General features: G+C 62.3%; 47 protein-coding genes and 1 pseudogene (2 of these 48 only partly in view). 30 read left to right on the top strand and 18 right to left on the bottom strand.

Features of this window, described 5'->3' with window-relative positions; all coding sequences use genetic code 11:
* Positions 1 to 37 carry the start of a 4-hydroxy-3-methylbut-2-enyl diphosphate reductase gene (ispH, locus tag V1273_RS11685; protein WP_057848041.1) on the bottom strand. 890 nt of this gene lie to the left of the window's left edge, so the window shows 37 of its 927 coding nt (coding positions 1-37); its start codon is at positions 35 to 37; its stop codon lies beyond the left edge, outside the window.
* Positions 38 to 484: 447 nt separating this feature from the next.
* Here ispH and V1273_RS11690 point away from each other — a divergent pair, with 447 nt between their 5' ends.
* Positions 485 to 3073 carry an MMPL family transporter gene (locus V1273_RS11690; RefSeq protein WP_334409691.1) on the top strand — a complete coding sequence of 863 codons (2589 nt, stop codon included), beginning with the start codon at positions 485 to 487 and terminating at the stop codon, positions 3071 to 3073.
* Here the strand turns inward: V1273_RS11690 and V1273_RS11695 are convergent.
* Entirely contained in the window at positions 3041 to 3706 is a 666-nt protein-coding gene (locus tag V1273_RS11695) for a DUF2147 domain-containing protein (RefSeq protein WP_334367827.1), read from the bottom strand. The two genes, V1273_RS11690 and V1273_RS11695, sit on opposite strands and share 33 nt — an antisense overlap.
* 102 nt (positions 3707 to 3808) lie before the next feature.
* On the opposite strand from V1273_RS11695, the pseudogene hpnO reads away from it, so the two are divergent.
* The 3 genes and pseudogenes from hpnO to V1273_RS11710 all read left to right on the top strand — a co-directional run bounded on the left by hpnO (position 3809) and on the right by V1273_RS11710 (position 6865).
* Positions 3809 to 5202: pseudogene (gene hpnO, locus V1273_RS11700) on the top strand (aminobacteriohopanetriol synthase HpnO).
* Between the two features lie 69 nt (positions 5203 to 5271).
* Positions 5272 to 5679, top strand: coding sequence for a GFA family protein (locus tag V1273_RS11705; protein ID WP_334409693.1), 408 nt, complete (start codon positions 5272 to 5274; stop codon positions 5677 to 5679).
* Between the two features lie 208 nt (positions 5680 to 5887).
* On the top strand, positions 5888 to 6865 hold the full coding sequence (locus V1273_RS11710; protein WP_334412196.1) for a Bug family tripartite tricarboxylate transporter substrate binding protein: 978 nt from the start codon (positions 5888 to 5890) through the stop codon (positions 6863 to 6865).
* Positions 6866 to 6980: 115 nt separating this feature from the next.
* Here the strand turns inward: V1273_RS11710 and V1273_RS11715 are convergent, their stop codons facing one another.
* On the bottom strand, positions 6981 to 8042 hold the full coding sequence (locus V1273_RS11715; RefSeq protein ID WP_334382997.1) for an aminoglycoside phosphotransferase: 1062 nt from the start codon (positions 8040 to 8042) through the stop codon (positions 6981 to 6983).
* A gap of 232 nt (positions 8043 to 8274) precedes the next feature.
* Positions 8275 to 9120 carry a uroporphyrinogen-III synthase gene (locus tag V1273_RS11720; protein WP_334409694.1) on the bottom strand — a complete coding sequence of 282 codons (846 nt, stop codon included), beginning with the start codon at positions 9118 to 9120 and terminating at the stop codon, positions 8275 to 8277.
* 143 nt (positions 9121 to 9263) lie between these two features.
* Between V1273_RS11720 and purU the strand changes: the two genes are divergently transcribed.
* Positions 9264 to 10127 carry a formyltetrahydrofolate deformylase gene (purU, locus tag V1273_RS11725; RefSeq protein ID WP_334409695.1) on the top strand — a complete coding sequence of 288 codons (864 nt, stop codon included), beginning with the start codon at positions 9264 to 9266 and terminating at the stop codon, positions 10125 to 10127.
* Here the strand turns inward: purU and V1273_RS11730 are convergent.
* Positions 10124 to 10402 (bottom strand): hypothetical protein, encoded by a 279-nt coding sequence (locus V1273_RS11730; RefSeq protein WP_334409696.1) that lies wholly within the window; start codon positions 10400 to 10402, stop codon positions 10124 to 10126. The two genes, purU and V1273_RS11730, sit on opposite strands and share 4 nt — an antisense overlap.
* A 310-nt stretch (positions 10403 to 10712) precedes the next feature.
* On the opposite strand from V1273_RS11730, the gene V1273_RS11735 reads away from it, so the two are divergent.
* From V1273_RS11735 to V1273_RS11785, 11 genes are all read left to right on the top strand, one after another.
* Positions 10713 to 11885: an ABC transporter substrate-binding protein gene (locus tag V1273_RS11735; RefSeq protein ID WP_334382995.1), complete on the top strand. Its 1173-nt coding sequence runs from the start codon at positions 10713 to 10715 to the stop codon at positions 11883 to 11885.
* Positions 11886 to 12058: 173 nt separating this feature from the next.
* Complete coding sequence (locus V1273_RS11740) at positions 12059 to 12928, top strand: branched-chain amino acid ABC transporter permease (protein WP_213290901.1); 870 nt, start codon at positions 12059 to 12061, stop codon at positions 12926 to 12928.
* Positions 12929 to 12935: 7 nt separating this feature from the next.
* On the top strand, positions 12936 to 13967 hold the full coding sequence (locus tag V1273_RS11745) for a branched-chain amino acid ABC transporter permease (RefSeq protein WP_334367840.1): 1032 nt from the start codon (positions 12936 to 12938) through the stop codon (positions 13965 to 13967).
* A complete protein-coding gene (locus V1273_RS11750) occupies positions 13964 to 14716 on the top strand; it encodes an ABC transporter ATP-binding protein (protein WP_334409698.1) in 753 nt (250 codons plus the stop codon). Before V1273_RS11745 ends, V1273_RS11750 begins: the two co-directional genes overlap by 4 nt.
* A complete protein-coding gene (locus V1273_RS11755; RefSeq protein ID WP_334409699.1) occupies positions 14709 to 15425 on the top strand; it encodes an ABC transporter ATP-binding protein in 717 nt (238 codons plus the stop codon). Before V1273_RS11750 ends, V1273_RS11755 begins: the two co-directional genes overlap by 8 nt.
* Positions 15426 to 15444: 19 nt before the next feature.
* Positions 15445 to 16566 carry a cobalamin-independent methionine synthase II family protein gene (locus V1273_RS11760; RefSeq protein WP_334409700.1) on the top strand — a complete coding sequence of 374 codons (1122 nt, stop codon included), beginning with the start codon at positions 15445 to 15447 and terminating at the stop codon, positions 16564 to 16566.
* Positions 16567 to 16725: 159 nt separating this feature from the next.
* On the top strand, positions 16726 to 18078 hold the full coding sequence (locus tag V1273_RS11765) for a hypothetical protein (protein ID WP_334412197.1): 1353 nt from the start codon (positions 16726 to 16728) through the stop codon (positions 18076 to 18078).
* A 60-nt stretch (positions 18079 to 18138) separates the two neighbouring features.
* The gene (gene metK, locus V1273_RS11770) at positions 18139 to 19332 is read left to right on the top strand and encodes a methionine adenosyltransferase (protein ID WP_334367844.1); all 1194 of its coding nucleotides are present in this window, start codon (positions 18139 to 18141) and stop codon (positions 19330 to 19332) included.
* 129 nt (positions 19333 to 19461) lie between these two features.
* On the top strand, positions 19462 to 20895 hold the full coding sequence (gene ahcY / locus V1273_RS11775) for an adenosylhomocysteinase (protein ID WP_334367845.1): 1434 nt from the start codon (positions 19462 to 19464) through the stop codon (positions 20893 to 20895).
* A 198-nt stretch (positions 20896 to 21093) separates the two neighbouring features.
* On the top strand, positions 21094 to 22560 hold the full coding sequence (locus tag V1273_RS11780; protein WP_334367846.1) for a flavin-containing monooxygenase: 1467 nt from the start codon (positions 21094 to 21096) through the stop codon (positions 22558 to 22560).
* A 159-nt stretch (positions 22561 to 22719) separates the two neighbouring features.
* Positions 22720 to 22872, top strand: a complete 153-nt coding sequence (locus tag V1273_RS11785) for a hypothetical protein (protein WP_334367847.1) — start codon at positions 22720 to 22722, stop codon at positions 22870 to 22872.
* A 328-nt stretch (positions 22873 to 23200) separates the two neighbouring features.
* On the opposite strand, the gene V1273_RS11790 is transcribed toward V1273_RS11785, so the two are convergent.
* On the bottom strand, positions 23201 to 23515 hold the full coding sequence (locus tag V1273_RS11790; RefSeq protein ID WP_057848059.1) for an EthD family reductase: 315 nt from the start codon (positions 23513 to 23515) through the stop codon (positions 23201 to 23203).
* 339 nt (positions 23516 to 23854) lie between these two features.
* Here V1273_RS11790 and V1273_RS11795 point away from each other — a divergent pair, with 339 nt between their 5' ends.
* Positions 23855 to 24109 carry a hypothetical protein gene (locus V1273_RS11795; protein ID WP_334367848.1) on the top strand — a complete coding sequence of 85 codons (255 nt, stop codon included), beginning with the start codon at positions 23855 to 23857 and terminating at the stop codon, positions 24107 to 24109.
* A gap of 96 nt (positions 24110 to 24205) precedes the next feature.
* Here V1273_RS11795 and V1273_RS11800 read toward each other — a convergent pair whose 3' ends face one another.
* The gene (locus tag V1273_RS11800; RefSeq protein WP_334367849.1) at positions 24206 to 24859 is read right to left on the bottom strand and encodes a hypothetical protein; all 654 of its coding nucleotides are present in this window, start codon (positions 24857 to 24859) and stop codon (positions 24206 to 24208) included.
* 81 nt (positions 24860 to 24940) lie between these two features.
* The gene (locus V1273_RS11805; protein ID WP_334409701.1) at positions 24941 to 26563 is read right to left on the bottom strand and encodes a GMC family oxidoreductase; all 1623 of its coding nucleotides are present in this window, start codon (positions 26561 to 26563) and stop codon (positions 24941 to 24943) included.
* 171 nt (positions 26564 to 26734) lie between these two features.
* On the opposite strand from V1273_RS11805, the gene V1273_RS11810 reads away from it, so the two are divergent.
* Complete coding sequence (locus V1273_RS11810) at positions 26735 to 27907, top strand: M20 aminoacylase family protein (protein WP_334367851.1); 1173 nt, start codon at positions 26735 to 26737, stop codon at positions 27905 to 27907.
* Positions 27908 to 28070: 163 nt separating this feature from the next.
* On the opposite strand, the gene ppk2 is transcribed toward V1273_RS11810, so the two are convergent.
* A complete protein-coding gene (gene ppk2, locus V1273_RS11815) occupies positions 28071 to 28997 on the bottom strand; it encodes a polyphosphate kinase 2 (protein ID WP_334369226.1) in 927 nt (308 codons plus the stop codon).
* 341 nt (positions 28998 to 29338) lie between these two features.
* Here ppk2 and V1273_RS11820 point away from each other — a divergent pair, with 341 nt between their 5' ends.
* Complete coding sequence (locus tag V1273_RS11820) at positions 29339 to 29809, top strand: VOC family protein (protein ID WP_334367852.1); 471 nt, start codon at positions 29339 to 29341, stop codon at positions 29807 to 29809.
* A 391-nt stretch (positions 29810 to 30200) separates the two neighbouring features.
* Here the strand turns inward: V1273_RS11820 and V1273_RS11825 are convergent, their stop codons facing one another.
* On the bottom strand, positions 30201 to 31583 hold the full coding sequence (locus tag V1273_RS11825) for a UdgX family uracil-DNA binding protein (protein ID WP_334409702.1): 1383 nt from the start codon (positions 31581 to 31583) through the stop codon (positions 30201 to 30203).
* A 227-nt stretch (positions 31584 to 31810) separates the two neighbouring features.
* Between V1273_RS11825 and V1273_RS11830 the strand changes: the two genes are divergently transcribed.
* The 5 genes from V1273_RS11830 to V1273_RS11850 all read left to right on the top strand — a co-directional run bounded on the left by V1273_RS11830 (position 31811) and on the right by V1273_RS11850 (position 40612).
* Positions 31811 to 32641 (top strand): ImuA family protein, encoded by an 831-nt coding sequence (locus V1273_RS11830; protein WP_334409704.1) that lies wholly within the window; start codon positions 31811 to 31813, stop codon positions 32639 to 32641.
* Positions 32642 to 32903: 262 nt separating this feature from the next.
* A complete protein-coding gene (locus V1273_RS11835) occupies positions 32904 to 34481 on the top strand; it encodes a Y-family DNA polymerase (protein ID WP_442894079.1) in 1578 nt (525 codons plus the stop codon).
* Entirely contained in the window at positions 34478 to 38080 is a 3603-nt protein-coding gene (locus V1273_RS11840; RefSeq protein ID WP_334409705.1) for an error-prone DNA polymerase, read from the top strand. Before V1273_RS11835 ends, V1273_RS11840 begins: the two co-directional genes overlap by 4 nt.
* 277 nt (positions 38081 to 38357) lie before the next feature.
* Entirely contained in the window at positions 38358 to 39785 is a 1428-nt protein-coding gene (locus V1273_RS11845) for an NfeD family protein (RefSeq protein WP_334409706.1), read from the top strand.
* 11 nt (positions 39786 to 39796) lie between these two features.
* Positions 39797 to 40612, top strand: a complete 816-nt coding sequence (locus V1273_RS11850) for a slipin family protein (protein ID WP_334409707.1) — start codon at positions 39797 to 39799, stop codon at positions 40610 to 40612.
* 661 nt (positions 40613 to 41273) lie between these two features.
* On the opposite strand, the gene V1273_RS11855 is transcribed toward V1273_RS11850, so the two are convergent.
* The 5 genes from V1273_RS11855 to V1273_RS11875 form a co-directional block, all read right to left on the bottom strand.
* Positions 41274 to 41705, bottom strand: coding sequence for an MgtC/SapB family protein (locus V1273_RS11855; RefSeq protein WP_334369228.1), 432 nt, complete (start codon positions 41703 to 41705; stop codon positions 41274 to 41276).
* 92 nt (positions 41706 to 41797) lie between these two features.
* Entirely contained in the window at positions 41798 to 42715 is a 918-nt protein-coding gene (locus V1273_RS11860; RefSeq protein ID WP_334409708.1) for a hypothetical protein, read from the bottom strand.
* Between the two features lie 313 nt (positions 42716 to 43028).
* Positions 43029 to 43301 (bottom strand): PilZ domain-containing protein, encoded by a 273-nt coding sequence (locus V1273_RS11865; protein ID WP_334367861.1) that lies wholly within the window; start codon positions 43299 to 43301, stop codon positions 43029 to 43031.
* 314 nt (positions 43302 to 43615) lie between these two features.
* The gene (locus V1273_RS11870) at positions 43616 to 44386 is read right to left on the bottom strand and encodes an SDR family NAD(P)-dependent oxidoreductase (protein ID WP_334409709.1); all 771 of its coding nucleotides are present in this window, start codon (positions 44384 to 44386) and stop codon (positions 43616 to 43618) included.
* Positions 44387 to 44516: 130 nt separating this feature from the next.
* A complete protein-coding gene (locus V1273_RS11875) occupies positions 44517 to 44804 on the bottom strand; it encodes a hypothetical protein (RefSeq protein ID WP_334409710.1) in 288 nt (95 codons plus the stop codon).
* A 56-nt stretch (positions 44805 to 44860) separates the two neighbouring features.
* Between V1273_RS11875 and V1273_RS11880 the strand changes: the two genes are divergently transcribed.
* The 5 genes from V1273_RS11880 to V1273_RS11900 all read left to right on the top strand — a co-directional run bounded on the left by V1273_RS11880 (position 44861) and on the right by V1273_RS11900 (position 53300).
* Positions 44861 to 46255: a CoA transferase gene (locus V1273_RS11880; RefSeq protein WP_334409711.1), complete on the top strand. Its 1395-nt coding sequence runs from the start codon at positions 44861 to 44863 to the stop codon at positions 46253 to 46255.
* 168 nt (positions 46256 to 46423) lie between these two features.
* Entirely contained in the window at positions 46424 to 47644 is a 1221-nt protein-coding gene (locus tag V1273_RS11885; RefSeq protein WP_442894080.1) for an efflux RND transporter periplasmic adaptor subunit, read from the top strand.
* 29 nt (positions 47645 to 47673) lie between these two features.
* On the top strand, positions 47674 to 50796 hold the full coding sequence (locus V1273_RS11890) for an efflux RND transporter permease subunit (protein WP_334409715.1): 3123 nt from the start codon (positions 47674 to 47676) through the stop codon (positions 50794 to 50796).
* A 105-nt stretch (positions 50797 to 50901) separates the two neighbouring features.
* Positions 50902 to 52377: a hypothetical protein gene (locus V1273_RS11895; protein ID WP_334409716.1), complete on the top strand. Its 1476-nt coding sequence runs from the start codon at positions 50902 to 50904 to the stop codon at positions 52375 to 52377.
* Between the two features lie 14 nt (positions 52378 to 52391).
* Positions 52392 to 53300: a hypothetical protein gene (locus V1273_RS11900; protein WP_334409717.1), complete on the top strand. Its 909-nt coding sequence runs from the start codon at positions 52392 to 52394 to the stop codon at positions 53298 to 53300.
* On the opposite strand, the gene V1273_RS11905 is transcribed toward V1273_RS11900, so the two are convergent.
* Both V1273_RS11905 and V1273_RS11910 read right to left on the bottom strand, forming a co-directional pair.
* Positions 53288 to 54253: an amidohydrolase family protein gene (locus V1273_RS11905; RefSeq protein WP_334409718.1), complete on the bottom strand. Its 966-nt coding sequence runs from the start codon at positions 54251 to 54253 to the stop codon at positions 53288 to 53290. The two genes, V1273_RS11900 and V1273_RS11905, sit on opposite strands and share 13 nt — an antisense overlap.
* 148 nt (positions 54254 to 54401) lie before the next feature.
* Positions 54402 to 54965 carry a hypothetical protein gene (locus tag V1273_RS11910; protein ID WP_334409719.1) on the bottom strand — a complete coding sequence of 188 codons (564 nt, stop codon included), beginning with the start codon at positions 54963 to 54965 and terminating at the stop codon, positions 54402 to 54404.
* 118 nt (positions 54966 to 55083) lie between these two features.
* Here V1273_RS11910 and V1273_RS11915 point away from each other — a divergent pair, with 118 nt between their 5' ends.
* Positions 55084 to 56679 carry an FAD-binding oxidoreductase gene (locus V1273_RS11915; protein WP_334409720.1) on the top strand — a complete coding sequence of 532 codons (1596 nt, stop codon included), beginning with the start codon at positions 55084 to 55086 and terminating at the stop codon, positions 56677 to 56679.
* 328 nt (positions 56680 to 57007) lie between these two features.
* On the opposite strand, the gene V1273_RS11920 is transcribed toward V1273_RS11915, so the two are convergent.
* Positions 57008 to 57671, bottom strand: partial view of a LysM peptidoglycan-binding domain-containing protein gene (locus V1273_RS11920; RefSeq protein WP_334409721.1) — the 3' portion only. 512 nt of this gene lie beyond the right edge of the window; only the last 664 of its 1176 coding nucleotides appear in the window; its start codon lies beyond the right edge, outside the window — the gene reads right to left on this strand; it ends in the stop codon at positions 57008 to 57010.

The raw sequence follows: 57671 nt of genomic DNA on the forward strand, positions 1-57671 counted from the left end.
CACAAAATCCGCGAGGCTGCGCTAGATACACTTCCATTGGATGTCCATTACGCAAGTTGCACCAAATACCGAATTCGCAAATTCACCCGAAGGCCTCCGTGCAGCCGATCACACTCCGGATATTTGCAATATCCGCACCATGGCTGGTTCCCGCAGGTAATCCCCATACTAGGCACTGGAAGCGCAGGACTATGTGTCAAAAATTGTGCGGATAGAAAAGGTGGATCGCGCAATGGTTACCGGACGTTGGGTATTTAGATACCGATAAATGCGCTGCCCGGACGGTTGTTCCTACCGGTTCGTCACTTTATCGCCCACCCGGACCGGCTATACCGGCGCCCGAACGCCCGTTCCGGTCTGTTGTGGCGACTTCGCTTGAACCCTCGGCGAAGTAACCAAAACAACATTAGATCGGCTGCGGGAACTCCGCTAGACAGCGGGGCGTTTTCGCCGAGCTCTCCTTTTAGATTTAGAAAGAAACGAAGTGCTGACCAGTGTTGTTGTCGCCGTTGTCAGAACCTGTACGCGGTTTGCCACTCTCGTCGTCATCGTCTCCCTGCTTCTGGCGGTCGGGGGGGCCTACTATGCCGCCCGGCATTTCGCCATCAACACCGACATCAATACGCTGATTTCGCCCGACCTCGACTGGCGCAAGCGCGATAATCAGTTCGAGCAGGCCTTTGACCGTGAAAAGCTGATTCTGGCTGTCGTCGAGGCGCCGAGCCCCGAGCTCGCCAGTGCGGCTTCCAAGGCGCTGGCCACGAAGCTGTCCGGCGACACCAAACATTTCGAATCGGTGCAGCCGCTCGGCTCCGGCGAGTTCTTCGAGAAGAACGGGCTGCTGTTCCTGCCGGTGGAAGAAGTCGGCAAGGTCGCCGGCCAGCTCGAAGCCGCAGCGCCCCTGATCGAGATCATGGCCGGCGATCCTTCGATTCGCGGCCTGACCGGCGCGTTGGAAACCGGGCTTGCCGGTGTCAAGCGCGGGCAGGTCAAGCTCGACAATACCGAGCGCCCGTTCAACCTGATCAGCCAGACGGTCGAGGATATCCTGAGCAAGGGGATGGCGACGTTCTCCTGGCGCGAGCTCGTCAGCGACAAGCCTTTGACTGATGCCGACCGCCGCGCCTTCATCGAATTCAAGCCGAAGCTCGATTACAATGCGCTCGAACCCGGCAAGGACGCGACCGACGCGATCCGACGGGCCGCGACCGACCTCGATTTCGCGGGCCAGTACAGCGCCCGCGTCCGGCTGACCGGCCCGGTTCCGATCGCCAACGAGGAATATTCGACCGTGCAGGACGGCGCGATCGTCAACGGCGTCGCAACGGTGCTTATTGTCCTCGTCATTCTCTGGATGGCGCTGCACTCAGCGAAGATCATTTTCGCGGTGTTCGTGAACCTGTTCATCGGCCTGGCGCTGACGACTGCGGTCGGCCTGATGATGGTGGGATCGCTGAACCTGCTGTCGATCGCCTTTGCCGTGCTGTTCGTCGGCCTCGGCGTCGATTTCGGCATTCAATTCAGCGTCCGCTACCGTTCCGAGCGTTTCAAGAACGAAGATCTGGCTCTGGCGCTGGAGAGCGCGGCCCGACGTTCGTCGGTGCCGCTGTCGCTTGCCGCGATGGCGACCGCTGCCGGCTTTCTTTGTTTCCTGCCCACCGACTACAAGGGCATTTCCGAACTCGGCAAGATTGCCGGCGCCGGTATGCTGATCGCGTTCATCTCGAGCATCACGGTGCTGCCAGCCATGCTGAAGCTGCTTCACCCGCCCGGAGAAAGCGAGCCTGTCGGTTACGCGTTTCTGGCGCCGGTCGACGAGTTCCTCGAACGGCACCGCGTCATCATCGTCGCCGGAACGCTGCTGCTCGTGGTGGCGGGCCTGCCGCTGCTCTACTTCATGAAGTTCGACTTCAACCCGATCAACCTGCGCAATCCGAAGGCCGAATCGATCGCGACCTTCCTCGACCTGCGCAAGGATCCCAACACCGGCGCCAACGCCATCAACGTGCTGACCAATTCCGAAGCCGAAGCGAAGAAGATCGAGGCGCGGCTGGAGAAGTTGCCGGAAGTCCTTCGCGTGATGTCGATCGACAGCTTCGTGCCCGAAGACCAGCCAGCCAAGCTCCAGTTGATCGGAAAGGCAGCGAAGGTCGTCGGTCCCGCGCTCAATCCCGACTCGGTCGACGCGGCGCCCACCGATGAGGAGAATGTGGAGGCGCTGAAGAGTTCGGTCGACAGCTTGCGCAGGGCCGCGGGCGACGGCAAGGGGCCGGGCGCGGTTGCCTCGCGAAGGCTGGCCGATGCATTGTCGAAGCTTGCCGGAAGCGACCAGGCGACGCGCGACAAGGCCCAGGACATCTTCGTCGCCCCGCTCAAGATCGTGTTCGACCAGCTCAGGAACACGATGCAAGCCGGGCCGGTGACGCTGAAGACGCTGCCGCCGGAACTGTTGAATAGCTGGAAGTCCAAGGACGGGCTGATCCGCGTCGAGGCGCTACCGAAAGGCGATCCCAACGACAACGACAATTTGCGCCGCTTTGCCGATGCGGTGCTGGCTGCCGAGCCGAACGCGATCGGCGGACCGGTGTCGATCCTCAAATCCGGCGACACCATCGTGAAGGCGTTCATTCACGCCGGCATCTGGGCGCTGGTGGTGATCAGCCTGTTGTTGTGGCTGACGCTGCGGCGCGTCACCGACGTGCTGATGACGATGGTGCCGCTATTGGTGGCCGGCGCGGTGACGCTGGAGCTCTGCGTGCTGATCGAACTGCCACTCAACTTCGCCAACATCGTAGCATTGCCGCTGCTGCTCGGCGTCGGCGTCGCCTTCAAGATCTATTACGTCGTGGCCTGGCGCGAGGGCAGAAATAACCTGCTGCAGTCGAGCCTGACGCGCGCGATCTTTTTCTCTGCGCTGACGACTGCGACCGCTTTCGGAAGCTTGTGGCTATCCAGTCATCCCGGCACCGCCAGCATGGGAAAACTGCTGGCGCTGTCGTTTGTCATCACGCTTGCTGCGGTGTTGCTGTTCCAGCCGGCACTAATGGGCAAACCGCGCGATGTCGGGCAATAAGCAGATGTCGCCGATATCGCCGGACTGGGCGGCCGCCTGTTTCTGACCGGGCGCGGCCTTCGGCGCGGGCGCAGGATTTACCGCACCCGTGGTCTTCGGCGGCGCCGGCGGGGCGGCTGGCGCTGCGGTCTTGGGCGCTGCGCCGGATGCACCCTTCGGTGCGCCCTTGGCCATGCTGTTGGTGGGGCTTAAGGGGATCGGCGGACCGACACGGGTCCAGGTTTCGCCGCCGCAGAGGAAGCCGAGCACGCAGCCTTGAATCTCGAGCTGGTCGGTCCCGACCGGCTTGATGGTCGCGCTGTAGTTTTGTCCGTCCTTGGCGTTATAGACCTCACCCTCCCACGCATCGACGCCGGACTTCTTCTTCATGTCGATCAGGATTGGCATGCCCAAAGTCGGCCGGCTCTGCTTAGAGGCATCCGGATTGTTCTTGTCCTTGCCGCCCGGCATCTTTTCCCAGGCAACGACGCCCCACATGTTGCCGTTGCATTGGGCAACGCGAATGTTGGCAACACCGTCGGCCACTTTCCAGTCACCGGTGGGATCGGCGGCCAGCGCCGCATTAAGACCTGTGGCTAAAATGATTCCCGAATAAACTATTGTGCGCGCGACAGTTCTTAGGCAGTGCAACATGGTTCGAACCTGTGTTTAAGTAGATGATCCGAGCGAGAGGTCAAAACGCCGCATTGAGCGTTTTCAGTTGACGAAACAGCCATCAACCGACGTATGTAGCCGATGCCAGATTCATATCTAGACGTTTCCGGGCTGATTGTAGAGCGGCAGGCGCAGCGCAGTTCCATGCATGCGCGCCATCTGAACGAGCAGCTCGTCCGAGTGCTGAAGACCATCGGCTACGATGTGGGCTTTCAGAAGGGTCAAGGACAATACCTGTTCGATCGTGACGGGGCCCGCTATCTCGATCTACTCAGCGGATTTGGCGTTTTTGCGATTGGCCGCAATCATCCGGCGCTGCGTCTGGCGCTGAAAAGCGTGCTCGACAGCGATTTTCCCAATCTGGTGCAACTCGACGTCTCGACGCTCGCGGGCGTGCTGGCGGAGCGCCTGCTCGAACATGTTCCATATCTGGACAAGGTGTTCTTTGCCAATTCCGGCGCCGAGACCGTCGAAGCCGCAATCAAGTTCGCGCGCGGTGCGACCGGCCGTCCCGGCATCGTCTCCTGCTCGCATTCCTTCCACGGCCTGTCCTACGGCGCGCTGTCGCTGATGGACGATGCGAACTTCAGAGGCGGCTTCGAGCCGCTGCTGCCGGGATGCACGCAGATACCTTTCAACGATCTCGCCGCGCTCGAGCAGGCCTTGTCCTCGCGCCAGGTCGCAGCCTTCATTGTCGAGCCGATCCAGGGCAAGGGCGTCAACATGCCCTCGGATGAATTTTTGCCGGGCGCTGCCGCGCTGTGCAAAAAATACGGCACGATCTTCATTGCCGACGAAATCCAGACCGGTATCGGCCGCACCGGAAAATTCCTCGCGGTCGAGCACTGGAATGTCGAGCCCGACATGGTGCTCTTGGCAAAGGCGCTGTCGGGCGGTCACGTGCCAGTCGGCGCGCTGCTGACCCGCAAGTCCATCTTCGACAAGATCTTCAACCAGATGGATCGCGCGGTCGTGCACGGCTCGACTTTTTCGAAGAACGATATGGCGATGGCCGCCGGTATCGCCACTCTCGATGTGATCAAGCAGGAGAAACTTGTCGAGCAGGCCGCCAAGCGCGGCGCCGAGCTTCGCCTTGCACTGACCCGCATGGTGCCCGGCTATGAACTGCTGAAGGAAGTGCGCGGCAAGGGATTGATGATCGGCATCGAGTTCGGTCCCCCGAAATCGCTGAAGCTGAAGGCTTCCTGGAACCTGCTGGAGACTGCAAATAAAGGCCTGTTCTGCCAGCTCATCACCGTACCGCTGTTCAAGGATCACAAGATCCTGACGCAGGTCTCCGGCCACGGCAGCCACACCATCAAGCTGCTGCCGCCGCTGGTGATCACGGAAGAAGATTGCACCTGGATCGAAAAATCGTTCGACGACGTCATTGCCGCGAGCCACAAGGTGCCCGGCGCGATCTGGCGTCGCTCGGCAAGACGCTGGTCGACAACGCGGTCAGGAAGTCGGCGTAGTCGCGCAAGCTCTCGTAGCTGCGCAGCCCCGTTGGCTTCATCCGCGCTACGATTCTATCGGAGGTGATCATGGTCAACGTCACCGGCGGCTGTCATTGCGGCGCGATTCGCTACGAGATCGCGGGCGAACCCATCGTTCATGCATTGTGTCACTGCACCGATTGCCGTCGCCACGCCGGCGCGCCAATGGTCGGCTGGTCGATGTATGCGGAGGATGCGCTCAAGGTCACGAAGGGAACGCCCAAGGTCTACGAATCGTCGGAACATGGCCGGCGACAGTTTTGCGCGAACTGTGGCACCGGTCTCTTCTACACCAATGCCAATGTGCTGCCCGGGATCGTCGATATCCAGAGTGCGACCTACGATGATCCCGACGCCGTGCCGGCCATGGTGCATATCCAGGTCGCAGAGCGCCTTCGCTGGATGGAGCGCGCGCACGAACTGCCCACCTTCGACCGCTATCCGCCGCCGCCATAGCGGCCGCGGCAAACCGGGATAGTCTTACTGTGTCATAAGCGGTGAGCGTCTAGCTCGCCGAACGAAAGCTCCGTCAGCCCGCGTTAGCGCGAAAGCATTTCGCCTCTCCCTGACGAAAATCGGTATCCAATTTTCCCGATCATGCTCTAGGATGCGCGCGCCGAGCGGTCGCAAAGAGCCGCCGGCGCGTGTTGTCGGAGGAAGCATGATGGAATATCCGCGTCGCCAGTTCTTGCAGCTCGTCGCCGGTGCGGCTGCGCTCCCCGTTACGTCAAGCATCGCAAGCGCGCAGGCCTATCCATCGCGGCCGGTTCGCCTCGTGATCGGCTATACGCCCGGCGGCTCGGCGGACCTCACCTCGCGCCTGATGGGGCAATGGCTGTCGGAAAAGCTCGGGCAATCCTTCGTGATCGAGAACCGGCCGGGCGGCGGAACCAATATCGCGACCGAGCAGGTGCTGCGCGCTACCCCTGACGGCTACACGCTGCTGCTGGTGGCGCCGGCGAACGCGATCAACGCCACGCTCTACGACAAGCTGCCCTTCGATTTTATGAAGGAGATGGAGCCGATCGCCGGCATCATTCGCTTTCCCAACGTCGTGGTGGTGCACCCCTCGCTGCCGATCAAGTCGATTCCCGAGCTGATCGCCTATGCCAAGGCCAATCCGGGCAAGCTCAACATGGCATCGTCAGGCAACGGCTCCACGATCCACATGTCGGGCGAACTGTTCAAGATGCTGACTGGGATCAACATGCAGCATGTGCCGTACCGCGGCGGCGCGCCGGCGCTCACCGACATGCTTTCCGGTCAGATGCACGTCATGTTCGACAACCTTCCGACCTGCGCCGAGCACGTCAAATCCGGCAAGCTGCGCGGGCTTGCGGTCACCAGCACGACGCGCTCGGACGTGCTGCCGGATTTGCCGTTGGTCGCGGATTACCTGCCGGGCTACGAGGCAAGCGCCTGGTACGGCCTCGCCGCGCCAAAGGGCACACCGCCGGAAATCGTCGACAGGCTCAACAAGGCGGTCAACGAAATCCTCGCCGACCCCAAGGCAAAGGCCCGCTTTGCCGAGATCGGCGCCATCCTGCTGCGGGGCTCGCCCGCCGATTTTGGAAAGCTGGTGGCCGATGAAACCGAGAAATGGGCCAAGGTGGTGAAGTTCGCCGGCGCCAAGGTGGATTAGAGGGCGGTATTCATCAAACTGGCGGTAAGCCAGCAGTGTCTGCTTTCGGGGAGTAAACCAGACGCGGATCAGCCGCGCCGTGATGTCCGCAAGTGGACCCAATTCGGACTTGGGTTCAGGTAAGTAGCGTCCTGCAATCGAGATCATCGACGGCAAGCATGATGCGTTCAAGACTATTCCACCAGATCACGGCGGGGATACTGTTCACAGCTTGCCACACCGGCGTCGTAATTTGCCAAAGCACTGACAATCGATAATCGGCTTGAAGCGCATGTCGGTCGTAGCCCGAGACCCCGTGAGCAACCAGCGTCTCGTGGTATTCGTCGAGGAGTGAACGTTCCATCGCTTGTCGACGGTCAGGATACCAGTGCATCGCGATCATGTAGGCAAGGTCTCGCGATGCGACATCGAGGCGCCAGCTGTCCCAGTCGAACAGTCGAGCATCATCGGACTGATGGTCTCGCGGCAAAAACGTATTCCAAACATGCGCGTCGCCTTGGGTGATCGTAAAGTTTCGATGTGAGTGATACCGCTGAAGCAGACGAGGTGCAGAGCCGAGCAATTGTTCATAGAGCCGGCGCCGCTCGCGTGACAGTAGGTCACCCGCGCGATCAGCAAAACGTTGGAAGTCGGTCGCGACAAGCTGCATCTGCCGATCCATGGCCTCGGGGTCCAGCCACGTCCCTACGGAGACGCCGAGTCGCGGGCTGTCCCACCAAGAAGCATGGAGGCGAGCGTGCGCTCGAACGATTGCTCCACATTGCTGCCTTGAGGGCGGCAGCGGCCACTGCGTCGGGACGGCGTGGGTTTCTGTGAGGTCCTCAAGGAGGAGGTGCCACGCGCTCGTCTCAGCATCGCGATACGCCTCGAAACAGCGAGGCACGATGTTGGTCACCATCAGTGGCGCAATCTGATTATAAAATGCGACCTCCTGACGGCCTGCATGCAGCGCGTCTCCGACGCGATCGGGGTGACAAGTCTTGAAGATGAGGGAGCGGGGGGCGTCGTCGGTCGGTGTACTGTACGTCAGGCGTATCCGAATGATTCGAGAGAGGATGGTTTCGCGCGAGCTTTCGACCGTGACATCGCTGACGTGAGCCTTGCCAAGCACACCAGTTCGGCGGAATGTCGCGGTGAGACGCTCAGCCTGGATCGCTTCTGGAATCGGTTGCGTCATCGCGCTCTCCTAATTCGAAGGTAGCTCTTTCCGGTCATGTGCGCAACTAACGGTTGAGCACGATCGCCCGCCGTGATCGGCAGTATAACGATGACCGCTGCTGGAATGTTAGCGTGACCTTGATGTCCGATCTTGCACGTCGCGGACATGCGGAGATCAGTGCGTAATGTCCGCTTTCAGCTGCAAAGCGAGTTTTGCTGGTCGCAAGTAATCCAGATTATGGTTCAAGTTGTCAGTTTCTCGCCATCGCCCGCGGCGGACTCTTGCCAAGCGCCATTGCCATCGCCGAGATCAGTGGCCGCATGAAAAAAGCGTCCTCCGCCGGATAGATATCGGTGCGCAGGCCGTGGGACTTCAGTTCATCGGAGACCGCCGGTCCGACCGAAGCGATTGGCGTGCGGTCAAGCCCTTCGCGTAACCGATCCTCGCAACCCTGCGTCCGCGCGACCTCGATCAGTCGACGGATCTGACCAAGATTGGTGAGCGCGATCGCGTCGATGCGGCTCGCCGCCATCTCGTCGATTGCATTGATGATGTTAGCGTCCGCAGCCTGCGCGTCGTAGACGTAAGGCAACACCGTATCGACCTCGGCACCGTGCGCCTTGATAGCGCCGATCAGGACGCTGTGGTCTTTGTCCGGATAGAGCTGCAGGCCGAGGCGATGGCCGCTGAGGTCGAGGCGCGACAGCATCTCGGCGACGCCTTCGGAGGTCGGCTTCTCCGTCGTCATCTGCGGTTCCAGCCCGATTTCGCGCAGCGCCTTGCCCGGCTTGGGGCCGCGGGCGAATTTGCGCGCCTTGCCGAGAGACGCAATGAACTCCTGTTCGACGCCGATGCGCCGGACCACCTTCATCAGCCGGCGCAGGCCTTCGCCCGTCATCAGCACCAAATCATCGAAGGGCTTTTCGATCGACCGCCTGATCCAGGCTTCGACCGGCGCCGGGTCCGGCGCATCGTGGATGGTGAACATCGGACATTGCAGCACGTCGGCGCCCTGCTCGGTGAGCAGGCGGGAGAACTGCGCTTCCTCGCGCGTTTCCAGGATCAGGATGCGGTAACCGTTCAATCTGTCAGCCATGATCTCGCTCCAACGCTTTTGCTTCGCGCTTTGTTCATCCTGACCCCGGTTTCCGGATTGGCGCAAGCGCGTCTGCGATGATAGAGCAGGGCGCAAATCCGAGGTTTTCACCCTTCTGCCTGAATTGTAGTCAAGTCAGCGCCATGCCCGATCACCAATTCGTCCTGACCCTGTCCTGCCCGGATCGCCCCGGCATCGTTTCCGCGGTGTCGACCTTTCTGGCCCATAACGGTCAGAACATTTTGGATGCCCAGCAGTTCGACGACGTCGAGACCATGAAATTCTTCATGCGGGTGGTGTTCACCGCCGCCGATCTCGCCGTCGAATTGCAGGCGCTGCAGACCGGCTTTGCCGCGATCGCCGAGCGCTTCAACATGGACTGGCAGATGCGCGACCGCGCCAATCGCCGCCGGGTGATGCTGCTGGTTTCCAAGTCGGATCATTGCCTGGTCGACATCCTCTATCGCTGGCGCACCGGCGAACTCGAGATGATACCGACCGCGATCGTTTCCAACCATCCGCGCGAGACCTACAGCTCGCTCGATTTCGGCGAGATCCCGTTCCACTATTTGCCGGTGACGAAGGAAACCAAGCGCGAGCAGGAAGAGGCGGTCTGGAAACTGGTTCAGGACACAACGACCGATCTCGTCGTGCTGGCGCGCTACATGCAGATCCTGTCCGACGAAATGTCGGCAAAACTGTCCGGCCGATGCATCAACATCCACCATTCGTTCCTGCCGGGCTTCAAGGGCGCGCGTCCCTATCACCAGGCCCATGAGCGCGGCGTCAAGCTGATCGGCGCCACCGCGCACTACGTCACCCGCGACCTCGACGAAGGCCCGATCATCGACCAGGACGTCGAGCGCATCAGCCATCGCGATACGCCGGAAGATCTCTCGCGCAAGGGTCGCGACATCGAACGCCGCGTACTGGCGCGTGCCATGCGCCATCATCTCGAGGACCGCGTCATCCTCAACGGCCGCAAGACGGTTGTGTTTATGGATTAGCGCGCCGCATCCTTGGACGCAGGAGCCGGGTTGGTCTCCTTGTCGCGTTCGGAGGCCGGCATTAGGCGCTTTCGCTCGCGCTCCCGCATGTACTCGTCATACTTCGCCGTTCCCGGGCGCGGCGGCGCGTCGGCCGGCAAGCCGCCGGCCCAAGCTGGAATGGCATCGCTGACGCCGGCTGAGACTTTCTCGTTGATGGTCCCACAGCCGCTCAAGCCGCAGCCCGCGAGGGCAACGGTGACGATCGTGACAATGTGGCGCGCGCTGGTCGTCATTGGCAGAAGACTACAACCTTAACCGTTTAAGGATGATGGATTTAGGGCGCTGCTCTGGGAACCGGCGAAAGCGGTTCTTTGTTGACAGGACCATTTCATTTGTACAATCGTACAAAAGCGGCGGCAATCGCGTCACGTCTTTTGCGGCTATGCGGCTTCTTCGCTGCGACCCGCCAATGGTCCGATTGACAAAAGGGCGGCCAAGGACGCCATGTTGCCGCGCTACCCGGCGGAAAAATCTGGGTTATGGTGAGATCAAGGGCCGGGGACTCGGTTCGAGACACAAGGCCGATCAGGGGGAGAGATGCTCATGTCTATTCGCAGTCAAATATTGCTGGCCGCAGGCTCAGTCGCCGCGATGCTGGCGCTTGCGCCGGCCCACGCCCAGGACGCCGTCAAGATTGGCCTGATCCTGCCGATGACCGGCGGCCAGGCCTCGACCGGCAAGCAGATCGACAACGCGGTCAAGCTCTACATGCAGCAGAACGGCGATACCGTCGCCGGCAAGAAGATCGAAGTCATCCTGAAGGACGACGGTGCGGTTCCCGACAACACCAAGCGCCTAGCGCAGGAACTGATCGTCAACGACAAGGTCAATTTCATCGCAGGTTTTGGCGTGACGCCCGCTGCGCTCGCGGCGGCGCCGCTGGCGACGCAGGCCAAGGTTCCCGAAATCGTGATGGCGGCGGGCACCTCGATCATCACCGAGCGCTCGCCCTACATCGTCCGAACCTCGTTCACGCTGGCGCAGTCGTGCACCATCATCGGTGATTGGGCCGCCAAGAACGGCATCAAGAAGGTCGCGACGCTGACCTCCGACTACGCGCCCGGCAATGACGCGCTGAACTTCTTCAAGCAGAACTTCACCGCCGGCGGCGGGGAGATCGTCGAAGAGGTGAAGGTGCCGCTGCAAAACCCTGATTTTGCTCCGTTCTTGCAGCGCATGAAGGACTCCAAGCCTGACGCAGTGTTCGTGTTCGTGCCGGCAGGCCAAGGCGGCAACTTCATGAAGCAGTATGCCGAGCGCGGGCTCGACAAGGCGGGCATCAAGGTGATCGGCCCCGGCGACGTGATGGACGACGACCTGCTCAACGGCATGGGCGACGCGGCGCTCGGCACGGTGACGGCGCATCTCTATTCGGCCGCGCATCCCTCGGCCGCGAACAAGGAATTCGTCGCCGCCTACAAGAAGGCGTTCGGCCAGCGCCCGGGCTTCATGGCGGTCGGCGGCTATGACGGTATCCGATTGATCTACGAGGCGCTGAAGAAGACCGGCGGCAAGACCGACGGCGACGCGCTGATCGCGGCGATGAAGGGCGCAAAGTGGGAAAGCCCCCGCGGCCCGATCATGATCGATCCGGAAACCCGCGACATCGTGCAGAACATCTACATCCGCAAGGTCGAGAAGGTCGACGGCGAACTCTACAACGTCGAGTTCGCGACCTTCGAGGCGGTGAAGGATTCGGGCAAGACGAAGAAGTGACCGAAGGTCATTCCGGGGCGCATCTCCCGCTCTCTCCACGTCATGCCCGGGCTTGACCCGGGCATCCACGCCCCTCAACGGGCGAGGAAGTCGTGGATGGCGGGGACAAGCCCGGCCATGACGATGCCGTTGATTTCGTGTCCCTCGCTAGCATTGTTAGACTTCGCTGACCAATGACCACGCTATTCACCATCCTGTTCGACGGTGTCGCCTACGGCATGCTGCTGTTCGTGCTCGCCTGCGGGCTGGCGGTGACACTCGGGTTGATGAATTTTGTCAATCTGGCTCATGGCGCCTTCGCCATGACCGGCGGCTATATCTGCGCGGTGCTGGTCAACAACCAGGGTTGGCCGTTCTTTTCCGCGCTGCCGCTGGCCTTTGTTACGGCTGCGCTGGTTGGCGTGGCGCTGGAGCGCACGCTCTATCGCCACCTCTACACCCGCAGCCATCTCGACCAGGTGCTGTTCACGATCGGCCTCACCTTCATGTCGGTGGCGGCAGTCGATTACATCATGGGATCGTCGCGGATTTTCATCAAACTGCCGGCGGCGCTGGAGGGACAGTTCGACTTCTTCGGCGTCGGCATCGGCCGCTACCGGCTGATGATCATCGTGATCTGCGGCCTGCTCACGGTGGCGCTGCAATTGATTTTGGCGAAAACCCGTTTCGGCAGCCGCCTGCGCGCAGCGGTGGACGATCCGCGCGCCGCTAGCGGCCTCGGCATCAACGTGCCGCAGGTGTTTGCGTTCACCTTCGCCTTTGGCTGCGGCCTTGCCGGCCTCGGCGGTGCGCTGAGCGCCGAGATCCTCGGGCTTGATCCGTATTTTCCGCTAAAATTCATGATCTACTTTTTGATCGTGGTCACCGTAGGCGGCTCCTCCAGTATCACCGGGCCGTTCCTGGCATCGCTGCTGCTCGGCATCGGCGACGTCGCCGGCAAATATTACGTGCCGAAGATGGGACCGTTCGTCATCTACACCATCATGATCGTTATCCTGATCTGGCGTCCGAACGGTCTGTTCGGCCGCGCCGCCGCGCGATGAGTCCGCGATGACCGCAGCCTCCGACGTCTCATCCCATGCCATCGCCCGCGCCCGCTGGCGCCCGGCCGAGATCGCGTTCTGGATTCTCGCGCTGTCCTGCGCGTTCCTGTTTCCGTCCCGCTATCTGATCATGACCGATATCTTGCGGCTGGCGTTGTTCACGCTGTCGCTCGATCTGATCCTCGGCTACGCCGGCATTGTCTCGCTGGGGCACGCCGCGTTCTTTGGCGTCGGCGCCTATTCGGCCGGGCTGCTGGCGCTGCATGGCATCATCAACGAGCCGGTAATCGCGCTGGTCGTCGCCGGCCTCGTCGCCATGGTGCTCGGTTTCCTCACCAGTTTCCTCGTCATCCGCGGCGTCGACCTCACACGGCTGATGGTGACGCTCGGCATTGCGCTGCTGCTCGAAGCGCTGGCGGAACGGTTCTCCAATATCACCGGCGGCACCGACGGGCTGCAGGGCATCGAGATGCAGCCGATCCTCGGCCTGTTTGCGTTCGACATGTTCGGCAAGACCGGATTCTTCTATTCGCTGATCGTGCTGTTCCTGCTGTTTCTGCTGGCGCGGCGGATCGTGAATTCGCCGTTCGGCCTGTCGCTGCGCGCGATCAAGAATAATCCGCTGCGGGCGTCGGCCATCGGCGTGCCCGTCAACCGACGCCTGATCGCGATCTATACGATCGCCGCGTTCTACGCCGGCATTGCCGGGGCGCTGTTCACCCAGACCACGGCGCTGGCCTCGCTCGACGTGTTCGCGTTCGAGCGCTCGGCCGATCTGATGCTGGTGCTCGTGATCGGCGGCACCGGCTATCTCTATGGCGGGCTGATCGGCGCCGTCGTGTTCAAGATGCTGCAGGAGCTGTTTCAGACCATCACGCCGCAATACTGGCTGTTCTGGATCGGTCTCGTGCTGGTCGTGATGGTGTTGATCGGCCGCGAACGCATCCATCGCTGGGTGCTTTGGGGGCCGAACCTCGTCATCCGTCAGGTCTTCGGACGCAAGGCCGTCGTGGCCGTTCCCGAAAGTGATGCGCCATGACGATCGCGCTCGAAACCAGGGGGCTGGAAAAATCCTTCGGCGGCTTGCGGGTCACGCGCGAGCTGTCGCTGAAGGTGGAGCAGGGCGCTCGCCATGCCCTGATCGGGCCCAACGGCGCCGGCAAGACCACCGTCATCAATTTGCTGACCGGCGTGCTCAAGCCCAATGCGGGACGGATCCTGCTCGAGGGCAACGACATCACCGATTTGCCGGTGCACAAGCGAGTGCTGCGTGGGCTGTCGCGCACCTTCCAGATCAATCAGCTCTATGCCGACCTGACCCCGCTCGAAACGGTCGGGCTCGCCGTCTCGGAACGTCTCGGCCGCGGCGTAGACTGGTGGCGGCGGATGGGCACGCGCGACGAGGTCAATCAGGAGGTCGCGGAAACGCTGGGACGTTTTCATTTGCTTGACGTAATGAACGAGCGCACCGCGACGCTGCCTTACGGCAAACAGCGCCTGCTCGAGATCGCTGTCGCCATTGCAACCCGGCCCCGCGTGCTGCTGCTCGACGAGCCCGCTGCCGGTGTGCCCGAGAGCGAGCGTCACGATATTCTGGCGGCGGTCGCTGCCCTGCCGCGCGACGTCACGGTGCTGCTGATCGAGCACGACATGGATCTGGTGTTCTCCTTCGCCGACCGTATCTCGGTGCTGGTCAACGGCGCCATGCTGGTGGAAGGCCCGCCGGACGAAGTGGCGCGCGATCCGCAAGTGAAGGCGGTCTATCTCGGCGAGGCGGCCCATGCCTGAGCTTCTCGCCATCGATGCCTTGCGCGCCGGCTACGGCGAAGCCGTGGTGTTGCCTTCGATGTCGCTGTCGCTGGGCGAGGGTCAGGTGCTGGCGCTGCTGGGGCGCAACGGCACCGGCAAGACCACGCTGATCAATTCGATCGTCGGCATCACCCGCCGTTTCGGCGGCACGATTGCGCTCGGCGGGCTCGACATCACCGCGATGCGCCCGGACCAGCGGGCGCGGGCCGGGATCGGCTGGGTACCGCAGGAACGCAACATCTTTCGCTCGCTGACGGTCGAGGAGAACATGACCGCGGTGGCCCAGCCCGGACTATGGACCGTGGAGAAAGTCTACGAGATGTTTCCGCGGCTGAAGGAGCGCCGCAACAATTTTGGCAACCAGCTTTCCGGCGGCGAGCAGCAGATGCTGGCGATCGGCCGCGCACTGACCCTCAATCCCAAGGTGTTGCTGCTGGACGAGCCGACCGAGGGACTGGCGCCGATCATCGTTGAAGAACTGTTAAGGGCGCTCGGCACCATCACCCGGGCAGGCGGCATCTGCTCGGTTATCGTCGAGCAGAATGCGCAAAAGATTTTGGGGCTGGCCGATCGGGTTGTGATATTGGAACGCGGCGCAATCGTGCATGATGCGGCAAGCCACGCGTTGAAGGCCGATCCCGCCGTGCTCGAACGCTATCTCGGCGTCGCCGGCGCGGCCGCCCACTAGATTTATGGGAGTTGAGACCATGCAGAGAACAAAGCCCCCGTTCCGCGCCGACGAGGTCGGCAGTCTGTTGCGTCCGCCGCGCATCAAGGAAGCGCGCGCCAAGCTGGAGAAGGGTGAGATCACAGCGGAGGACCTGCGCAAGGCCGAGGACCTCGAGATCGAAAAGGTCGTGCACAAGCAGGCCTCGATCGGGCTGAAGCTCGCGACCGATGGCGAGTTCCGCCGCTCCTGGTGGCATTTCGACTTTCTTAGCCATCTCACCGGCTGTGAGCTGTTCCACCCCGAAACGGGCATCCAGTTCGCCGGCGTGGAAACGAGGCACGACGCCGTCCGCGTGATCGGCAAGCTCGACTTCCCGGACAATCATCCGATGCTGGATCACTTCCGCTTCCTGAAGAAGCATGCTGATACAGCTCACGTCACGCCGAAGATGACGATCCCGTCGCCCGCTGTGCTGCATTTCCGCGGCGGCCGCAAGTCGATCTCGAAGGAGGTCTATCCCGATCTCGAGGAGTTCTTCCTCGACCTCGGCAAGACCTATCGCAAGGCGGTGAAGGCGTTTTATGACGCCGGCTGCCGTTACCTGCAATTCGACGACACCGTATGGGCCTATCTCTGCTCGCAGGACGAACTGCAGAAGGCGCGCGATCGCGGCGACAACCCCGACGGCCTGCAGGAAATCTATGCGCGCGTCATCAACTATGCGCTTGCGGAGCGCCCGGCCGACATGGTGATCACGACGCACGTCTGTCGCGGCAATTTCCGCTCCACCTGGATTTCGTCCGGCGGCTACGAGCCGGTGGCCGAGACCATGCTGGCTGGCACCAACTACGACGGCTATTTCCTCGAATATGATTCCGACCGCGCCGGCGGCTTCGAGCCGCTGCGCTACCTGCCGAAGGGCAACAAGGTGGTCGTGGTCGGCGTCATCACCTCGAAGTTCGGCGAGCTCGAGAAGAAGGACGACGTCAAGCGCCGCCTCGATGAGGCCGCCAAGTTCGCCCCGCTCGACCAGCTCGCAGTATCGCCGCAATGCGGCTTTGCCTCGACCGAGGAAGGCAACATCCTCTCCGAGGAAGAGCAGTGGGCCAAGCTCAGCCTCGCGGTGGAAGTGGCGAACGAGGTATGGGGGAAGTCGTAGGCTCTCGGCCGTCATTACGCGGAGCGTGAGCGGCGGGCGTTCGCCTCGCAATGACAGCGCTTGGGCCGGGCAGGGATTCATTTCCCCCAGTGGGCAGATGGTGGTAGGACAACCTGGCCAGCTACCGCTGCCCACCACGACTTCCCAAGCCCCGGCCCGATGAAAAACGACCAGATCCTCAGCCAGATCACCGAGTTCTGCCGCCAGGCCGACATGGCGGAGACGACGTTCGGACGCCGGGCGGTCAACGACGGCAAGCTGGTGCAGCGGCTGCGCGAGGGCAAGCGCATCACTATCGATACTCTGGACCGCATCCAGGCCTTTATCGCGGCGTCCACCGGCACGCTGCCGCCGCCGCGCGGCCTTGAAGTGCCGCCCGAAAAGCGCGATCCCCGGGGCAATTTCCGCTTCTTCGAGAACCGGCAGAAATACCTGCTGTTCGTGCATACCTGCAGCGAAAAGCGGGTGATTGCCGAGCGGGTGGCGCTGGAATTGTCCAGCCTGCATCCGCGGCCGCCGGCGCTCAGGGTATTCGACGCGGGAGTCGGAGACGGCACGGTGCTCGCGCGGGTGATGCGCTCGATGCACGGCCGTTTCCCCCATATGCCGTTCTATATCGCCGGCAAGGAGTTGAGCCTGGAGGACGTACGCCTTACGCTCGACAAGGTGCCAGACCGGCTGTTCGAGCACCCGGCGACCGTCATCGTCCTGACCAACATGCACTATGCGGAGGCGCCCTGGCTGACGCCGGCCTCGCCTGCGGCAGCCGCGGGCATGATCTGGCACGAAGTGGCCCTGCGGGGGGCCTCGTCGGGGGAATTCGAGGCCCAGATCGCCGAATTGGGGCCGTTTCTGGAACAGAACTGGCGCGCCAATATCAGCCCTAAATCGGGCATGCCGATCTATGAGCGGCCGGTGGCGCTGGTGCTGTACCGGGAGGACCACCGGTTCCTGCTTGATTCGATCATCCCACGGGCCGGTCGGACCGAGGCCAATTTCGACCTTGTGATCGCTTCCCAGCCCTATCGGGCAAAATCCTCTGTGAATTTCCGCGCCAAGCGGATCATTGCACCGCTGGCCCGGTCGCTTCGGGCAGGGGGCCGATTGATTGGAATTCACTCCCACGGGCAGGATCCAGGCCTGGAAATCATCCAGTCCGTCTGGCCGGGAGAAAATCCTTTCGCCGTGAGCCGTCATGAGCTATTGCGCGCGGTGAAATACGAGCTGGGGTCGGCCGGGCGGGACCTTAATTTTAATGCCTACGCCGATAACCGTTCCATCTTCCGTTATGATATGGAAGCGCTGCCCAACGAGGTCACCGGCTCGATCGGAACCTCGACGGCCTTTGCAGCGTGGAATGCGGCGGTGTATGTCGCCCAGATCGAAGACGACCGGTTGACCGAAATGACTGAAAACAGCCGGACGCTCGATGCCACCAGAGAGGTTCTGCGCAAGCATAACGGGCTTTGGTTTTACGACGAATCCTACGTCATTTCGCGACGTCGCGACTGACATTCCAGGATACACAACACAGACAGCCGCCGGGGTCCGGCGGGAACAAGGGGTTTGTTGATGCGCGCCTCCTATCTCTTCACCAGCGAGTCGGTTTCCGAGGGTCATCCGGACAAGGTTTGCGATCGAATCTCGGACGAGATCGTCGACCTGTTCTACCGGGAAGGCCCGAAGGCGGGCATCGACCCCTGGCAGATCCGCGCGGCCTGCGAAACGCTTGCCACCACCAACAAGGTCGTCATCGCTGGCGAAACGCGCGGCCCGGAATCGGTCACCAATGAACAGATCGAAAACACCGTGCGCGAGGCGATCAAGGACATCGGCTACGAGCAGGAGGGTTTCCACTGGAAGACCGCCGACATTGAAATCCTGCTGCATCCGCAGTCCGCTGACATCGCGCAGGGCGTCGACGCCAAGCAGCCCAGCAACCAGGAAGAGGGCGCGGGCGACCAGGGCATCATGTTCGGCTACGCCACCAACGAGACGCCTGACCTGATGCCGGCGCCGATCTTCTACGCCCACAAGATCCTTCGGTTGATTTCCGAAGCGCGCCACTCCGGCCGCGAGAAGGTTCTGGGTCCGGACTCCAAGAGCCAGGTCACCGTGCAGTACGAGAACGGCAAGCCGGTCGGCGTGCGCGAGATCGTGGTCTCGCACCAGCATCTGGTCGAGGACCTCACCTCCAATCAGATTCGTGACATCGTCGAACCCTATGTCCGCGAGGCGCTGCCGAAGGAATGGATCAACGGCAAGACCATCTGGCACATCAATCCGACCGGAAAATTCTACATCGGCGGTCCCGACGGCGATTCCGGTCTTACCGGCCGAAAGATCATCGTCGATACGTATGGCGGCGCGGCCCCGCATGGCGGCGGCGCCTTCTCCGGCAAGGACCCGACCAAGGTCGACCGTTCGGCCGCCTATGCCGCGCGTTATGTCGCCAAGAACATCGTCGCCGCCGGTCTCGCCGACCGCTGCACCCTGCAGCTCGCTTACGCGATCGGTGTGGCGCGTCCGCTGTCGATCTATATCGATACCCACGGCACTGGAAAGGTGCCGGAAGACCAGCTCGAGCAGGCAGCCGCGAAGGCGATGGATTTGACGCCGCGCGGCATCCGCACCCATCTCGATCTCAATCGCCCGATTTACGCGCGTACCGCAGCCTACGGCCATTTCGGTCGCACGCCCGATAATGAAGGCGGCTTCTCCTGGGAGAAGACCGATCTGGTCGAACCGCTCAAGCGCGCGGTTTAGTCTTAACAGCATCATTCCGGGGCACCGCGATAGCGGTGAACCCGGAATCTTTTTCCATGATTTCGAGATTCCGGGTTCGCGGCTCACGCGCGCCCCGGAATGACGAGCTCAAACAGAGGGAAACTCCCCATGACCACCGCCGCCGCCAAGAAGCCCGCCTTCACCGACTACATCGTCAAGGACATTTCGCTCGCCGAATTCGGCCGCAAGGAAATCTCGCTGGCCGAGACCGAGATGCCGGGCCTGATGGCGACGCGCGAGGAATACGGTCCGAAGCAGCCGCTGAAGGGCGCTCGCATCGCCGGCTCCCTGCACATGACGATCCAGACCGCGGTCTTGATCGAGACGCTGGCCGCACTCGGCGCCGACATCCGCTGGGTGTCGTGCAACATCTATTCGACGCAGGACCATGCGGCTGCCGCGATCGCCGCCGCCGGCATTCCGGTGTTTGCGGTGAAGGGCGAGACGCTCGCCGAATACTGGGACTACACCGCAAAGCTGTTCGACTGGCACGGCGGCGGCACGCCCAACATGATCCTCGATGACGGCGGCGATGCCACCATGCTGGTGCATGCCGGCTTCCGCGCCGAGCAGGGCGATACCGCCTTCCTCGACAAGCCGACTTCGGAGGAGGAGGAAATCTTCTATGCGCTCGTCAAGCGCCTCCTGAAGGAGAAGCCGAAGGGTTACTTCGCCGAGATCGCCAAGAACATCAAGGGCGTCTCGGAGGAGACCACCACGGGCGTGCATCGCCTCTACGATATGGCGAACAAGGGCACGCTGTTGTTCCCCGCCATCAACGTCAACGACAGCGTGACGAAATCGAAATTCGACAATCTCTATGGTTGCCGCGAGTCGCTGGTCGACGGCATCCGCCGCGGCACCGACGTTATGATGTCCGGCAAGACCGCGATGGTGGCGGGCTTCGGCGATGTCGGCAAGGGCTCGGCGGCGTCGCTGCGCCAGGCCGGCTGCCGCGTCATGGTCTCCGAAGTCGATCCGATCTGCGCGCTCCAGGCGGCGATGGAAGGCTATGAAGTCACGACGATGGAAGACGCAGCGCCCCGCGCCGACATCTTCGTTACCGCGACCGGCAACAAGGACATCATCACCATCGACCACATGCGCGCGATGAAGGATCGCGCCATCGTCTGCAACATCGGTCACTTCGATAACGAAATCCAGATCGCTGGCTTGCGTAACCTGAAGTGGACCAACATCAAGCCGCAGGTCGACGAGATCGAATTCCCCGACAAGCACCGCATCATCCTGCTGTCGGAAGGTCGCCTCGTAAACCTCGGCAACGCCATGGGTCATCCGTCCTTCGTGATGTCGGCGTCCTTCACCAACCAGACGCTGGCGCAGATCGAACTGTTCGCCAACAACAAGGACGGCAAGTACGAGAAGAAGGTCTACGTGCTGCCGAAGACGCTCGACGAGAAGGTGGCGCGGCTGCATCTCGCCAAGATCGGCGTCAAGCTGACCGAACTGCGCAAGGACCAGGCCGACTATATCGGCGTCAAGCCGGAAGGCCCGTTCAAGTCGGATCATTACCGCTACTGACTTCACGTCGCGGGCGACGTCCTGAAGCACTACCAAGCCCCGGAGCGATCCGGGGCTTTTTGCTGATCGGTCGCACAACCTGCGACGGTTGAAGTTCAACGGTAAATTCCGATACAGCCTGTATCGTCGCAGCAACCTGACAATGCGAGTTGCAATTTCTGCCTGCTGGACATTACATCTGAAAGCAGGGAGATCGCCATGACCGATACGGCAGAGCATTTCGACGTCCTCATTGTTGGCGCGGGACTGTCCGGCATCGGCGCGGGCTATCATTTGCAGGAGAAGTGCCCCGGCAAGAGCTACGTCATCCTCGAAGGGCGCGACTGCATCGGCGGCACCTGGGATCTCTTCCGCTATCCCGGCATCCGCTCCGACTCGGACATGTACACGCTCGGCTATTCGTTTCGGCCGTGGACCGAACCGAAGGCGATCGCCGACGGACCGCGGATCCTGAACTACGTGCGCCAGACCGCTGCCGACAACGGCATCGACAAGCACGTCCGCTTCCACCACCGCGTCAAACGCGCCGCGTGGTCGTCGCCGGATTCGCGCTGGACGGTGGAGGCCGAACGCAACGTGGGCGAGGGCGCGGCGGAGACCGTGCGCTTTACCTGCAATTTCCTGTTCATGTGCTCGGGCTATTACAAATACGAGGAAGGCTACACGCCGGATTTTTCGGGCACGGCGGACTTCGCCGGCCAGATCGTGCATCCGCAGAAGTGGCCCGAGGACCTCGACTATGCGGGAAAACGCGTGGTGGTGATCGGCTCGGGCGCGACCGCCGTGACGCTGGTGCCTGAGATGGCCAAGACCGCTGCGCACGTCACGATGCTGCAGCGTTCGCCGACCTATGTGGTGGCGCGGCCGGCGGAGGATGCGCTCGCCAACAAGCTGCGCCAAAAGCTCTCCGCCAAGCTCGCCTATCACCTGATCCGCTGGCGCAACGTGCTGTTCGGCATGTATTTCTTTCAGCTCTGCCGCCGCAAGCCCGAGCGCGCCAAGCAGTTGATCCTCGGCGGCGTCAAGATGGCGCTGGGGCCGGAATACGATGTCGGAAAGCACTTTACGCCGCGCTACAATCCGTGGGAGCAGCGGCTCTGCCTGGTGCCGGACGGCGATCTGTTCAAGTCGATCCGCGACAAGCGCGCCTCCGTCGTCACCAACGAGATCGACACTTTTACCAGGAGCGGCATCAAGCTGAAGGATGGCAGCGAGCTTGAAGCCGATATCATCGTCACCGCGACCGGACTGGTTCTGCAGGTGCTCGGCGGGCTCGAAGTCAGCGTCGACGGCCGCACGGTCGATTTCGCGCGAACGCTGAACTACAAGGGCATGATGTATTCGGACATTCCGAACCTGGCGGCCGCGTTCGGCTACACCAACGCGTCGTGGACGCTGAAATGCGATCTGACCTGCGAATATGTCTGCCGGCTGATCAACTATATGGACCGCAACGGCCACAAACAGTGCATGCCGCATAATGTCGATCCTGACGTCACCGAACTGCCGTCGCTCGATTTTTCCTCCGGCTATGTGCAGCGCTCGATCGCCAAACTGCCCAAGCAGGGCTCGAAGCGGCCGTGGCGGCTGTACCAGAACTACGCACTCGACATCGTCACGCTTCGTTACGGCAAGGTCGATGATGGCGTGATGCAGTATTCGTGAGCGATGCACCTTGCGAGGGTGCGTCCGGCCGTCCGATGCGTCGTTTCGCGTATACGTAGATGGCTTCGAATCGTCCAACATGTCCTCACGGTTAACGCCGGATTAACCGGCGTGTCGCACGCTGTGTAGCTTGCGGCCCCTGACAGCACGAGGACGCCCATGGACGCCCAACGAATTGCCGTCGACGCCATCGTGGCGCTGACCGATTGCGACCGCGATGCGGCGATCGCCTTCATCCGCAAGTTCTATCTGGCCGGGGTCCGCGACCCGAAGCGGCTGACGTTCAAGGGACTGCAGGCGCTGCGGGGTTGACGGCAGGGCGCTCTCTCCTCCGTCTTCCCTGGCTCCGTGCGCAATCGCGCACTCGGCGCAGGGACCCATAACCACCGGCCTACATTGTTGAAACGCAGCCGTCCCCCGAGTGCCCATTTCGCCGGTCGCGGCGTATGGGCCCCTGCGTTCGCAGGGGCGACAAGTTGAAGGGTTCTCGCCTCTATTCCGTCGTCCCTGCGCCGAGTGCGCGATTGCGCACGGAGGCAGGGACGAAGCGCATCAGAGAAGTACGATCGCCGAGAGATGGTGGGCACGGCGCAAGCGCGCCTTTGCCCACCCTATATCATTGCGAGCCGCGGCTGCGCCATCAGCCTACGACGACTTCGCTGATCTGGATCACCGGAGACTGGTCGGTATAGTTCGGGATGTCTGCCATGATCTCCTTGGCATGCGGCCCGAAGCCGGTCTGGAACGCCTCGATCGAGTCGCAGAAGATGTGGCACATGCCGACATAGGTGGCGGGAGCGCCGGGCGCGCCGCCGGCTAGGCCCTTGTCGACCGTGTAGGACTTGCAGGCGTCGCCCATGCGCGCTTTCACGAGCGGCATATGCTTGTCGCGGTAGTAGTCGTGATCGAAGCGCCCGCCGGGCGTATTGGGATACATCACGCTTACCTTGATCATGGACGTGCCCTCCGATTCTCGCGTTCGCCGTTATTCTCCGGCAATGCCCGAAATCTGTGTCAGTTTTGCGGATCTTGCAACCGGAAGACGGCATACCTTCGCCTCATCTTGCCGCTGCCGCACGTCTGCGCCGATATTCAGCGCGGGCAGGCCGGCCGATCGTTTCATTTGTAGGCAAATATTCTGCTGATGCTGGCGGGCGTATTCCGCACGTTCACGCCATCGCGCGCTTTCAAGCACGACTTTTCAAATCGTGGTGAGAGCCGCCGCATGGCTATCCGCTTTTGCGCTGCGATACCCAATTGGATGGAGTGATTTCACGATAAGAGGATATCACCAATGACCAAGTCTATCCCAGCACTCGCCGCCGCGTTTCTGATGACCGCGATCGCAACGCCCGTGTTCGCGCAACCCGCGATCCAGGAGCCCGGTGCCTATTCCTTCTATCATCCCAATGCCGACGTGCTCGGCGGCCGGCCGTCATACCGGTCATTCAATCAATCCAATGCCTATTACAACGAGGCCGCACCCGCGCCGGCGCCGCGAATGCGGCAGAGGTCCGTCACGCCGAGGAATCATCGCAGGGCGCAGTAGCCGTTAGCAGTAGCAGGATGAGCCGTCGGGCGCATTGGCGCGACACGCTACCATATCTGGCTACTTGGCTATTTGGCCTAGACAAGGGAATCGGGCTTAGCGAACAACGACAGATTTGGGCCATGGTGGCGCTTCCCATACCGTGGTCCATTCGGTGTTTTCGCCACGGCAGGGCTTTTCCCTGACTTCGACGCGGACGACCACGAAACTTGCGGCCCGGCTGACCCAGCCTTCGCTCAAGCCCAATCGATAGGTGTGCCGGAGCTCCGAATTGGGACACATGTCCGATCCGGTTACGGCTTCAAATACGCCGGCACCTCTTTTCCAGGTGATCAGGCCCGGTTTGGTTGTCGTGCCGAAACCGTCCTTCTTTGCAATGAACGGAAGCTCTACCAGCTTTGGCCTTCGCCGGTCCACAAAGTCGAATACGTGATGCGATCCAACGATCCCGGAACAATACACCAATGCAAGTTGGCGGTTTTCGGCGCTGATGAAACGGATCGGGAGCTCTTTGATGTCGGTCTTGTACTGGCAGCCTGACTGTTCGGCGGCAAGCACGAGTTGTCTCGGCACCAAAGCCGGGTCCGAAATGTCAAAGTCTCCTCCAACAAACGAGATGGCGTCGTATTTCTGGCGGACATCTTGTTGAACGTCAGCTCCCGAGCGGTCATCTCCGGGGGCGGCTGCAATCGACGCGCACAGCAAAATCGCAGTGAGGAGTAGTGACAGAATGGTAGGCTGGAAACGCATGAATCGACTCTACTACAACGCGAAATAAACTCAACGATCGCGTCGGGGAATGAAAACTCCGCGCCACGTTCCATCGCGCAGCTATTTGCGCCCATCCTCCAGGATCATCGTCGCACCTTTCTCCGCGATCATCGCCGTCGGCGTGTTGGTGTTGCCCGACGTGATCGTCGGCATTACCGACGCGTCGGCGACGCGCAATCCGCCGATGCCGTAAAACCGCAACCGCTCGTCGACCACGGCCATCGGATCGTTGGCCGCGCCCATCTTCGCGGTGCCGACGGGATGGAAGATCGTGGTGCCGATATCGCCGGCGGCCTTTGCCAATGACGCATCGTCGTCGCCAACAGTCGGGCCGGGTAGGTACTCCTGCGGCCGATATCGCTCCAGCCTTTTCTGCTTCATCAACCGCCGCGTGGTCCTGATCGCGTCGGCTGCGACTTGGCGGTCGTCGTCGGTCGACAGATAATTCGGTGCGATCGACGGCGCTTCGTCAGGGTTGGCCGAGCGGATGCGCACGGTGCCGCGCGAGGTCGGCTGCAGATTGCAGGCGCTCACGGTAATCGCGGGGAAGCGGTGCAGGGGATCGCCGAACTTGTCGAGCGACAGCGGCTGCACGTGAAACTGGATGTTGGCGCGGGCGCGGGTAGCGTCGGAGCGCGTGAAGATGCCGAGTTGCGAGGGCGCCATCGTCAGCGGCCCGCGGCGGCGGAAGGCATAGTCGAGTCCCATCATCCCGCGCCGGACCAGCGACCAGTAGGTTTCGTTCAGCGTGCGCACACCCTCGACCTTGTAGATCGCGCGCTGCTGCAGATGGTCCTGCAGATTGCGCCCCACACCCGGTCTGTCGAGCACAACATCGATGCCGAGCGGTGACAGCCAGTCGGCCGGCCCGATGCCGGAGCGGTGCAGTACCTGCGTCGAGCCGATCGATCCCGCACACAACACGACCTCGCCTTTGGTGCGGGCCTCGATCATCTCATTGCCCTGGATGAAGCGCACGCCGACGGCGCGGCCGTTCTCGATGATGAGCCGGTCGACCAGCACGTGTTTTTCCAGCCGCAGATTGGCGCGGTTGAGCACCGGCTTGAGAAAACCGCGCGCGGACGACCAGCGGCGGCCGCGCTTCTGGTTGACGTGGAAATAGCTCACGCCCTCATTGTCGCCGGTGTTGAAATCCGCAATGCGCTTGATGCCCATTTCCTCGGCGGCATCGCCGACCGCGTCGAGAACCTCCCAGGACAGCCGCGGCGCCTCGATGCGCCAGCCGCCGCCAACGCCGTGATGTTCGCTCTCACCGAGGAAATGGTCCTCCAGCCGCTTGAACAGCGGCTTTACGTCGTCATAGCCCCAGCCGGTGAGGCCGAGCTGGCGCCAGTGATCGTAATCGGCGGATTGGCCCCGCATCGAGATCATCGCATTGATGGCGGAGCAGCCGCCGATCACCTTGCCGCGCGGATAGGCGAGCGACCGCCCATTGAGCCCGGGCTCCGGTTCGGTCCGAAACATCCAGTCCGAGCGGGGATTGCCGATCGCGAAGAGGTAGCCGACGGGGATGTGAAACCAGATCCAGTTGTCGTTGCCGCCGGCCTCCAGGATCAGCACGCGGTTTTTGGGATCGGCCGACAGCCGGTTGGCCATGATGCAGCCGGCGGTGCCCGCGCCCACCACGATATAATCGAAATCGCCTTCAAGCCTTTTCGGCATGCTCAGTTTCCGCCCATCACGCGCCCCTTATGCCTAATAGTCAGACGTCGATGGCTCGGACAAGTCCCGGCCATGACGTCCGGGAATGGGCGGCGTCTCCAGGCTGTTGGGTGGACCGCCGCTTGCATGCTACAGAGGTCTAACGTTCCAACCTGAGGTTCGAGAATTCCCATGCCCATCGTCAACCGCGTCGCCGATCTGCAACCCGATATCCAGGCCTGGCGCCGCGTTATCCATCAAAATCCCGAGTTGCTGTACGACGTGCACCGCACTGCAGCATTCGTGGCCGATCGGCTGCGCGAATTCGGCTGCGACGAGGTCGCCACCGGCCTTGGCCGTACCGGCGTTGTTGGCGTCATCAAGGGCAAGCAGCCCGGCAAGGGCGAGATCAAGGTGATCGGGCTTCGCGCCGACATGGACGCGCTGCCGATCGAGGAGGCGACCAACCTTCCTCATGCGTCCAGGACGCCGGGCCTGATGCACGCCTGCGGCCATGACGGTCATACCGCGATGCTTTTGGGTGCAGCGCGGTACCTCGCCGAAACCCGCAATTTCGCCGGCGATGCGGTCGTGATTTTCCAGCCGGCCGAGGAGGGCGGCGCGGGCGCCGCCGCCATGATCCAGGACGGGCTGATGGACCGGTTCGGCATCGAGCAGGTCTACGGCATGCATAACGGTCCGGGCATTCCGGTCGGCCAGTTCGCCATCCGCTCCGGCCCGGTTATGGCGGCAACCGACTCGATCGACATCAAGATCGAGGGGCTTGGCGGGCACGCCGCGCGCCCCAACAAATGCATCGATTCCGTCTTCGTCGGCTCACAGCTCATTACTGCCCTGCAGTCGATCGTCTCGCGGACCATTGATCCGCTGGAGTCGGCGGTGATCTCGATCTGCGAGTTCCACGCCGGCAACGCCCGCAACGTGATCCCGCACACCGCGGAACTCCGGGGCACCGTGCGGACGCTAACGCCTGAAGTCCGCGAGACCGTCGAGAAGCGGGTGCGCGAGGTGTGTGAAGGCGTAGCCAGGATGACCGGGGCCAAGATCGACCTCGTCTATGAGCGCGGCTATCCCGTGACCAAGAACCACGCCGAGCAGACCGAGTTCGCCACGCAAGTGGCCAAGGAGGTGGCCGGTGCCCAGAACGTCCACGAGATGCCGCCGCTGATGGGCGCGGAAGACTTTTCCTACATGCTGGAGGCGCGGCCGGGCGCGTTCATCTTCTGCGGCAACGGCGACAGCGCAGGGCTTCATCACCCCGCCTACGATTTCAACGACGAGGCGATCGTGTACGGCACCTCCTACTGGATCAAGCTGGTCGAGAACAAGCTGGCGGCGTCGTAACGCGCGCGACGCCACTTCAACTTCGATCGCACATGACGTGCGAGAGAGCATCAAGGAAGGCCTGTATCTCCAATACAGGCCTTCATTATTTGCCGTTCAGCCGCAACTTGAAGTGCGGGGAGGGCTCTCCGCCTTCAGTATGAGGACGGTGGTCACGCGGCGCTCAATAGCGCTCCGGTACGTACATTTCGCGGGGAATCGGCCCGCGGCTATATTCCGGATGGCGAACCCGCGGCGGCAGTACCACCGGTTCTAGCTTGATTTCATGGTAGGGAATTTGTTCGAGCAGATGCGCGATGCAGTTCAGCCGTGCCTTCTTCTTGTCGTCGGCTTCGACCAGCCACCAGGGAGCTTCCGGAATGTGGGTACGCTCCAGCATCGCTTCCTTGGCCTTGGTATATAGCTCCCAACGGCGGCGCGATTCCACATCCATCGGGCTGAGCTTCCACTGCTTGAGCGGATCGTGGATCCGCATCATGAAGCGCAAATGCTGCTCTTCGTCAGTGATGGAAAACCAGTACTTGATGAGGGTTATTCCGGAGCGCACGAGCATGCGCTCGAATTCCGGCACCGACCGGAAGAATTCCTCGACTTCGTCTTCAGTGCAGAAGCCCATCACACGCTCGACGCCGGCGCGGTTGTACCAGCTGCGGTCGAACAGCACGATCTCACCGCCGGCCGGCAAATGCGAAACGTAACGCTGGAAGTACCATTGGGTGCGCTCACGCTCGTTCGGTGCCGGCAGCGCCGCGACGCGGCATACCCGCGGATTGAGCCTCTGGGTGATGCGCTTGATGACGCCGCCCTTGCCGGCGGAATCGCGCCCCTCGAAAATCACCACCACCTTGAGCTGGTGGTGCTGCACCCAAGTCTGCAATTTTACCAATTCACCCTGCAGACGGAATAATTCCTTGAAGTATACGCGACGATCGATCGTCTCTTCTGCCGTATAGTCGGCAAATTCATTGGTCAGCGCATCGAGGCGATCGTCGTCGATCTCAAGTTCTAGTTCCTCATCGAAACTGTCCAGCATTTCCTCCCGAATCGGGTCGTGGATCAGCTTGGTGCCCTTCGGGTGCTTTTTGGTCATGGCGGGCTCCGGCTGCAGAGCTGTTGGGGTCGCGTGATGTGTGAATGTCGGTGTCCTTGCCGTATCATCCGTCACTTTGCTGAAAGTAGAAGGCCGCAGTTTGGTTCCGGTCTCCCGCCATCCGTCGGGGCCTGCCACGGCAGCGTCCCGGCCGCATCGCCGATGGCGTCAGGTTCGAGAACAGTACGTAGAGGCACCGACAGGCAGATCGCGGCCGGCAAGGTTCAAGGAAATTCCACAATATTTTTATTAGCCCCTGTCGGAACGCCGCCTCTTCCATCCGTCCTTGTCACAGGAGCGGCAGCGCGCCGGCCAGTAACTGATAGAGAAAGGCAGCGTCGATGAGGGTCACACAGCATCTCTGGTTCGAAAAGGATATGGAGGCCGCGATCGGCTTCTACACCTCGCTGATCCGCGGCTCATCAGTCCAGTGGGTCTCGTCGCTGCCTGCCGAGAGCCCGAGCGGCCCGCCCGGCAGCGTCAAGATCGCGGCCTTTACCCTGGGCGACCAGCGCTACATGGCGATCGAGGCGGGGCCCCTCGACCCGTTCAACCACAGTTTTTCGATCATGGTTGAATGCGACACGCAGGCCGAGATCGACCATTTGTGGGACGCTTTGAGGGAGGGCGGCAAGATCGAACAATGCGGCTGGCTGCAGGACCGCTGGGGCCTATCCTGGCAGATCGCGCCCAGACGGCTCGGCGAATTGATGAACGATCCCGATCCCGCGAAAGCCAAGCGCGTTGCCGAGGCCATGCTGAAGATGGTCAAGTTCGATATTGCTGAACTGGAGGCCGTGGCGAGAGGCTAAACGTATGACGGCCTTTTCGAAGCGCTATCGCATGTCCCGGACGCGGTGCAGCGTGTAACGCTGCGCCGCAGAGCCGGGACCCCGGATCAGCAGCGCACCACGCCGCCGCAAGTGCGGCGCGCTGCGCAGCATCCGGGGAACGTCGCTTCAGCCATGCGGTGCAACGCTAAGAGGTTCTTGAATGAAGAGGGTCGCGCGCTGCACGGCGCCGGGGCTGGAGGTAGGGAACCGCGCAGCGCGTCGACCATGTGGGAGCATCATCGCGTGAGCAGACGTCCCACATTCCCTTGAGAATGCGATCGTGTCCTCTATCAATTAATAGTTGCAGACGGGTTTGTCAATTTTTCCCGTTATGTTTCACCAGAAATTGCGACTATCGGATTGGCGGAATTCAGGCCGCATGTGCCGATTTTCGCAGCACGTCGGCGGCGATTTTGAGGTCCTGGACGAAGCGCCGGTATTCGCGCGCCTTGGCGTCGACGTCCGGCAATCGCAGCAGATAGGACGGGTGCACCGTCACCAGCGCCGTGGTGCCGTCGTCGAGATCGATCGCGCGGCCGCGGTTCTTGTTGATCGGCGTCATTTTCCCGAACACGCTTTGCGCTGCGGTTGCGCCCATTGCCACCACCAGATCGGGTTTGATCGCGGCCAGCTCGCGCTCGTACCACTGCCGGCAGGCCTTGATCTCCGGCGTGTTCGGCTTCTGGTGCAGGCGGATCTTTCCGCGCGGCACGAACTTGAAATGCTTGACCGCATTGGTGACGTAGACCGTGCGGCGGTCGATGCCGGCTTCTTCCAGTGCGCGGTCGAGCATTTGCCCCGCGGGCCCGACGAACGGTTTGCCGGCGAGGTCTTCCTTGTCGCCGGGCTGCTCGCCAACCAGCATGATCCGCGCGGTTTGCCGGCCTTCGCCGAACACGGTCTGGGTGGCATTCTTGTAAAGATGACAGGCGCGGCAATCGGCGGCTTCTTCGCGCAGCGTCTCGATGTCGTCCCGAACTCTTCTGCGCACCATGGGCGGCTCCGGCCGTTTTGGCGCCTGGTGTGGTTCCGTAGCGTCGCGTTCCGCACGCTTGACTGCAGGCTTAATTATTGAACCCTCTTGCAGGTTCCTCGTCTTCACCGTCAGCCGCGCCGGGTTGAAGATGCTGGCTGAATAGCGCCGCCAGGTTTCCTCCAGCCGGTCCGCGCTAGGGGCTTCGCTTCTGCTGACGCCCGGCGTGAACGAGACGACATGGCCGTCCCAATGCGCGCAGAGATCTGGCGTCAGGATCGACCAGGGCATGTCGGCGAAACGGCGTGCGAAGAACGGGGCGGCCAGTTCGACGATGTGGTGCTCCGGCTCGAACCAGGCGACGAAGTGCGATTTCTGCTCGCGGCCTATTTCGCGGAAGTGGACAAGGACATGCATCCTGTGCTCGTCGCGGCGCACGGCCTTGGCCATCGCGGTGATCTCGGCCACGTCAGGATCGGTCGTGAGTTCAAGCAGATCGTGATGCGTTCGCAACCGCCATAGCAGGCGATAGAGCAGGGCGAAGCGCTCGGGGTTGCGGTGCAGGATCGCAACCTCCGCCAGTTCGACGAACCTGGCCGGCACGTTGAAGGTGCCCTGTGGCGGCTCGAGCGGCGGCGCGGTCGGCGCGAACAGTTCGGGCGCATCATCAGCCACGCGCCAGCTCACGTCGGACGGTTTCACGTCATTCAGCGCCAGCGCGCGGGCCGCTTTACGCCAGCCATCAAAATCAGTTTGGCTATCTAGGATGATGTGGTGCATGTGCTTACTCCACACTCTCTGCCCGCATCCCCGCGCAACGGCTTTGCGGTCGTCTGGAGGGGCCCGCGAATCCCTTTGATTCCGCTCATGAATCGCCAAAGCGTCGATCTCGATTGACTCTGCCGGCGCTGTTAGCTTTATATTAGAACATATCATGAACAAATGAGCCAGCCGCGCGTTCACTTAGGGAAAAAGCGGTAAAGGCCAATTTTCTGAAGGAACGGCGGATGAGCACCGCACGCACAAGCACGCTTGCGAGTTTGCGCGGAAGCATCGAGCGCCTGGAGGCGCATGGCGATGCGCATGACCTCAACAAGATTACGCTTGGCCATAAGGCGGCAGATGCTGTGCTGCACGGCGGGCTTGCGCTCGCGGCGGTGCATGAAGTGTTCGCCGAGGGACACCAGAGCGCGACCGCAACCGGCTTCATCGCAGGGCTGGCGGGAAGGGTGTCGCCGCGCCGGCCGCTGGTCTGGGTACGGCAGGATTTTTCGGAAATTGAATCGGGCGCGCTGTCGATGAGCGGGCTCGCCGAACTCGGGCTCGATCCGCGATTGCTCGTCACCGTGCGCGCCACCGACACTGACGCTGCGCTGCGGACCGCCGCCGACGCGCTGGCCTGCGACGCGCTCGGCGCCGTCGTGCTGGAAGTCTGGGGGCAGGCGCGTCAGCTCGATCTCGTCGCCAGCCGCAAGCTCACGCTGGCCGCAGCAGCCTCCGGCGTCACCGCATTGCTGCTGCGGGTGGCGGCGGAGCCGCGCCCCTCGACCGCGGAGACCCGATGGATCGTGCGCGCGGCGCATTCGCCGCCGGGCGCGCCTCCAAAGCCTGCGGCGGCTCCAAAGCCTGCGGCGCCTTGGAGCGCCTGGGGCGCGCCGGTGTTCGACGCGCAACTCGTTCGTAACCGTCATGGCCCGGTCGGCCGCTGGATCATGGAATGGAATTGTGATGAGTGCCTATTCAGAGAACCGTCGGCGTATCCTCAGCCTCTGGCTGCCACGCCTGCCCATCGACCGCATCAAGCGCAAGCTTTCGCCGGCCAGCGCCGCGCAAGCTGAAAATTGCCAAGCGGTTTCAAGCGAAATCTCTAGCCACACGAACAGTGGGCTCCCTCCCCCCTTGCGGGGGAGGGCGGGGGAGAGGGGTGGCGGCAACGGCAGTGCTCGTGGCTTACCCCTCTCCCTAACCCTCCCCCGCAAGGGGGGAGGGAACGGCACCGCCGCCCCGGTTGATATCTCTCACGACACGAACAGTCGGCTCCCTCTCCCGCTTGCGGGGGAGGGTTGGGGTGGGGGTGTCGCCGCGAGTGACGCTGTTCGTATGGAGAGAGCTCCCACCCGGATCGCATCTTGCGATGCGATCCGACCTCAGAGCGAGCTTCGCTCGTCTCGACCCCCGCAAGCGGGAGAGGTGAAGTACCCCTCCGTCGTCGTTGCCAAGCAGCACAATGCCATCCTGATCCATTCCCTCGACGAGGCCGCTGTCCAGGCCGGCCTCTCGATCGGCCTGCCGCTCGCCAATGCGCGCGCGATCTGTCCCGAGCTGACGGTGTTCGACGCGGATGAAGTCGCCGATCGCAAAACGCTCGAAGACATCGCCGACTGGTGCGACCGCTTCACCCCGCTGGTGGCGCTCGATCCGCCGTACGGCTTGTTCCTCGACATCACCGGCTGCGCCCATCTGTTCGGCGGCGAGCGTGCGTTGCTGCAGATCGTCAGCGGCGCGCTGAGCCGCCGCGGCTTTGCCGTTAGCGCCGCGATCGCGAGCACCTCGATCTGCGCCCGCACGCTGACGCGCCAGACTTCCGGAAAAATCATTGCCGAGGGCGAGGAGGCGGAGGCCGTCAGTCCGTTGCCGGTATCTGCGCTCGGCGCCGGTGATGCCATCACCGCCGGCCTGCGCCGTGCTGGGTTGAAGACCATCGGCGATGTCGCCTCGCGAGGACGCCACGAAATCACGGCGCGGTTCGGTGCGCCCTTCACGACGCTGTTGCAGCAGGCGCTGGGGCAGGGCGATGCGCCGATCAGCCCGCGCAAACCGCCGCCGGATTATATCGTCGAGAAACGCTTTCCCGAACCGGTCACGACCGGCACCGTGATCGCGATGAACCTGTCCGCGCTCGCTCAAATGCTGGTTACGGCGATGGACAAGCAGGGCAAGGGCGCGCGGCGGCTGGAGGCGAGCTTCTTCCGCACCGACGGCGCGGTGCGCACGATCTCGGTCGATACCGGGCGTCCGGTGACAAAAGCTGAAGTGATCGACCGCCTGTTTCGCGAACGGCTCGATGCGCTCAACGATCCCCTCGACCCCGGCTTCGGTTTCGATCTCATTCGTCTCTCCGCCAGCCGCACCGAAATCGTGGTGCAGCAGCAGCGCGATCTCGATGCCAATGTCCATGACAATGACGAATTGTCCGCGCTGATCGACCGCATCGCCGCGCGCATCGGCGGAAAACGCGTCGTCGTGCATCTGCCGGAGGATACCCACATCCCCGAACGCGCGGTGCTGTCCGTGCCGGCGCAGCACCATCTGGCGGCAGCCGCCCAGGCGGCCTGGCCCGAGCGTATCGAGGGGGAGCCGCCGCTGCGCCCGTTGCGCCTGTTCGACAAACCGGAGCCGATAAAAGTGCCGTTCGCAACCGTGCCCGACGGCCCGCCGCATCAATTCACCTGGCGGCGCGTCACGCACGCGGTGGTGCGGGTGGAGGGGCCCGAACGCATCGCGATGGAGTGGTGGAAGCCAAACGGCGGTGGCCCGACGCGGGATTATTTCCGCATCGAGGATGAAGCGGGCCTGCGTTTCTGGATCTTTCGCGACGGCCTGTATGAGAGCGAACCGGCGGATGCGGAGGGCGAGCCCGCTTCTATCAGATGGTTCGTGCATGGATTGTTCGCATGAAAAATCCTGTGCCCGACTATGCCGAAATCGGCATCACCACCAATTTTTCGTTCCTGCGCGGCGGCTCGGACCCGCGCGCCTATGTGCATCAGGCGAGCGAGCTTGGTATTCCCGTGATCGGCATCGCCGACCACAACACGCTGGCCGGCGTGGTGCGCGCCTGGAGCGAGCTCGACAACCCTGCCGTCACGCATAAGCCAAAGCTCCTGATCGGCGCGCGGCTCGTCTTCATCGACGGCACGCCTGACATTCTGGTCTATCCGCGCGACCGCGCGGCTTACGGCCGGCTCTGCCAGTTACTCACCCGCGGCAAACGCGGCGACGACATCACGCGGATCGAAAAGGGCGAATGTCACCTGAAATTCGACGACCTCCTCGATTTCGCCGAGGGTCAGCTTCTGGTGCTGGCGCTGCCGCATCGCTTTGACGTGGCGAGCGCGCAGGCAACGCTGGAGCGCCTGAAGAACTCTGATGCCGATGGCGTGTGGCTCGCCGCAAGCCTGCTTTACCGTGGTGACGACAGGCGCCGGCTGGCGCGGCTGCATCGCTTGGCGCTCGCGGCAAAGGTGCCGCTGTTGGCGACCAATGAAGTGCTGTACCACCATCCCGCGCGTCGGCCGCTGCAGGACGTACTGACCTGTATCCGAGAAAAAACCACGATCGATGCGATCGGCAGGCGGCTCGAGGCCAATGCCGAACGCTATCTCAAGCCTGTCAATGAAATGGCACGGCTGTTTTGCGATCTGCCCGAGGCGATTGCGGAAACCATGCGTTTTGCGAAACGCATTTCGTTTTCGCTCGACCAGCTCAAATACCAGTATCCGGACGAGCCGGTACCGCCAGGTAAGACCGCGCAACAGCACCTGGAAGACCTGACCTGGGCCGGTGTCGACAAATATTTCGGTGGCGTAATCGACGACAAGCTGCGTGCCACCTTGCGCAAGGAGCTCGATCTGATCGCCGAGCTGAAATACGCGCATTATTTTCTCACCGTGCACGACATCGTCCGCTACGCGCGTAGCCAGAACATCCTGTGCCAGGGCCGGGGATCGGCGGCCAACTCCGCCGTCTGCTACGTGCTCGGCATTACCTCGGTCGATCCGACCAAGGTCGACCTGCTGTTCGAGCGCTTCATTTCCAAGGAGCGGCTGGAGCCGCCCGACATCGACGTCGATTTCGAGCATTCGCGGCGCGAGGAGGTGATGCAATATGTCTACCGCCGCTACGGCCGCCACCGCGCCGCGATCATTGCGACCGTCATCCACTATCGCCCGCGCAGCGCGATCCGCGACGTCGGCAAGGCGCTGGGGCTGACCGAGGACGTTACCGCAGCCCTCGCCGACACCGTGTGGGGAAGCTGGGGCAAGGGCCTCAACGAGATGCAGGTCCGCCAGGCCGGGCTGGATCCCCAAAATGCGATGGTCGAACTCGCGGTAGCGCTGGCCTCCGAGCTGATCGAATTCCCCCGCCATCTGTCGCAGCATGTCGGTGGCTACGTGCTGACGCAGGATAGGCTCGACACCTATGTGCCGATCGGCAACGCCGCGATGGACGACCGCACCTTCATCGAATGGGACAAGGACGACGTCGACGCGCTCAGCATGATGAAGGTCGACGTGCTGGCGCTGGGCATGCTGACCTGCATCCGCAAGAGCTTTGATCTGATCGCCGACCACAAGGGGCGGCGTTACGAGCTGGCCGACATCAAGTCGCAGGATGACGACGAAGTTTATCAAATGCTGCAGCGGGGCGAATCCCTCGGCGTGTTCCAGGTCGAGAGCCGCGCGCAGATGAACATGCTGCCGCGCCTGAAGCCGCGCACCTTCTACGACCTCGTTATCGAAGTCGCGATCGTGCGGCCAGGCCCGATCCAGGGCGACATGGTGCATCCCTATTTGCGGCGGCGAAACGGCCAGGAAAAGGTGAGCTATCCCTCGCCAGCGCCCGAGCACGGCCCTTCGGACGAACTGTACCGCGTGCTGCACAAGACGCTTGGCGTGCCGCTGTTCCAGGAACAGGCGATGCGGATCGCGATCGAGGCCGCAAAATTCACGCCCGAGGAAGCCAACGGCTTGCGCCGCGCGATGGCGACGTTTCGTAACGTCGGCACCATCGGCAAGTTCGAGGCCAAGCTGATCAACAACATGATCGCGCGCGGCTACGACCCGGAATTCGCCCAAAGCTGTTTTGACCAGATCAAGGGTTTTGGCTCTTACGGCTTTCCGGAAAGCCACGCCGCAAGTTTTGCGCAACTCGTCTACGTCTCGTCATGGCTGAAGCATTATCACCCGGATGCGTTCTGCTGCGGCCTGCTCAATTCGCAGCCGATGGGCTTTTACGCCCCCGCACAGATCGTCGGCGACGCCCGCAAGAACGGCGTCGAGGTCCGCGAGATCGACGTGTCCTACAGCTTTGCCCAGAACACGCTGGAGGAGGGGAGTGGGAAGTATTGCGCGGTGCGCTTGGGCTTTCGCCAGATCGATGGGTTTCATTGGCTTGATGAGGATGAAGAGCGGTTGAAGCGAATACAGTCGTCATTCCGGGGCATATCAGAGGCAGAATCCGATTTGGTCAGCCGCAAAGGGACTGTGCTCCCTCTCCCGCTTGCGGGGGAGGGTTGGGGTGGGGGTGCCGCCGCGAGTCCCACTGCCCGTATGGAGAGAGCTTCCCACACCCGGATCGCATCTATCGATGCGATCCGGCCTCAGAGCGAGCTTCGCTCGTCTCGACCCCCGCAAGCGGGAGAGGTGAGGCGTCCCCGCGGACCGGCCACTGTGGAAGCAGCAGACTGGGCCGACCGCATCGTCGCCGCCCGCCAACGCCGGCCCTTCACCTCGCTGGAGGAATTCGCCCGCGACACCGGCCTGCCGAAGCGCGCGCTGATCCTGCTTGCCGACGCCGATGCCTTCCGCTCGATCGGTCTCGATCGCCGCGCAGCACTCTGGGCGGTGCGGCGGCTGCCTGACGACGTGCCGCTGCCGCTGTTTCAGGCCGCGATCGCCCGCGAGCAGCCCGACGAGAACGCCAAGCCGCTGCCCCAGATGCCGCTGCCGGAGCAGGTGGTCGCCGACTACCAGACGGTCCGGTTGTCACTGAAAGGCCACCCGATGGAATTCTTGCGCGAGATGTTTACCAAAGAGCGTGTCGTTGCCTGCAAGGATGTCAATTACAAGAACGACAAGCGCCGTATCCGCTGCGCCGGCGTGGTGCTGGTGCGGCAGCGGCCGGGCAGCGCCAAGGGCGTCGTCTTCATGACGCTGGAGGACGAGACCGGCATCGCCAATATCGTGGTGTGGCCCAAGGTGATGGAGCAGTACCGGAAAGAGGTGATGGGCGCTCGCCTGATCCTAGTCGAAGGCTATATCCAGAGCAGCCCGGAGCAGGTGACGCATCTGGTGGCGCAGCGGATGTTCGACCGCTCCCACGATTTGATCGGCCTCGCCAATGATGCGCTGACCCGCAAGCACCCGGTGCCCGCAGGGCCCGCGCTGGTCGAACCGCTCAACGACGACCGCCGCGACCACGCCGAAACGCCAGCGCAAAAAATCCGCCACCCGCGCGACGTCCGCATCCTGCCGCCGTCCCGCGATTTTCATTGAGCCGCTCTCTTCGGACGGCGGTGATCGCTGTGCATCATCCAGGTGTTGCCGGCACACCGAGATGAAATCCGTCCCGGAGGCGTATGTTTGGGGAACCGGGATTTCGGATGTGCGTTCGCTTCACATGACCTGCGGAGCGCGCTTTGCGCATCAGGGCTCAGATATGTCACGCCCGCCCGGCACCGGATCCTGCGCTCCAGCCGTAACAGTCAGGTTCACCTGCGAATGGCCACCTGGTTCTGACTGTTTCGTCGCGCAAGCTTTTGAGCGACTTACCATGGTGCACTTTCTTTACAGGCTTATTACCGTAGCATTGCTCGTACTTGGCCCCGGAACAGCACTTGGACAAAGTAGCGAGCCGGCGAACGTCGCCATTCTGCTGGATGTGGATGGAGCGATTGGGCCAGCGACTTCTGAATATATCCGCGATGGATTTGAGGAGTCGCGTCGGCGACAGGCGAAGGTCATCGTGCTGAGGCTGAATACGCCTGGTGGTCTCGACCCCTCCATGCGCGAGATCGTAGGAGAAATACTCAGGTCTCCCATTCCTGTGATTTCCTACGTGACCCCGAGCGGTGCGCGAGCCGCCAGCGCCGGCACCTACATTGTCTATGCGACCCACCTCGCCGCGATGGCGCCGAGCACGCATCTCGGTGCCGCCACGCCCGTCCAGCTCGGCGGTGGCTCCGGCTGGCGCACCGATGACAAAAAAGATGATGACAAGAAAGACGGTGACAAGAAAGAGGGTGACAAGAAAGAGGGTGACAAGAAAGAGGGTGACAAGAAAGGAGCCTCGTCGCCGACCAGTGCAGGCGAGGCGAAGGCGATCAACGATGCGGTTGCCTATATCAGGGGACTGGCCGAGCTTCGGGGACGAAATGTTTCCTGGGCGGAGAAAGCCGTCCGGGAAGCCGCCACTCTCACCGCGAGCGAGGCCCAGTCGCAGCGTGTCGTCGAGATTGTTGCGAAGGATTTACCCGATCTGTTGTCCCAGGCCGAGGGTCGAACCGTAACGATCAATGATCAACAGGTCGCGCTGCATACCCGGAGCCTGAACACAACGGCAATCGAGGCCAATTGGCGCAACCGCATTCTGGCCACGATTACCAATCCGAACATCGCATACATACTCATGCTGATCGGGCTCTACGGACTTCTATTCGAGTTCATCAGTCCAGGCGCCGTTTTCCCCGGGGTGATCGGCGGAATCGCTCTCCTGGTCGGCCTCTACGCCTTGAATCTCCTGCCGATCAGCTACGCCGGTGCCGGCCTGCTGCTGCTCGGCATCGCGCTGATGGTTGCAGAAGCGTTTCTGCCCTCGTTTGGCGTGCTCGGAATTGGCGGCGTCATCTCGTTCGCCGTTGGCTCGCTGCTCCTGTTTCGCGGCGACGTGCCGGGTTTCCATCTCTCATGGGCGGTGGTCGCCACGGCCACCATTGCCAGCGCGGGATTCCTGGTGATTGCGCTCGCGGCGGTCTGGCGGGCGCATCGGCGCGACGTGGTCACAGGCGAAGCGGCTCTGCTCCGCAGCGCGGGGCAGGTGCTGTGGTGGGCCGACGGCAAAGGCGAGGTCCTGGTCAGAGGAGAACGCTGGGCGGCGAAATCGGAAAGCGAGTTCACCCGGGGTGACCGCGTGCGTGTTCTCGAACGCCAAAACCTGAAGCTGCTCGTCGAGCCAGATCCTGATGCCCCGCCGAAATCATGAGGAGTGAAACCATGCCAGCATTCATAACAGACACCCTCCCGTATGTCGTGATCGGAGCCGTAATCATTGCGGTGTTCCTGTCGGCGATTCACATCATGCGGGAATACGAGCGTGCGGTAGTCTTCACATTGGGGCGCTTTTCCGGCGTGAAAGGTCCCGGGCTCATCATATTGGTGCCGATCGTCCAGCAATTCGTTCGGGTAGATCTTCGTACGCTCGTGCTCGACGTTCCCAGCCAGGACGTGATTTCTCGCGATAATGTCTCGGTAAAGGTCAACGCGGTTATCTACTTCCGCGTGGTGGATGCGGACAAATCCGTTATCCAGGTGGAAAACTTCATGGCGGCCACCAGCCAGCTAGCACAGACCACCCTCAGGTCCGTGCTTGGCAAGCACGAGCTGGATGAAATGCTGGCAGAGCGGGACAAGCTCAATCGCGATATTCAGGAAATTCTCGACAGCCAAACCGATGCGTGGGGCATCAAGGTCGCGAATGTCGAAATCAAGCACGTCGATATCAACGAGAGCATGATTCGTGCCATTGCACGTCAAGCCGAGGCCGAGCGGTATCGCCGCGCAAGAATCATAGGCGCCGAAGCAGAGCAGCAGGCTGCCGAGAAACTGGTGGAAGCAGGCGAGATGCTCGCAAGGAGGCCGGAATCCATGCAATTACGTTACCTGTCGACGCTGCAGGATATCGCGGGTGAGAAGAATTCGACGATCGTGTTCCCGGTGCCTGTGGAGTTTCTTCAAGCTCTGGCAGCGCCGGCGACAACACAGCGCGAGACCGCAAATCGCCGGAGGGGATCAGAAGCCGCCCAGGCGTGACGCACTTCCGGTTCGTCCGAGATCGGACGCCGAAACCTGCGGCCTCTTTCGCCTGGACACGTCTCCCTTTACCAGTAGATCAATCCGCTCCGCGTCGCCCCGACCCCGTTTTTCGCAAATGCTGCTGCAAGTCTCTGCTTTTCGGCGCAATGTGCAGCAAGCTTTTCGTATATCCTTGCCTCCACGAATGGGGCGTGTTCTCTGTTGCCGGACACCGCATTAGCGGTCGCCGATATCAGAGCACTGATTTGGCGTATCAGCAGATCGTCTGTCGATGGCTGCATATCCTCCTCCTTCGATCTCGATCCCAATTGAATTCTCCTGACGCCGCTTCACCGCAAGTCACACGCCTGAGATGTTGGCTGCGACAGATTGCTCGCGCCACTAGTGTTCACTGCGAGAGGTGAATCCTGCGCATGTCCTTTAGCCGAGCCAGGCAATATTCCCGATATAGTATGTTGATGAGGTTCCACATGATCGAACTCCAGGTTTGATCATTGCATCAGCCTACCAACATGTTGTTTCCGGATTTCTTCGTCGGCCGGCAAAAATGGCTTCGCCAGGAGGGCGGAATATTTTTGCGCCCGCGGGCGACGAAACACCTTCACGGCGCCGTGACTGTTATTCCCCTTACGTGGCTGCCCAGCCCTTCCGTTGGACTTCAATCCATCTTCACGTCTTTTTCGTCCTTGACCAGCGTCAGCAGCGTCAGCGTCAGGAACGTAAGCACCGCGATCGTCACGGCGACATCGTAGCTGCCGAGGCCAACGGAGATCCCGATCGCGCCGGTGGCCCACAGGCTTGCCGCCGTCGCCGTGCCCTGCACGGTCGTGCCCTGCTTGAGGATCGCGCCGCCGCCGATGAAGCCGATGCCGGTGATCACCCCTTCTATCACCTTCGACATGCCATCGGGAGAATTCACCATCAACTGTTCGCTGGCCTGCACGAAACCGCAGCTTGCCAGCGCCACCAGCGGGAACGTTCGCAGGCCTGCGCTGCGCGCCCGCTTCTCGCGATCCCATCCGATCGGTACGGCCAGCGCGAAAGCCGCGGCCAGCGCCAGAAAATGGATGCCTGCCTGAGTCCAGTCCAAAATACGCCCTTCTGAAATAGAAGTCGCGCAACCCGCGACGCAGGCGTGTAACGCCGCAAAGCGGCGCAAGTTTCAGCGCAGCAGCGGTTGTACTACCGGGTGCTGCCGACGACGGTCGTGCTCGGCGCCGCGCTCGTGATCGCAGCCTCGGTCCGGTACTGCGGCAAATGATGCTCGAGCGAATAGAAGACGCACAGCGCAAGGCTGGACCAGACAGCCAGGCTGAAATAAAGCGACATCCAGGCAATCTCGTCTTTCCACTCGGCCAGGTCGTGCGTCACGACCCAGCGCGTACTGACGTCGCGCAGGCCCTCGCGCGGCGTCAGGCGCTTGTCGCCATCGGCCTCTCCGGTCCGCCAGCGGTTCAGGTACATCGGGACGTCGATCGTCATCAGAAACGCCAGGAAGCCCGCAATGCCCACGATGGCGACGACGAGGCCTATGCGAACCGCGCCATTGAATTCCGGAAGCAGGCGGCAAAGGCCGACGCCGACGGCGAAGAAGGCAACCGCCCACAGCGAGTTTTCGATGGCGTTGCCGAGATAATTCCTGGTCAGCACGGCATACCATGAAAGGCATTCCGCGATCAGGATCAGCGGCACGATCACCCACGCGACATTTACGGTCGTTTCCGCGCCGGTCATGGTGCCGAGGTGGTGCAGGATAATCGCCCATTGCGCCACGAAGCAGATCTCGGCCACGGTCGCCACCGAACGTCCGACCATGACGCTCGACAGCCAGGTGTCGACCAGGCAGATCCGCTGCACATCGGCGCGCGGCAGAAACGACCTGAAGGCGCAGCCGAACACATAGGCCGCGCAGAACAGCAGCATCATCCCGATGCCGGACGAGCCGCCGGCAGCGCCGGTCGGCTGGACGGGAAGCTCGCGATACAGCGCGAACCAGATGGCGATATTGACGCCGCTCACCAGCGTCAGCAGGCCCCACCACCAGGACACGGGATTCGACCAGGCCAGGGAACCTGACCGCGCCTGCCATTCCAAGCTCATTCGCCGCTCCGCCGTAATCGAACTGACATCTGACTGTAATAATACAGTCACATATCGAAGCCAATGGCGACGAGAGTAGGGCGGGGCGGGATGGCACCCCGGCGGCGAGGAAGGCCATGAGGCGACAGCCTTCATCCTTCGAGACGCCGCTTACGCGGCTCCTCAGGATAAGGTTCTATGCCGGTGTTGCGGGTAAGATTAGCAGGCGGCTGTGGAATCTCCCCTCATGGTGAGGAGGCGCCGAGCGCCGTCTCCGGACGATGCTTCGCATCGCCGGGAGAACCATGAAGCCGCGCGGCGGAGACGCCGCTCCTCAAGACAGGAATTTCACGCCGTAGGTCTTGCCACGGCGCCAGACCACTTCGCACGACTGGCGCGTCGCATGGTCGGGTACCAGCGCCAGTTGAAAGCTGTCCCTGACGTCGAACGCGACATCGGTAACGATCTTGGCGCCACCCGGTGAGACGTCCAGGACAAAGCATTCAATCCTCGTCGTCCCGTTGTCGGTCGTCATCCATGTCGGCCGTTTGCGGAGCTCGCGTCGCGGTTCGCGCTGCACCTTTGTCCTTTGCTCGTCGACAATCATCGTGGCCATCCGTCATTGGACCCAGTGGCTGGGTCATCGAAGCAGGCGTCACAATGAGGGGAAGTTCGTAAAGTTCAGTTAGCTTATCGATTCAAATTGACCGGTTTGGTTTGCGAGTTGTAAGCCGAGCTCTCACAACCTTGCCAATTCCGTCGGCACGTTAAGGCCTCCGCAATACGGCGCTCCGTCCGTCATTCCGGGGCGGCGCGCGCAGAATCGTAGGTGGGCAAAGCGCAAGCGTGCCCACCATTCACGACCGGGATGGATGGTGGGCGGCGCGATGCGCCTTTGTTTTGCCCACCCTACCAACTTCCTCAAAAATTCACGCGGTTCGAAATCGCGCCGTCGACGACGAGGTTCGAGCCGGTCGTGAACGAGGAGGCCGGGCTCGCCAGGAACACGGCTGCGTTGGCGATTTCCTGCGGCGTCGCCATGCGGCCGGTCGGGTTACGCGCCAGCGCATCCTGGTACCGTTTCGGCATATTCTGTTCGACCATGTTCCAGATGCCGCCCTTGAAATAGACCGTGCCCGGCGACACCACGTTGACGCGGATTTTCTTGTCCGCGTATTGCCGCGCCAGTCCCTTGGCCATGTGGATCAGCGCCGCCTTGATCGGGCCGTAGGAGCTGGCGCTATCCGCCTGCGCCGCCGAGATCGACGATATGATGATGAAGGCCGCGTCGCCGGTCTTCTGCGCGCCCGCCTCGAGCAACGGCCGCGCGGCCTCGAATGCGTTGACGGCGCCGAGCACGTCGAGCCGGAAATTCTGCTCCCATGAGGCAGGATCGCCGCCTTGCGCCATGGCGCCGGCATTGGAAAACAGCATGTCGATGCCGCCCAGCTCGGCGGCCGCATCCGACACCCATGTTTTCAGCGCGGCCGCGTCGGTGACATCAACCGGCGCGCCGGTCGCGCGCACGCCAAGCCCTTTCAGCTCGGCAACGGTGGCCGCGACCTGATCCGCATTGCGGGCGCAAACGGCGACGCCCGAGCCTTCGCCCGCCAGCGTGTCCGCAATCGCCCGTCCGATGCCGCGCGAGCCGCCGAGCACGACGGCGTTTCTGCCTTTCAAACCCAAGTCCATCTTGTTTTTCCTTAGTTGATTCCGCAGCATTGTAGCGGCGACGGCGGTTACGGCGAAAGCTCAAACCGAGAAAGCCTCTTCCTTTCCGTCATTCGAGGGCGTTCTCAATGAACTCGTAGCCGGATGTGCGCTACTCCGGCGCCGCGCCCACCGGCGGGCCGCCGGGCGGACGGTGCAGGAAGGTGATCGTCGCGTAGGCACCGAGCCACGAACCGAGTGCGGCGAAGGCGACGTAAACCCAGTTCTCGGTGTAGCTGATGACGGCGAACGATGAGAGCAGATACCAGACGCTGCTCCAGGTTGCCGCCGGCACACGCTTGCGCGCCACCACCGCCGAGGTGAACATGACGTAGACCGCATCCGTTGCGGCGGTCGCAAGCAGAACGGCTCCCGCCGTCAGGGGATCGATGACAGCCATTGCAACTCCTCTGGTGGTCGGGCAGAGCTTGAGAAAACTAGGGGAGAGACACGCCGATGCAAAGCCCCAGAGAAATCCTCTCCGATATCTGGATCTCCATCGGCGGTGATCCGTCCGCGCTCGGCGCGCTCACGCTGACCGGCGACGAACCGCAATTGCCGTCGTCGTTTCGCGTCGCCGCCGCGGCGCAGGTCAGCGTCGCGGCAACCGCGCTTGCAGCCGCCGAGATCTGGAAAAGGCGCAGCGGCGAGACGCAGGACGTCGCGGTGGATATGCGCCATGCCGTGGTCGAATGCCGGAGCGAACGTTATCTGCGCGTCGACGGCAAGCCGCCACCGCCGGCCTGGGACGCCATCGCCGGTATCTACAAGATCCGCGACGGCTTCGTGCGCCTGCACACCAATTTTCCCCATCACCGCGACGCCGTCTGCAGAGTGCTGAACTGCAAGCCGGAGCGTGACGCGGTGCAGGCCGCGCTGTTGCAATGGGACGGCGGGGCGTTCGAGACCGCGGCCTATACGAGCGGTGGCGTCGTCGCCTTCATGCGCTCGCATGACGAATGGTTGGCGACACCACAGGCCGAGGCGCTCGCCGGATTGCCGCTGATCTCGATCACGAAGATTGGCGAGGCTCCGCCAAAGCCGTGGCCGAAGGGCGAGCGGCCGCTCGCAGGTATCCGTGTGCTTGATCTGTCGCGTGTCATCGCCGGCCCCGTTGCGGGGCGAACGCTCGCCGCGCATGGCGCCGACGTGCTGCTGATCTCGGGGCCCGATTTGCCGGCGATCCCCTGGCTCGTCATCGACACCGGCAGGGGCAAGCTGACGAGCTTTGTCGAACTGAAGAGCGAGCAGGGGCGTGCGACCTTGCGCGATCTGCTGGCGCAGGCGGATATCTTTTCGCAAGGCTATCGACCTAGCGCACTCGCCGCCCTCGGCTTCTCGCCAGAGGATGCCGCGCGCATCAGTCCCGGTATCATTTACGTCACGTTGTCGGCCTATGGTCATGCCGGGCCATGGGCGGAACGTCGCGGCTTCGACTCGCTGGTGCAGACCGCCACCGGATTCAACCATGCCGAGGGGCAGGCCGCAGGTGTCGATGGACCGAAGGAATTGCCGGCGCAGATGCTCGACCACGCCACCGGTTACTTCATGGCATTCGGCGCCATGATGGCCAAGGCGCGCCAGGCGCGCGAAGGCGGCAGTTGGCACGTCCAGGTGTCGCTGGCGCAGACCGGACGCTGGCTGTGGAATCTCGGCCGGGTCGCCGACGGTCTTGCGATCGAGGATTTGAAGGGGGAAGTGGTGAAGCCGTTCATCGAGGAGGTGGGCTCCGGCTTCGGGCCACTGCGGTACGTGACGCACTCCGCACTGTTGTCGAAAACGCCAGCCTTCTGGGCTCGCCCGGCAATGCCACTCGGCAGCCACCCGCCGCAATGGCCCCTACGTGAATAGGAGGTCCCTTCGCTCAGAGCCTGCCTCTCCAAATTTTAATCGCGTCCGGTACGGCTATTTTTGCTTTTTGGGTTGTGCGGGATGCCAATTGGGCACTATAGCGCCGGTGGGACAAATTGTCGCTGGAACCCATGTCGTATGTTTGGCGGATTTTGCAAGCGGTTACAGATGGTTAACTCAAAAAAATGGGTCGTGGCCATTGCCCTGATGGCACTGGCCGGGGCGGCCGTTTACGGCGGCGGTGCCTATCTCGGCGGCCCAAAACGCGGGCATTCGGAAATCTCGAGCCAGTCCCGCAAGCGCGGACTGCAGCGCTACACGCCGAGCCCCGCCGAATGGGCCAGCCTGACTATTCAGCCTGTCGCTGAACGCGACTTCCGCGCCGAGCGCGTCACCGAAGGCAAGATCGCAATCGACGAAGATCGCTCGACGCCGGTGTTCTCGCCCTATGCGGGCCGCGTCACCAGGTTGCTGGCCAAGCCAGGCGATAGCGTCGTCAAGGGCCAGCCATTGTTCGTGATCGAGGCCGCCGACAACGTTCAGGCGCAAAACGATTTCATTGCGGCGATGAGCGCGATGAACAAGGCTAAGTCCGCGCTCGATCTGGCGCAGTTGCAGGGAGCGCGCGCCAAGGACCTGTTCGAGGGCAAGGCCGTTCCGCTGAAGGATTATCAGCAGAGCCAGGCGACGCTGATCCAGGCGCAGAATGACGTGCGCTCGTCGGAAACGGCGGTCCAGGCAGCGCGCAACAAATTGCGCCTTCTCGGCCTCACCGACGACGACATCGCGACCTTCCAGGAGAAGGGCCGCATCAATCCCGAAATCACCATCTTCGCACCGATCGCGGGCACCGTGGTCCAACGCAAGATCGGCCCGGGGCAATACGTCAACGCCGGTGCCAGCGACCCCGTCTATGTGATCGGCGATCTCTCCACCGTCTGGATGACGGCCTTCGTCCGCGAAAGCGATTGCGCGAACGTCGCGGTCGGGCAGGAGGTGACGTTCAATGTGCTGGCGCTGCCGGGCCGTTCGCTTTCGGCGCGGATCAACTACGTCGCAGCAGCAATCGACCCTGCGACGCGGCGGCTGCTCGTCCGCGCCACGATCGACAACAAGAACGGTACGCTGAAGCCTGAGATGTTCGCGAATGTCACGATCTATTCGGCAGGCGACCGTCCGGCGGTCGGCGTGCCGAAGCAGGCGTTGATCTATGAAGGCGATCAGGTCCGGATCTGGGTCGCGCATCCGGACAAGACGATTGAACTGCGTCAGGTCAAGCCTGGCCTCACCAACGGCGATCTCGTCGAGGTGGTCGGCAATTTGAAGCCCGGCGAGCAGATCGTCACCAAGGGCGCACTGTTCATCGACCGGGCCGCATCCGGAAGCTGATGCCTAGCTCATTGAAAGCTTCGATCTGAATGGATCGCCTGGTCGCCCTAGCCGTCAGCCGCCGCTATTTGATGGTCGGCATGTTCATCGCCGTGGTGGTCGGCGGCCTGATCGCGTTCAAGCAGCTCAACATCGAGGCCTATCCCGATCCGACCCCGCCGATGGTCGACATCGTGACCCAAAGCCCGGGGCTGTCGTCGGAAGAGATCGAACGCTACATCACGATCCCGATCGAAACCCAGGTCGCCGGCATCAAGAACCTGCGCACCATCCGCACCATCTCGCTGTACGGATTGTCCGACGTCAAGCTGCAGTTCTCGTTCGACTACACCTATGACGAAGCGCTGCAGCAGGTGTTGAACCGGCTGTCGCAGCTCGCGCCACTGCCGGGCAATGTGCAGCCGACCATCTCGCCGCTCAGCCCGACCGGCGAAATCTTCCGCTACCGGCTGAAGGGCCCGCCGAATTACAGCGTGCTCGACCTCAAGACGCTGCAGGACTGGGTGTTGCAACGCCGCTTCCGCGCGGTGCCCGGCGTCATCGACGTCACCGGCTGGGGCGGCAAGACCAAGACCTACGAGCTGCAGGTCGATTTCAACAAGCTCGTCGCCAACGGGCTGACGCTGCCGCAGGTGCTGCAGGCCGTTTCTAACGCCAACATCAACGTCGGCGGCAACACCGTCAATATCGGCGCGCAATCCGCCGTGGTGCGCGGCGTCGGGCTGATCCGCTCGATCGACGACCTCAACAACACCATGGTATCGCAGTCCGGCGGCAATCCGGTGCTGGTGCGCGACATCGCCCATGTCACGATCGGCGAGAAGCCGCGGCTCGGCATCGCCGGCCTCGACCAGGACGACGACATCGTGCAGGGCATCGTCCTGATGCGGCGCGGCGAGCAGAGTTCGCCGACCATTGCCCGGGTCGAAAAGCTCGTTCACGACATCAATCATTCCTCGATCCTGCCGCCCGGCGTGCAGATCGAGCGCATCTACGACCGCAAGGATCTGATCGACATCACCACGCATACGGTGCTGCACAACATGGTGGTCGGGATCATCCTGATCGTGTTGCTGCAATGGGTGTTTCTGGGCGATCTCCGCAGCGCGCTGATCGTCGGCGCAACGATCCCCTTCGCGCTGTTCTTCGCCGTGATCATCCTGGTGCTGCGCGGCGAATCCGCCAATCTGCTGTCGGTCGGCGCGATCGATTTCGGCCTGATCGTCGACGCCACCGTGATCATGGTGGAGGCGATCTTCCGGCGGTTGACGCAGACCACCGCGCTGTCGGAAGCCGAGCGCAGCGACATCTCGTCCGACACCACGATTGGGATGAAGAGCCACGCCATCCTGTCTGCGGCGGTCGACGTGTCGCGCTCGATCTTCTTCGCCGCCGCGATCATCATCGCAGCCTTCCTGCCGCTGTTCACGCTGAGCGGCGTCGAAGGCAATATCTTCGGGCCGATGGCGCGGACCTATGCCTATGCGCTGGCCGGCGGGCTGATCGCGACCTTCACGGTGACGCCGGCGCTGAGCGCGATCATCCTGCCCTCGCATCTGGATGAAGCCGAAACCTGGATCGTGAAACAGCTCGACCGGCTGTACGTGCCGGTGCTGAAATGGGCCCTCGTAAACCGCAGGATCGTACTCACCGGCGCGGCCGTTCTAGTGCTCATGACCATTGCTTTCGCGCGGCTGCTCGGACTGGAATTCCTGCCCAAGCTGGAAGAGGGCAATTTGTGGATCCGCGCCACGCTGCCGCCGACCATCTCGCTGCAGGAGGGCAATGCCTACGTCAACGAGATGCGCAAGATCATCCGCGCGCGTCCTGAGGTGGAATCGGTGGTGTCGCAACACGGCCGGCCCGACGACGGAACGGACGCCGCCGGTCTCTTCAATGCGGAGTTTTTCGCGCCGCTCAAGCCGAATAGCGAGTGGCCTGATACCCATGACAAGGACGAGCTGACAGCGCAATTGCTGGGGCAGTTGCAGGACAACTTCCCGGGCGTCGAGTTCAACTTCTCGCAATACCTGCAGGACAACGTCTCGGAGGCCGTCTCGGGCGTCAAGGGCGAGAACTCGATCAAGCTCTACGGCAACGACCTGCAGGCTCTGACGGATACCGCCAACAAGATCAAATCCGTGCTTGGCACGGTGCAGGGCGTTACCGACCTCGCAGTGTTCACTTCGCTCGGCCAACCCACAATCCAGATCGATATCGATCGTGCCCGCGCGGCACGCTATGGCCTATCGCCCGGTGATATCAACGCCACCATCAAGGTCGCCATCGGCGGCGACAGCGCCGGCGATCTCTATGAGCCCGGCAGCGACCGGCATTTCCCGATCATCGTTCGCCTCGCGCCCGAATACCGAAAGAGCGCGGAAGCGATCCATAACTTACGGATCGGCGTGGCCGGGCAGGGCGGCACGATCACGCAGATCCCGCTCAGCGAGGTCGCCTCGATCAACCTGATCTCGGGCGCCGCCTATATCTACCGCGAACAGCAGGAGCGTTATCTACCGATCAAGTTCTCGGTCCGCAACCGCGATCTCGGCAGCGCGATCCATGAAGCGCAGGACAAGGTCGCCGCCGAGGTGCAATTGCCGCCGGGATCGCGGATCGAATGGGTCGGCGAATTCGGCAATCTGCAGGACGCCATCCGGCGGCTGTCGATTGTGGTGCCGATCAGCCTGGCGCTGATCGGTGTGCTGCTGTTCTTCAACTTCGGCTCGATGGTCGATACGCTGCTCGCGATGAGCGTGATCCCGATGGCGATCTTCGGCGGCGTGCTCGGGCTGTTGATCTCGGGAATTCCCTTCAGCGTGTCGGCGGCAATCGGATTCATCGCGCTGTTCGGAATCGCCGTGATGGACGGCATCATCATCCTGTCGCAGTACAATCAACTCATCGACGAAGGCTATGAGCGGATGCGGGCGGTGATCCGCACCGGCGAACTGCAATTACGGCCGGTGCTGATGACCTGCGTGGTGGCCGGCGTCGGCCTGCTGCCGGCGGCGGTGTCGGAGGGAATCGGTTCGCAGGTGCAAAAGCCGTTGGCGATCGTGGTCGTCACCGGCATGATGCTGGCGCCGCTGGTGATCCTGGTGACGCTGCCGGTGCTGATCTCGGTGTTTTCGCGCCGCGCGCGCTAGAATCCGTATGGGCACGTGCCCATGTTTCCTGCCCACTCGGTTTGTGGTTGACGCGATCCGGCGGCCGTTCCTTGATGCTGGCAGGTTCAACCGCAGGAGCAAGCCATGCGGATCGAGGAAAGCCAAGGATCCAGCCAAGGATCTAGCCAAGGACCTACGGGGCAACAAAACGGCCACGCGCCGCCGGCGAAATCGGCGCCCACGGCCGAGCAGATACTCGGAGAAATCCGCGACTATTGCCGCCAGACGCGCACGGCCGAATCGACCTTCGGGCGGCTGGTGGTCAATGACGGCAAGCTGGTGTCGCGCTTGCGCGATGGCGCCCGGATCACGACCGGCACGCTCGACAAGGTCCGCGCCTATCTCGCCGAGCACCGGCCGGAATCGCACGGCGCGCCGGCCAATTCGCTCTCGGCCAAACCACTGAACGACACGGCCGCCGCCAATGCCGTCGCGCCGCCGGGCTTCCGATTCTTCGACAACCGCCAAAAATACCTGCTGTTCGTTTCGACCTGCAGCGAGAAGACCGAGGTCGGCAACCGCATTTCGCTCGAGCTCGGCAATCTGCAGCCGACACCGCCGGCGCTTCGTATCTTCGATGCCGGCGTCGGCGACGGCACCGTGCTGTCGCGGGTGATGCGGGCGGTACATGCGCGCTTCCCCACCATGCCGCTCTATGTCGTGGCGAAGGAAATCAGTTACGAAGACGTCCGCCTGATGCTGGAGAAAATGGCGGACCGCCTGTTCGAGCATCCCGCCACCGTGCTGGTCGTGACCAACCTCTATTACGCCGAGGCGCCGTGGCTGACGCCACGCTCGGTCACGTCAGCGCGAGGCCTGATCTGGAAAGACGTCACGCTATCAGGCAACACCGCGCACGGTTTCGCCGAGCAGATTGGCGAGCTCGAAAGCTTTCTCGCCGAGAACTGGCGCGCAGGCATCAGCCCTACCACGGGCAATCCGGTCTATCAGCGCCCGGTGATCCTGACGCTGCGGCGTGAGGATCATTCCTTCCTGCTCGATCCGATCATGCCGCGGCCCGGCCGCGTGATGGCCGATTACGATCTGGTCATCGCCTCGCAACCCTATCGGGCGCGGGCGAGCGTCGAGTTCAAGGCTTCGAAAGTGGTGACACCGCTGGTCAAGGCGCTGCGCCCGGGTGGGCGGCTGATCGGCATCCATTCGCATGGCAAGGATCCCGGCATCGAGATCATCGACCAGATTTGGCCTGACGATGATCCCTTCAAGACCGACCGCTACGCGATCCTGCGCCAGGTCAAGCACGAGCTTGGCGCGGCCGCACGCCACTACAATTTCAATGCGTCCTCGGATGCACGCTCGATCTTCCGCTACCACATGCACACGCTGCCGGACGAGGTCAGCGGCCCGATCGGCACCTCGACGCTGTTCGCCGCCTGGAACGCCGCGATCTATGTGGCGCAGATCGAGGACAACAGGTTGTCGGAAGTGGTTCGCGATGGCCGCTATTTTGAAGCCACCGACCGCGTGCTGAAGAAACATGGCGGCCTCTGGTTCAACGACGAGACCTATGTGATCTCGCGCCGCCGCGCGCCGGCATGACAAAGGAGGCGCTCGTGATCGTCTCCGATCAAGCATCCGCCAGATTAGTCGCACTATTGCCGAAGGCCTCCGTCGAAATCTCCTCGCGCGGGCATCAGGTCGCGGAACTGAGCGATCATTTCGTTGGAGGCACCGACGTCACGATCACGTTCCTGCCCGGCGATAATTATCGCCACAACATTGAGACGGCTGTCGCGCTGCGCCGCGCCGGCTACAATCCGGTGCCCCATATCGCGGCGCGCGAAATGGCCTCGCGGGATGCATTCAACGATTTCCTGGCGCGTGCGCGCGGCGAAGCCGATGTCTCGCGCATCCTCCTGATCGCCGGCGATGTCGCTGCTGCGAGAGGCCCGTTCAAATCGACACGCGATGTTGCTGGCAGCGGCTTGCTCGAGGGGCACGCGATTGCATCCGTCAGCGTGGCCGGTCATCCCGAGGGACACCCCTATCTCGATCTGCCAGAAGCGCTGGACGGCCTCAAGGCGTGGCGCGACTGGGGGCGGCGGACGGGAACGCGGGTCGATGTCGTCACTCAATTCTGCTTCGAGAGCACGCCGATCCTGGAATGGATCGGCGCCCTCGATCGCGCGGGCATCGATCTGCCTGTTATCGTCGGTCTGGCCGGCCCGGCAACGCCGGCGACATTGACAAAATTCGCGCTCCGTTGCGGCATTGGCAATTCGATGCGCGCGCTGCGGGCCCAGATCGGCCGGTTCGGCCGCCTGCTGACGGACACCGGACCTGACGACGTCGTCAGGGGATTGCGAGCGGTGCCTGCGGCGGCAACCGCGCCGATCGCCGGATTCCACCTGTTCCCGTTCGGCGGCCTGCGCAAGGCCGGTGACTGGCTGCGCAATTACGACCGCGACCCGTTCGGACAGCAGCGGGCCGCGATGTCGAGTGCCGGGCTTCAGAACCCGTAGAGCTGTGCGGGATTGTCGACCAGAATCTTCTTGCGGATCGCCGCATCCGGCGCCCACACCGGAAGCTGATTCAACAGCCGTCCGTCGTCGATCTGAAACAGCGGCGTGACGTCGGTGATCGTCTTGTCGGCAGGCGTGACCGAGTTGGGGTGCGGCCAATCGGTGCCCCAGACGATGCAGTCGGGATTGGCGGATATCAGCGCCTTGGCGAGCGGGATGCAATCGGTGTAATCGGGCGCGAGTTTGGAGGCGCGATAGGCCCCGGAAATCTTCACATAGGCCTTGCCCGATTTGACGAGATCCACGAGGTCGGCAAATCCCGGCTGCTCGACACCAAGGGCTGCCTTGGCGCCGCCGAAATGATCGAACACGACCGGCACCGGGGAGGTCATCACCAGGTCCTTGATCGCGGTGATCATCGCCGGGTTGGTGTAAATCTGCACGTGCCAGCCGCGCGCCTTCATGCGTTCGACAGCGGTCGTAAATCGCGGACGGGCGACGCTCGGATCGTTGACGCCGCCGGTTGCGAGGTTGAGGCGGACACCGCGAATGCCGGCCTTGCCCATGACATCGAGATCGCCCTCCGACGTCTTGTCGTCGATCACCGCAACCCCGCGCGCGGTCGGCCCCCGTGCCGCCATGCCGAACAGCGTGGCCGAATTGTCGGTGCCGTAGATCGAGGGCGTCACGATCACCACGCGCTCCATGTGCAGCGCCTTGTGCAGGGCGGTCATTTCCTCGGGCGAGGCCAGTTCGGGCGTATAGACGCGGCCGGAGAAGAACGGGAATTTTTCGGGATCGGGGTGGATATGGGTGTGGCAGTCGCAGGCGTCCGCGGGAACGTCGAAATTCACCGGCGTCGCCGGCTGCGACGCTTTGGCCGAGGCGGTTCTACTGTTCATGATCACTCCGGCTGCGATGGAGGCGAACATCATACTGCGTCGCGTCAGCATTGGTGTTCTCCCAGCGATTTGTGTTGTTGTTGGCGGTTCGGACAGGGGTGTTGCCGTCACCTTCAGCGCTTCCCAAGCGACCGGCATTGTTTCACCGCGGTCTGCGCGGAGAGAATATCGGGAGAAGTCGGCCGCGGGAAGGCGCCGCTCATGCCGCACCGCCGTCATGGCGGCCGATCGTTCCGCGAACTTCCGCGACCAGTTCGGGCAACAGCCGCGATCCATCCATCCGCAGCACGGGGCAGGGCAGTTTGGCGAGCCAGGCCTGATGCTTTGCCTGAGTGCGGCTCACATTGCCTTCCTCATAGCCTGACGCCCATTCGATGAATTCCTCGGTCTCTGCATGCCGGTGGCCACCGGGCGCCACCGCCTCAGTGCCAAATTGGGTAGCCTCGCGGGCGCGCAGCCGCTGCAATCGTATCTCGCGAGGGGTTGTGAGAAAGATCACCACGTCGAAATCCGGGATCAGCACGTCACCCCAACCGTTAAGCGACCCGCTCAATACCCAGGCCGCGCGCGGCAGGAAGACATCCCGCATCAGCTTCAGGCGCTCCCCAACGTCGCGCATGTGCCGGTAGGGCGGATCGGTCGGCAGCCAGAAGTAATCGTCGGTGTCGTGATGCGGGATGGCCAACGCAGTGGCGAGAGCGCGGCCGAGGCTGGTGACGTCCGCGCCCGATGCTCCCATCACATGTATGCGACAGCTCTGCATTTGTTCGCTCCGGTTTATCGCTTCGGTAACGCAACCGGTCTATCGAACCAGAAGCCGCCCAAATTTGACTAAAGATCCGCTCGCCCGGAATATCTCGCAAATCCCCTGGAATCAATTCATGCACAAATTTTCGCAAAAATTCAAAACCGGCGTCTCCGTTGCCGCCGTGGTCGTCGTGCTGCTCGGCGTTTACAGCTACCGCAAGCTTCAGGCGCTGGCCGCCGATCCTAACGGGGAAAAGGATTGTGGCCCGGCGGTCGGCGGCGAGCAGGCGAAAATCGATCTGGAGCGGATCAAGGCGATAGCGCCGCTCAAGGACGTGAAATGGTCGCAGCTTGGCGGCAGCATCAATGATGCGAGCTGTCTCAACAAGACCGAAATCTACGGCGTGGTCGCGGTGCGCAGCGTCGAGGATATTGCGAAGACGCTGGCCTTTGCGCGCGACAACAAGCTCTCCGTCACCACCGCCGGCGTCCGCCACAGCATGGGCGGGCACGCCTTCCGCAAGGGCGGCATTGTGCTCGACATGCGCGGCTTCAACAAGATCGTGCTGAACGAGAGCGCGCGGTCGATCACCGTGCAGCCGGGCGCGACCTGGCACGACATCCAGAATGTCCTACATCCGCGCTTTGCGGTGCGCGCCATGCAGTCGACCGACATCTTCACCGTCGGCGGCTCGATCTCGGTCAATGCCCATGGCATGGACCATCAGGCCGGCGCGCTCGCGAAATCGATCAAGTCGATGAAGGTGATGCTGGCGGACGGTTCGCTGCGCACGGTATCATCGACCGAGAATGCGGATCTGTTCAACCTCGTGGTCGGCGGCTACGGCCTGTTCGGCGTGATCGTCGAGGCCGAGCTCGATATTGCCGACAACCTCGTCTACCAGACCGGCCGTCGCGTGATGGACTACAAGGAATTTCCGGCGCTGTTCGCCGGCGAGATCGAGAAGGACGCCAATATCGGCCTGATGTACGGCCATCTCTCGACCGCGCCGAGCACGTTCCTGAGGGAATTGCTGCTCTATACCTACACCAAAATCGACGGCACCGATTTCAAGCGCCAGCCGCTCGGCGAGGTCAGCGGCACCAAACTGCGGCGGCTGACCATCAACCTGTCCAAGCAAGGGCCGCTGTTTCAGGAAATAAAGTGGTTGTCGGAAAAGCACATCGAGCATCGGATGGAAAACTGCACGGTGACGCGCGCGCAAGCGATCGGATCGGCGGAGGCCTGTCTCGTCAACCGCAATGACCCCATGCACGATTCCGTGCCTTATTTGCGCAACTCGCTGCCTGACGACACCGACATCCTGCACGAATATTTCATCCCGCGCAGCCAGTTCGTCTCGTTTGTCGATGGCATGCGCAAGGTGCTGACCGACAACAAGACCAATCTGCTGAATGCATCGGTCCGCGTCGTACATCAGGAGAATAATTTCCTGACTTATTCGCCGGAGCCGGCGTTCTCGCTGGTGCTATACATCAACCAGACCACGGACGGCGAGGGCAACCGGCGGATGAAGAAGGCGACGGAAGAACTGATCGACCTCACCATCGCGCACAAGGGCCGGTTCTTCCTGCCTTACCAGCTCTACTATTCGAAAGACCAGTTGCAGCGCTCATACCCGGAGATCAGCGATTTCTTCGCAGCGAAACGGAAGTATGATCCGGGCGAGTTGTTCACCAATACGTTTTACCAGAAGTACGCGTCGTGATGCCTGTCTGCCATCCCGAGCATCGTGCATCGCTCAGCAAAGCGAGATGGTAATCATGGACATCACAAGAAATCGCGCAGCCTCGCAAGTTCAACGACGAGTTCGGCGGAGATTATTTTGGGGATCAAATCGCCCTGTGCGACGGTATGAATCTCGTAGAGATGACGTTGGCTGAGCGGTTGCTCCAGAAACTTGGTGATGCATTCATCCAAGGTGCCATCAAGCACCGAGTACGGGGCCGACCAAACAGCGCCTTTGACGCGTTCGTTGTTTTTCGAAGGCCATTTTTTTAGAACGGCAGGAGCATGAAAGTCCGTTTGAGCACTCCTTAAGGATTGGCTTCCTGGTTGGGAATGACAAAGGTCTGGCCGGGATAGATCAGGTTGGGATTGCGGATTTGCTCTCGGTTGGCCTTGTAAATCGTCGCATAGCGCGTGCCCGCGCCGAGGGTGGCCTGGCTGATGCGCCACAGGCTGTCACCGCGCGATACCGTGGTGGTCGTGATCTTCGGCACCACGACGCTGGAGGAGTTCGTGCCGTCCGGCAGGGTGGCAGCCGTGGCATCCGCCACCTGAGACTTCGGCAGGGCGACGGAATCTGGTTTGGAAGGTGAGGCGCGCGGCAGTACCGACGCGGTAACCACCGGGTCGGGCGCGTTGAACGGCACCTCGGCGCGTCCACGCACCACGCCGGACTTCGAATCCACCTCGTCCAGCCTTACGCGATAGTTCCCGGGGCCGATTCCTTCATTGATCGTGACGGCAAAGCGTCCGTCCGCCGCCGCCGTTACCGACGCAATAAAGCTGTCGTTGAGATAGAGCCGCACCGGAGCGCCTGAGCGTGCGCGGCCGCTCACATGGAATTTGCCGCCGGCCTCGATCTCGACCGCCTCCACAACCACCGCAGCGGTTTCCGGCTTCGCCTGGGCCGGCTGTGACATCACGACGGTAGGCTTGTTTGGCGTCATCAGGGCCACGACCGGCCGTTCCTTC

Origin of the sequence: Bradyrhizobium sp. AZCC 1721, assembly GCF_036924715.1 — a bacterium.
Classification (GTDB): domain Bacteria; phylum Pseudomonadota; class Alphaproteobacteria; order Rhizobiales; family Xanthobacteraceae; genus Bradyrhizobium.

What these genes read in the sequence shown, in the direction of transcription:
- V1273_RS11795 (WP_334367848.1), top strand. Translation starts at nt 23,855, where the DNA reads ATGACCAAGTCTATCCCAGCACTCGCCGCCGCGTTTCTGATGACCGCG.
- ahcY (WP_334367845.1), top strand. Translation starts at nt 19,462, where the DNA reads ATGACCACCGCCGCCGCCAAGAAGCCCGCCTTCACCGACTACATCGTC.
- V1273_RS11790 (WP_057848059.1), bottom strand. Translation starts at nt 23,515, where the DNA reads ATGATCAAGGTAAGCGTGATGTATCCCAATACGCCCGGCGGGCGCTTC.
- V1273_RS11715 (WP_334382997.1), bottom strand. Translation starts at nt 8,042, where the DNA reads ATGACGCAACCGATTCCAGAAGCGATCCAGGCTGAGCGTCTCACCGCG.
- V1273_RS11830 (WP_334409704.1), top strand. Translation starts at nt 31,811, where the DNA reads ATGAGCACCGCACGCACAAGCACGCTTGCGAGTTTGCGCGGAAGCATC.
- ppk2 (WP_334369226.1), bottom strand. Translation starts at nt 28,997, where the DNA reads ATGACCAAAAAGCACCCGAAGGGCACCAAGCTGATCCACGACCCGATT.
- V1273_RS11735 (WP_334382995.1), top strand. Translation starts at nt 10,713, where the DNA reads ATGTCTATTCGCAGTCAAATATTGCTGGCCGCAGGCTCAGTCGCCGCG.
- V1273_RS11745 (WP_334367840.1), top strand. Translation starts at nt 12,936, where the DNA reads ATGACCGCAGCCTCCGACGTCTCATCCCATGCCATCGCCCGCGCCCGC.
- V1273_RS11740 (WP_213290901.1), top strand. Translation starts at nt 12,059, where the DNA reads ATGACCACGCTATTCACCATCCTGTTCGACGGTGTCGCCTACGGCATG.
- V1273_RS11865 (WP_334367861.1), bottom strand. Translation starts at nt 43,301, where the DNA reads ATGATTGTCGACGAGCAAAGGACAAAGGTGCAGCGCGAACCGCGACGC.
- V1273_RS11890 (WP_334409715.1), top strand. Translation starts at nt 47,674, where the DNA reads ATGGATCGCCTGGTCGCCCTAGCCGTCAGCCGCCGCTATTTGATGGTC.
- V1273_RS11895 (WP_334409716.1), top strand. Translation starts at nt 50,902, where the DNA reads ATGCGGATCGAGGAAAGCCAAGGATCCAGCCAAGGATCTAGCCAAGGA.
- V1273_RS11800 (WP_334367849.1), bottom strand. Translation starts at nt 24,859, where the DNA reads ATGCGTTTCCAGCCTACCATTCTGTCACTACTCCTCACTGCGATTTTG.
- V1273_RS11780 (WP_334367846.1), top strand. Translation starts at nt 21,094, where the DNA reads ATGACCGATACGGCAGAGCATTTCGACGTCCTCATTGTTGGCGCGGGA.
- V1273_RS11875 (WP_334409710.1), bottom strand. Translation starts at nt 44,804, where the DNA reads ATGGCTGTCATCGATCCCCTGACGGCGGGAGCCGTTCTGCTTGCGACC.
- V1273_RS11860 (WP_334409708.1), bottom strand. Translation starts at nt 42,715, where the DNA reads ATGAGCTTGGAATGGCAGGCGCGGTCAGGTTCCCTGGCCTGGTCGAAT.
- V1273_RS11695 (WP_334367827.1), bottom strand. Translation starts at nt 3,706, where the DNA reads ATGTTGCACTGCCTAAGAACTGTCGCGCGCACAATAGTTTATTCGGGA.
- V1273_RS11755 (WP_334409699.1), top strand. Translation starts at nt 14,709, where the DNA reads ATGCCTGAGCTTCTCGCCATCGATGCCTTGCGCGCCGGCTACGGCGAA.
- V1273_RS11915 (WP_334409720.1), top strand. Translation starts at nt 55,084, where the DNA reads ATGCACAAATTTTCGCAAAAATTCAAAACCGGCGTCTCCGTTGCCGCC.
- V1273_RS11880 (WP_334409711.1), top strand. Translation starts at nt 44,861, where the DNA reads ATGCAAAGCCCCAGAGAAATCCTCTCCGATATCTGGATCTCCATCGGC.
- V1273_RS11825 (WP_334409702.1), bottom strand. Translation starts at nt 31,583, where the DNA reads ATGCACCACATCATCCTAGATAGCCAAACTGATTTTGATGGCTGGCGT.
- V1273_RS11845 (WP_334409706.1), top strand. Translation starts at nt 38,358, where the DNA reads ATGGTGCACTTTCTTTACAGGCTTATTACCGTAGCATTGCTCGTACTT.
- V1273_RS11885 (WP_442894080.1), top strand. Translation starts at nt 46,424, where the DNA reads ATGGTTAACTCAAAAAAATGGGTCGTGGCCATTGCCCTGATGGCACTG.
- V1273_RS11760 (WP_334409700.1), top strand. Translation starts at nt 15,445, where the DNA reads ATGCAGAGAACAAAGCCCCCGTTCCGCGCCGACGAGGTCGGCAGTCTG.
- V1273_RS11785 (WP_334367847.1), top strand. Translation starts at nt 22,720, where the DNA reads ATGGACGCCCAACGAATTGCCGTCGACGCCATCGTGGCGCTGACCGAT.
- V1273_RS11750 (WP_334409698.1), top strand. Translation starts at nt 13,964, where the DNA reads ATGACGATCGCGCTCGAAACCAGGGGGCTGGAAAAATCCTTCGGCGGC.
- V1273_RS11720 (WP_334409694.1), bottom strand. Translation starts at nt 9,120, where the DNA reads ATGGCTGACAGATTGAACGGTTACCGCATCCTGATCCTGGAAACGCGC.
- V1273_RS11905 (WP_334409718.1), bottom strand. Translation starts at nt 54,253, where the DNA reads ATGCTGACGCGACGCAGTATGATGTTCGCCTCCATCGCAGCCGGAGTG.
- metK (WP_334367844.1), top strand. Translation starts at nt 18,139, where the DNA reads ATGCGCGCCTCCTATCTCTTCACCAGCGAGTCGGTTTCCGAGGGTCAT.
- V1273_RS11910 (WP_334409719.1), bottom strand. Translation starts at nt 54,965, where the DNA reads ATGCAGAGCTGTCGCATACATGTGATGGGAGCATCGGGCGCGGACGTC.
- V1273_RS11840 (WP_334409705.1), top strand. Translation starts at nt 34,478, where the DNA reads ATGAAAAATCCTGTGCCCGACTATGCCGAAATCGGCATCACCACCAAT.
- V1273_RS11710 (WP_334412196.1), top strand. Translation starts at nt 5,888, where the DNA reads ATGGAATATCCGCGTCGCCAGTTCTTGCAGCTCGTCGCCGGTGCGGCT.
- V1273_RS11835 (WP_442894079.1), top strand. Translation starts at nt 32,904, where the DNA reads ATGGAGAGAGCTCCCACCCGGATCGCATCTTGCGATGCGATCCGACCT.
- V1273_RS11820 (WP_334367852.1), top strand. Translation starts at nt 29,339, where the DNA reads ATGAGGGTCACACAGCATCTCTGGTTCGAAAAGGATATGGAGGCCGCG.
- V1273_RS11810 (WP_334367851.1), top strand. Translation starts at nt 26,735, where the DNA reads ATGCCCATCGTCAACCGCGTCGCCGATCTGCAACCCGATATCCAGGCC.
- V1273_RS11705 (WP_334409693.1), top strand. Translation starts at nt 5,272, where the DNA reads ATGGTCAACGTCACCGGCGGCTGTCATTGCGGCGCGATTCGCTACGAG.
- purU (WP_334409695.1), top strand. Translation starts at nt 9,264, where the DNA reads ATGCCCGATCACCAATTCGTCCTGACCCTGTCCTGCCCGGATCGCCCC.
- V1273_RS11850 (WP_334409707.1), top strand. Translation starts at nt 39,797, where the DNA reads ATGCCAGCATTCATAACAGACACCCTCCCGTATGTCGTGATCGGAGCC.
- V1273_RS11870 (WP_334409709.1), bottom strand. Translation starts at nt 44,386, where the DNA reads ATGGACTTGGGTTTGAAAGGCAGAAACGCCGTCGTGCTCGGCGGCTCG.
- V1273_RS11765 (WP_334412197.1), top strand. Translation starts at nt 16,726, where the DNA reads ATGAAAAACGACCAGATCCTCAGCCAGATCACCGAGTTCTGCCGCCAG.
- V1273_RS11730 (WP_334409696.1), bottom strand. Translation starts at nt 10,402, where the DNA reads ATGACGACCAGCGCGCGCCACATTGTCACGATCGTCACCGTTGCCCTC.
- V1273_RS11805 (WP_334409701.1), bottom strand. Translation starts at nt 26,563, where the DNA reads ATGCCGAAAAGGCTTGAAGGCGATTTCGATTATATCGTGGTGGGCGCG.